A 52,463-nucleotide genomic window follows, 5' to 3' on the forward strand; every position below is an offset into this window, starting at 1 on the left:
GGGGTGGCCGTCGATACGACCATGGCGTTCGGTTCGAAGAGGCGGGAGTCGGCGGCCTGCTGGAACCAGAGGGCGAACTGGTCCATCGGATTCTCGGCGAGACTCCCCTCGTCGACGATCTCCGAGCGGTACTGCAAGCGCATCGTGGCGGGGTCAATGTCCTGATCGGTCACGCTGGCCATCCTGCCCCAGCGGGACCGGTGACGGTGTGCCGTATGTCACGCTTCCGCAGCCGGGGCGGAACGGCCAAAATCTTGGGGCCGGTCCGAAGGTCCCCGAGTGGGTGACCGACGGCCGTGCCGGGCATCAACGGGGATGACCGCGCCGGACCGCGAGTCACGCCGGGAGCCGCGCGTGTTCGCACTATCTGAGGAGCCGCCTGATGTCCGACTTCGTACCCGGGCTCGAAGGGGTCGTCGCGTTCGAGACGGAGATCGCCGAGCCCGACAAGGAAGGCGGGTCGCTCCGCTACCGGGGCGTCGACATCGAAGACCTCGTCGGCCACGTCTCCTTCGGGAACGTCTGGGGCCTGCTGGTCGACGGTGCCTTCAACCCCGGCCTGCCTGCCGCCGAGCCCTTCCCCATTCCGGTCCACTCCGGTGACATCCGCGTCGACGTCCAGTCCGCGCTCGCCATGCTCGCCCCCGTGTGGGGCCTGAAGCCGCTGCTGGACATCGACGTGGAGACCGCCCGCGACGACCTCGCGCGCGCGGCCGTGATGGCGCTGTCGTACGTCGCCCAGTCCGCCCGCGGCCAGGGCCTGCCCATGGTGCCGCAGCGGGAGATCGACAAGGCCGAGTCCGTGGTCGAGCGGTTCATGATCCGCTGGCGGGGCGAGCCCGACCCGCGGCACGTCAAGGCCGTCGACGCCTACTGGACCTCCGCCGCCGAGCACGGCATGAACGCCTCCACCTTCACCGCACGGGTGATCGCCTCGACCGGCGCGGACGTCGCCGCGGCGCTGTCCGGCGCGGTCGGCGCCATGTCGGGCCCGCTGCACGGCGGGGCGCCGTCCCGCGTCCTCGGCATGATCGAGGAGATCGAGCGCACCGGCGACGCCGTGGCGTACGTGAAGAAGGCCCTCGACAAGGGCGAGCGGCTGATGGGCTTCGGGCACCGCGTCTACCGCGCCGAGGACCCGCGCGCCCGCGTGCTGCGGCGCACGGCCAAGGAGCTGGACGCGCCGCGCTACGAGGTGGCCGCCGCACTGGAGAAGGCCGCGCTGGAGGAACTGCACGCGCGCCGCCCCGACCGGGTCCTCGCCACGAACGTGGAGTTCTGGGCCGCGATCATGCTGGACTTCGCCGAGGTCCCGGCGCACATGTTCACCTCGATGTTCAGCTGCGCCCGTACCGCCGGCTGGTCGGCGCACATCCTGGAGCAGAAGCGCACGGGCCGCCTGGTGCGGCCGTCGGCCCGCTACATCGGGCCGGGGCGGCGCAACCCGCAGGAGATCGAGGGCTACGCGGACATCGCCGAGACCGCGTAGCGGTCGGCTGTCGCCGAGGGCGCCGCATCCCGCTCGCGGGGTGCGGCGCCCTCGGCGTTCCCGCGCCTCAGCCCAGGGCCGCGTCGAGGATGCGCGACCACTGGGCCACCACCCGGGCCCGGCGCGCCGTGTCGTCGGTCAGCACGTTGGCCAGGCCCAGGCCCCGTGCCATGTCCAGCAGGCCCTGCACGGTCTCCCGTACGCCCGGCACCGACTCGTCCGCGCCCAGCAGCTCGACGGCGATGCGGTGCGTCTCGCGGCCGACCCTGGCCTCCAGCTCGGTGACCTGCGGGCGCAGTTGCTCCTCGTTGGAGGCCGCCACCCACAGCTGGAGCGCGGCCCGGAAGAGCGCGCCGGTGTACAGGTCGACGAGCGCCTCCACCGCGGCCGGACGGTCGGCCGGGCCGGCGTGGAACAGCTCGCGCAGGGCGGTGGAGCGCTCCTCGGCGACGTACTCGACGGCCGCGGTGAACAGGTCCTCGCGGGTCGGGAAGTGGTGCTGGGCGGCACCGCGCGAGACCCCGGCCCGTTCGGCGACGACCGAGACGGTCGAACCGGCCCAACCGTGCTCCGCCAGGCAGGACACGGCCGCCTCCAGGAGGTGGCGGCGGGTGACGCGGCTGCGCGCCTGCTTGGGGCCGGTCACAGCGACCATGACGGTTCCCGGCGCTCGAAGCGGGCGGTGATGCCCTCGCGGGCCTCGTCCGAGGCGAACAGTCCCGCGGACAGCTCGGTGAGCCGGGAGCCGTCGCGCACGAGCGCCTCGCGTACGGCGGCGGCCGTCAGCGCCTTGGTCGCGGCCAGCCCCTGCGGGGAGGCCTTGCGCAGGCCGGCGAGTACGGGCCGCAGGGCGGCGTCCACGTCCTCGGCGTGCAGGGTGAGCAGGCCGATCCGGGCGGCCTCGGCCGCGTCGAAGGCCTCGGCGGTGAGGAAGTAGCGTGCGGCGGCCCGCGGGTCGAGGCGCGGCAGCAGTGGCATGGAGATCACCGCCGGGGCGAGGCCGAGATGGGTCTCGGTGAACGCGTACGAGGACTGCGGTCCGGCGGCGGCGATGTCGCAGACGCCGAGCAGCCCGAGGCCGCCGGCGCGCACGTGACCGGTGACCCGGGCGACCACGGGCTTGGCCAGCTCGGCCGTCTCGCGCAGCAGCGCCACGAAGTGGGCCGGGTCGCAGGGGGACTTGAGGTCGGCCCCGGCGCAGAAGGTGTTCCCGGTGTGGGTGAGGACGACCGCCCGGACGGCGGGGTCCGCGGCCGCGGAGGCGAGGGCGGCGCGGAGTTCTGCGACGAGGCCGGCGGAGAGGGCGTTGCGGTTGCCCGGGGAGTCCAGGGTGAGGGTGGCGATGCCGGTCGCCTGGGCGGCGTGCACGAGTGGGGCCATGTCTCCTCCGGAGCGGTGTGCGGTGGGGTTTCCCCGGCAGACCCGGGCGTGGTCCTTCCGGGAGGGTACGCGGGTGCGGTGCGCTGCGCGGGCCGCCCCTGCCCGGGTGCGGGCAGGGCCCGGCACACCACACCAGCCACCACACCGGCCGGGCCGCGTACCGCACACCGTCAGTAGGACTTGGGGAGGCCCAGGGTCTGGTGGGAGATGAAGTTGAGGATCATCTCCCGGCTGACCGGGGCGATGCGGGCCACGCGGGACGCGGTGATCAGGGAGGCGAGGCCGTACTCGCGGGTGAGGCCGTTGCCGCCGAGAGTGTGGACCGACTGGTCCACCGCCCGCACGCACGCCTCACCCGCCGCGTACTTCGCCATGTTCGCCGCCTCGCCCGCCCCCATGTCGTCCCCCGCGTCATACAGGCGGGCAGCCTTCTGCATCATCAGGCGGGCCAGTTCCAGCTCGATGTGCGCCTGGGCCAGCGGGTGCGCCACGGCCTGGTGCGAGCCGATGGGCTGCTTCCACACCTGGCGGGTCTTCGCGTAGTCCACGGCCTTGGCCAGGGCGTGGCGGCCCATCCCGATGGCGAAGGCGGCCGTCATGATCCGCTCGGGGTTGAGACCGGCGAACAGCTGGAGCAGGCCCGCGTCCTCGTCGCCGACGAGGGAGGAGCCGGGCAGCCGCACCTCGTCCAGGGTGAGCTCGAACTGCTTCTCCGCCGCCTGGAGTTCCATGTCGATGACGGTGCGGCCAAAGCCGGGCGCATCGCGGGGCACGATGAACAGGCAGGGCTTCAGGCTGCCCGTGCGGGCGTCCTCGGTGCGGCCGACGATGAGGGTGGCGTCGGCGATGTCCACGCCGGAGATGAAGACCTTGCGGCCGGTGAGGATCCAGTCGTCGCCGTCGCGGCGGGCCGTGGTGGTGATCCGGTGGGAGTTGGATCCGGCGTCGGGTTCGGTGATGCCGAAGGCCATGGTGCGGCTGCCGTCGGCGAGGCCCGGCAGCCAGGCCTGCTTCTGGGCCTCGGTGCCGAAGCGGGCGATGACCGTGCCGCAGATGGCGGGCGAGACGACCATCATGAGCAGGGGGCAGCCCGCGGCCCCGAGTTCTTCGAGGACGATGGAGAGTTCGGCGATGCCGCCGCCTCCGCCGCCGTACTCCTCTGGGAGGTTGACCCCGAGGTAGCCGAGCTTCCCGGCGTCGGCCCACAGCTCGTCGGGGTGGCCGCCCTCGCGGGCGACGCGGGCGAGGTACTCGCGGCCGTAGCGCTGCCCGAGGGCGGCGACGGCGGTGCGCAGGGCCTGGTGCTCTTCGGTTTCGATGACGGAGCTCATGCTTGCGGTTCCTCCTGGACTACGGCGAGCAGGGCGCCGAACTCGACCTGTTGGCCGGTGGCGACGTGGAGCGCGGTGAGCGTGCCGGAGGCGGGAGCGAGGATGCGGTGCTCCATCTTCATGGCCTCCAGCCAGAGCAGGGGCCGGCCGGCGGTGACGGCGCTGCCGGGGGCCAGGCCCTCGGCGACGCGGACGACGGTGCCGGGCATGGGGGCGAGCAGCGAGCCCGGTTCCGTGCGGTCCTGGGGGTCCGGGAAGCGGGGCACGCGGGTGAAGGTGTGGGCTCCGAGGGCGGAGTCCACGTAGATCTCGGTCTTGTTCGAATTTTGTTTCACGTGGAACGCCCGCCGGATGCCCCCGACTTCGAGGGTGACGAGGGCGGGGGTGGCGGCCAGGACCCGGATCCCGGGGTGGTTCACCGGGTGGTACTGGACCTCGTACTCGGTACCGGCCGCGGTGTAGCGGCGGGTCTGCGGTTGGGAGCGGACGTTGCGCCAGCCGCCCAGGCGGGCGGCGAGGGGGGCGTCCGCGGCGGGGGCCGCTTCGGCGAGGGCGGCGGCGAGGGCGGCCGCGGTGGCGTCCGGGGCGTCGTGGGTGAGGGCGTCGAGGTGGCGTTCGTAGAAGCCGGTGTCGAGCTGCCCGGCGGTGAACTCCGGGTGCCGCAGGGAGCGTACGAGGAGCTCGCGGTTGGTGGTGAGCCCGTGGATGCGGGCTCCGGCGAGGGCGTGGGCGAGGGCCCGGACGGCCTCGGCGCGGGTGGGGGCGTGGGCGACGACCTTGGCGAGCATGGGGTCGTAGTGGATGCCGACGGTGTCCCCGTCGGTGAAGCCGGTGTCGACGCGGACCTCGCCGGGGATGGTGAGGGTGTGCAGGGCGCCGGTCTGCGGGCGCCAGTCCTGGGCGGGGTCCTCGGCGTAGAGGCGGGCCTCGACGGCGTGGCCGGTGGGCCGCGGGGGCTCCGGGGGCAGGGCCACGCCCTCGGCGACCCGCAGTTGGAGGGCGACGAGGTCCAGGCCGAAGACGGCTTCGGTGACGGGGTGTTCGACCTGGAGGCGGGTGTTCATCTCCAGGAAGTAGGGGCGGCCGTCGTCGGTGACGAGGAACTCGACCGTGCCCGCGCCCTCGTACGAGACGGCTCGGGCGGCGGCCACGGCAGCGGCGTGCAGGCTCTCCCGCAGGGCTTGGGGCAGCCCCGGTGCGGGAGCTTCCTCGATGACCTTCTGGTGCCGGCGCTGGAGGGAGCAGTCGCGGGTACCCAGCGCCCAGACGGTGCCGTGGGCGTCGGCGAGGATCTGCACCTCGACGTGGCGGCCGCGTTCCACATAGGGCTCGGCGAAGACCTCGCCGTCGCCGAAGGCCGAGCGGGCCTCGGCGACGGCAGCGTCGAGCGCCTCCTTGAGCTGGTCGAGATCGCGGACCACGCGCATGCCGCGGCCGCCACCGCCGGCCGCGGCCTTGAGGAGGAGGGGAAGGTCGGCGGGGGTGGCCGCGGCCGGGTCGACGGGGTCGAGGAGCGGCACCCCGGCGGCGCGCATCAGTTCCTTGGCCCGGGTCTTGGAGGCCATGGCCTCGATGGCCTCGGGGGGCGGGCCGATCCAGGTGAGTCCCGCGGCCAGGACCTCGCGGGCGAAGTCGGCGTTCTCGGAGAGGAAGCCGTAGCCGGGGTGCACGGCGTCGGCGCCGGCGGCGAGGGCGGCCTTGATGATCAGGTCGCCGCGCAGGTAGGTGTCGGCGGGGGCCGCGCCGGGCAGCCGTACGGCCGCGTCGGCGTCGCGCACGTGCAGGGCTTCGGCGTCCGGGTCGGAGTGGACGGCGACGGTGGCCAGGCCCAGGGCGCGGGCGGTGCGGAAGATCCGGACGGCGATCTCTCCGCGGTTCGCGACGAGGAGGGAGGTCAGGTTCGTCATGTGCGGGCTCACATCCGGAAGACGCCGAAGCCGCCACGGGCGCCCTCGACGGGGGCGTTGTGGACGGCCGACAGGCACAGGCCGAGGACGGTACGGGTGTCGCGCGGGTCGATGACCCCGTCGTCGTAGAGCCGCCCGGACAGGAACATCGGCAGGGACTCGGACTCGATCTGGGCCTCCACGAAGGCGCGCATCCCGGCGTCGGCCTCCTCGTCGTACGGCTGCCCCTTCGCGGCGGCGGACTGCCGGGACACGATGGAGAGCACGCCGGCCAGCTGCTGGGGGCCCATCACGGCGGACTTGGCGCTGGGCCAGGCGAAGAGGAAGCGGGGCTCGTAGGCGCGGCCGCACATGCCGTAATGGCCGGCGCCGTAGCTCGCGCCGATGAGGACGGACAGGTGCGGGACCTTCGAGTTGGCGACCGCGTTGATCATCATCGAGCCGTGCTTGATGATGCCGCCCTGCTCGTACTCCTTGCCGACCATGTAGCCGGTGGTGTTGTGGAGGAAGACGAGGGGGATGTCGCGCTGGTTGGCGAGCTGGATGAACTGGGCGGCCTTCTGGGACTCGGCGCTGAACAGCACGCCCTGCGCGTTGGCCAGGATGCCGACCGGGTAGCCGTGCAGGGTGGCCCAGCCGGTGACGAGGCTCGGCCCGTACAGGGGCTTGAACTCGTCGAAGTCGGAGGCGTCGACGATCCGGGCGATGACCTCGCGCGGATCGAAGGGGGTCTTGAGGTCGGGCGGGACGATGCCGAGGAGTTCCTCGGGGTCGTGGACGGGTTCCTCGGAGCGGGGCGGGTCCGCCTGCGGCTTGCGCTGGTTGAGCCGGGCGACCACGCGGCGGGCCCGGCGGATCGCGTCGTACTCGTCGAGGGCGTAGTAGTCGGCGAGTCCGGAGGTGCGGGCGTGCATGTCGGCACCGCCGAGGGACTCGTCGTCGCTCTCCTCGCCCGTGGCCATCTTGACCAGCGGCGGACCGCCGAGGAACACCTTGGAGCGGTCCTTGATCATGATGGTGTGGTCGGACATGCCGGGGATGTACGCGCCTCCGGCGGTGGAGTTGCCGAAGACGACGGCGACGGTCGGGATGCCTTCGGCCGAGAGCCGGGTGAGGTCGCGGAAGATCGCGCCGCCCGGGATGAAGATCTCTTTCTGCGACGGCAGGTCGGCGCCGCCGGACTCCACGAGGCTGATGCAGGGGAGGCGGTTCTGCCGGGCGATCTCGTTGGCGCGCAGCGCCTTCTTCAGCGTCCACGGGTTGGAGGCGCCGCCGCGGACGGTGGGGTCGTTGGCGGTGACCAGGCACTCGACGCCCTCGACGGTGCCGATGCCGGTGACCATGGAGGCGCCGACGGGATAGTCGCTGCCCCATGCGGCGAGCGGGGACAGCTCCAGGAACGGGGTGTCCGGGTCGAGGAGCAGCTCGACCCGCTCGCGCGCGAGCAGCTTGCCGCGGGCCCGGTGGCGGGCCGTGTACTTCTCACCGCCGCCCTCCAGCGCCTTGGCGTGTTCGGCGTCGAGGGCGGCGAGGCGCTCCAGCGCGGCGGTACGGGCCCGCGCGTGCTCGGGGGCGTGCGGATCGACGGTGGTGCCGAGGCGGGTCATGGGGTGGCCTCCGGGGCCGGGAGGAGAGCGACGGGGATGTCGAGGTGGCGGGCGCGGAGCCATTCGCCGAGGGCCTTGGCCTGGGGGTCGAAGCGCTGGCCCGAGGCGACGCCGTCGCCGAGGATGCCGGTGACGGTGAAGTTCAGGGCCTTCAGGTGCGGTAGTTCGTGCCGGGTCACCGCGTGCTGCGCGGTCTCGGGGAGCAGGGCCTGGAAGGCGTCCACGGTGAGGGTGCGGTGCAGCCAGTCCCAGGCGGGGCCGGTCTCCACCCACAGCCCGACGTTGGCGTCCCCGCCCTTGTCCCCGCTGCGGGCCCCGGCCACGGCCCCGAGCGGCGCCCGGGCGGTCCGGACAGCGGGGGATCCGTCCCCGGATCCCCGCGCCGGCGGGGCGGCGGGGTCCTCGGGCGGGGCTGCATGTGCCGTGGGGGCCGTCGGTGCGACGGCGAGTCGGGTGCCGTCCGGGAGGACCGCCGTGTGGGGGACCTCGTGCGACGGGATCAGGGTGGACGTGAAGACGCCGTAGGGCTGGGCGGGGCCGGGTGGGGCGGTGACATGGAAGCCCGGGTAGCTGCCGAGGGCCAGTTCGATCGCCGTCGAGGTCAGGGCGCGGCCCACCCGGTCCGGGGAGGGGTCGCGGACCACCAGGCGCAGCAGGGCGGAGGCCGTCTCCTCGGTGCCGGCGTCCTCGTGGTCGGTACGGGCCAGGGTCCAGACGGCATCGGCCACGCCCTCCACTACCTCGGCGAGTTGGGCGCGGACGAGGTCCGCCTTCGCCTCGATGTCCAGGCCGGTCAGGACGAAGACGACCTCGTTGCGCCAGCCGCCGATCCGGGTCGTGCCCACCTTGAGGGCGGGCGGCGGTGCCTCCCCGCGCACTCCGGTGATCCGTACGCGGTCGGCGCCCTCGTCGGTCAGCCGGACGGTGTCCAGGCGGGTGGTCACGTCGGGGCCGAGGTACCGGACGCCCTGCGTCTCGTAGAGGAGTTGGGCGGTGACGGTGCCCGCGGTGACGGCTCCGCCCGTGCCCGGGTGCTTGGTGATGACCGCCGAGCCGTCCTCGGCGATCTCCGCGAGCGGGAAGCCGGGGCGGCGGACGTCGTGCCGGGCGAAGAAGGAGTAGTTGCCGCCGGTGGCCTGGGTGCCGCACTCCAGGACGTGGCCCGCGGCCACCGCCCCCGCCAGCCGGTCGTGGTCGCCCGCGGCCCAGTCGAACCACCAGGCCGCCGGGCCGCTGACCAGCGCCGCGTCGGTGACCCGGCCGGTCACCACCACGTCCGCGCCCGCACGCAGGCAGGCCGTGATCCCCGCGCCGCCGAGGTAGGCGTTGGCCGTCAGCGCCCCGTCCGTGCGCGCGGTGAGGTCGTCTCCCTCGACGTGCGCCACCCGTACCGGGACGCCCGCCTTCGCGGCCAGGTCCCGTACCGCGTCGGCGAGTCCGGCCGGGTTGAGGCCGCCGGCGTTCGCGACGATCCGGACGCCCCGCTCGTGCGCGAGCCCGAGTCCCTCCTCCAGCTGGCGCAGGAAGGTCTTGGCGTAGCCGAGGTCCGGGTTCTTCAGGCGGTCGCGGCCCAGGATCAGCATGGTCAGCTCGGCCAGGTAGTCCCCGGTCAGCACGTCCAGCGGGCCGCCGGTCAGCATCTCGCGCACGGCGTCGAAGCGGTCCCCGTAGAAGCCGGAGGCGTTGCCGATGATCAGCGGGCGGCGGGTCACCGCGAGGCCCCCGGCTCCCGGCCGGGCCCGGCCGGTCCGGCGAAGGCCTGGGCGATGTCGAGCCAGCGGTCCGCGTCGGCGCCGGTCGCGGTCAGGTCCAGGTCGGCGCGATGGGCCCGCTGGGTCACCAGCAGGCAGAAGTCGAGCGCCGGGCCGGTGATCCGCTGCGGGGCGTCCGGCGGGCCGTACGTCCACACCTGCGCGCCGTCGGGGGGCGTCAGCTCCACCCGGAACTCCTCGGCGGGGGCGGGCAGGGCGCGCACCGCGTAGGCGTAGTCGCGGGCCCGTACGCCGATCCGTGCCACGTGCCGCAGCCGCGCGGTCGGGGTGCGGCGCACGCCGAGTGCGTCGGCGACGTCCTGGCCGTGCGCCCAGGTCTCCATCAGCCGGGCGCTGGCCATCGAGGCGGCCTTCATGGGCGGCCCGTACCAGGGGAAGCGGGTGTCGGGCGAAGCCGCGGCCAGTGCCGCGTCGAGGGCGCTGCGGGTGGCCCGCCAGCGGGCGAGCAGCTCGGCGGGTGTCAGCTCCGCGCCTTCGCGCGCGCCCTCGTCGACGAAGGTGTCGGGGGTTTTCAGGGCCTCCTCGACCATCTGCCCGAAGGCGGTGGCGTCGGTGAGGGAGAGCAGCGAGGCCCGGTCGGTCCAGTGCAGGTGGGCGATCTGGTGGGCGATGCTCCAGCCGGGCGCGGGGGTGGGCCGGGCCCAGTCGGGGTCGGGCAACTCCCCTACCAGGGAATCCAGTTCGCTGCCCTCTTCGCGTAGATCTGCGAGGACGGCGACGGCTGCGTCGACGGCGGACGGATCGGGCACGGTGCGCTCCCCTTCTCGGCGTGAAGGGAACACTGGCAGCACCCGAGAAAACAATCAAGCACGCTTGCATGATTTTTTTCGGCGGCGACGCCTTCCCGCCACGCGCGCCAAACCGGCACAGGGCAAAGGCAGTTGCCACCCGACCCGGCGGCCGCAGGTCCCGGCGAGCGGCGGCCCGTGGGCACGGAGGGGGCGATTTCGGCCGTAACCCGGAAACTCGCGATACGTCACTGGATGTCCCGCCGATACTGAACGCTCCGCTCCGGCCCGGACGGGCGCACACACCACGCACCACACCCCCACGTTCGTGTCACTCGAACCACTCGACGACGACGAAGAGGATGGACTGCCGTGACTCCAGCCGCCCGAACTCCCTTCTCCCTCTATCCCGAACTCGACGCGACCGCCCTCACCGCCTTCGTCGCCGCCCTGGAGAGCGGCGACGTCACCGGCCTCGCCCCCGCCCGGGCCGCCGAGATCGCCGAGGTCCGCTCGGTCGCCGTGTTCACCCGCGGCAAGGTCACCGGCGCCGACGGGGACCTGCTCGACGCCGCGCTCTGGCGGCACACCGGGACCCAGCCCCGCCCCGCGATCGTCATGCCCTCGCCGTGGTCGAGCCTGGGCTGGCTCCCGTACGCCGTCCAGGCCTCCCTCTTCGCCGCCCGCGGCTACAACGTCCTCGCCTACTCCACCCGCGGATTCGCCGGCTCCGAGGGCCAGGTCGACGTCGCGGGCCCGCTCGACATCGCCGACGGCAGCCGCGCCCTGGAGCACCTCGTCGAGCGCAGCACCGGCCCCGTGACGAGGATCGGCTTCCTCGGGGACTCGTACGGCTCGGGCATCAGCCAACTCGTCGCCGCGCACGACACCCGCGTGGACGCCGTCGTCGCGCTCAGCACGTGGGGCGACCTCGGGGAGGCCTTCTACGAGAACTCCACCCGGCACGTCGCAGCCGTACGGGCCCTGCTCGACGCGGCCGCGAAGGCCCGGCTGAGCCCGCAGACGCAGAGCGTCTTCGACAACGTCCTCGCCAACCGCGACGTCCAGGGCACCCTGCGCTGGGCGGAGACCCGCTCGCCCTTCTCCCACATCAAGGAGCTCAACCGCCGCCAGGTACCGGTCTTCTTCTCGCACGCCTGGCACGAGACGCTCTTCCCGCCCAACCAGACCCTGAAGATGTTCAACGAACTGACCGGCCCCAAACGCCTCGCCGTCTCCATCGGCGACCACTCCGGGCCCGAGATGACCGGCATGCTCGGCCTGCCCAACCGGATCTGGACGGACGCCCACCGCTGGCTCGACCACCACCTCAAGGAGATCGACAACGGCATCGACGCCGAGGGGCAGGTGCTCGGCGAGATCATGTGGAGCAAGACCCTCGAACCCCGCCCCACCTGGCCCTCGCTCACCGAACGCGTGGAGCGGCTGCACCTGGCGGACGACGGCGACCTCGGCGAGGAGCCGCAGGCCGGCTGGACGTCGACCGTGCTGTGCGGGGTGGACACCCCGGCGACCGTCGCCGACAAGGTGGTGCAGTCCGGCTACGCGGAGATCGCCGGCCGCCCGAAGACCTACCGGACCCAGGACATCGACCGCACCGTCGCCGCCGTGTGGACCGCGGACCCGGCCGGGGAGACCGTCCGGCTGCGCGGCATACCGCGGCTGCGCGTGACGTACCGGGCGGCGAACCCCGGATCCACCTTCGTCGCGTACCTCCTCGACACCGCGCCCGACGGGACGGCGCACATGATCACGAACGCCCCGTACACCGACCTCGACTCCCCGCCCGACAGCCTGATCAGCGCGGACATCGAACTCCAGGCCACGGCCTACGACGTACCGCGCGGCCACCGGCTGATGCTGGTGATCGACGCCCGCGACCCCTTCTACGGCGACGCCAACCTGCCGCGCGCGACCCTGGCGTTCACCTCCCCGGAGGCCACACCGTCCTACGTGGACCTCCCGCTCGGCTGAGCCCGCGACCCTGCCCGGCCGGTCCCCCGCGGCCGGCCGGGCAGGTGGTCTACGGCCGGCGGGCGAGGTTCATCGTCCAGTTGAGGAAGCCCTGGTCCGCTCAGCCCGGACCACCAGAACCTCGGCATCTTCTACGCGGTCCGCATCACCGGCGGCCGACTCCGGCCGGAGCCGAACGGCGCGGTCGGCGGCCTCATCCAGCACTGATCTGCGGGCGGCAGCGCATCTGACGCCGAGACGTGCGTAGCGCGTGGCCAACCGTCAGAGCCCCGCGCGCGCGAAGCCCCCTACCGCCTTCAGCAGGTCTGCCCCGGGCCCGCCCGGGCCGTCGCTCGCAGGAGGTCCCGGAGGAGGTCGAAGTCGACCTTGGCCGGGTTGCGGAAGCGGAGGCACACCTTGCCCATGTCGTGGGGGGCGAGGCGGTCCGCGAAGGCGTCCCGGATGTCGGTGCGCATGAGGTAGAAGGAGATGTACTGCTTCTGGTTCGCCCAGGCGATCTCGCCGTCGGTCCCGCCCGCCCGCACGTACGCCGGCATCCCGTACGCGATGTGCTCCTCGAAGCCGGTCAGCTCCTCCAGGCACAGCTCCCGCAGCCGGACCAGGGCAGGCCTGCGGGCCTCCGGGACCGCGTCCAGGTAGGTGGCGACGTCCATCAGGCGGACCTCTTCCGGATCTGCGAGCGGACCGCGCCCATGCTGGCCGCGATCACGAGGGCGATGGCCAGCGCGTCCAGTGCGGACATGGCCTGGTTCAGGACGAGGAAGCCCGCGGTGGCGGCGATGGCCGGCTCCAGGCTCATCAGGATCGCGAAGGTCGGGGCCGGCATCCGCCGCAGCGCGAGCAGTTCCAGGGTGTACGGGAGGACCGAGGAGAGGACGGCCACGCCCAGGCCGAGGGCCAGGGTGCTCGGCACCAGCAGGTCCGAGCCCGCTTCGGCGATGCCCAGCGGCAGCGAGACGACCGCGGCCACCGCCATCGCCAGGGCCAGTCCGTCCGCCTGCGGGAAGCGGCGGCCGGTCCGCGCGCTGAACACGATGTACGCCGCCCACATCGCGCCCGCCCCGAGCGCGTACGCCGCGCCCAGCGGGTCGAGGGAGCCGAAGCCGAGTCCGCCCCCGCCGTGCGCGGACAGCAGGACCACGCCGCCGAGCGCGAGGCCGGCCCACAGGAGGTTGACCAGGCGCCGGGAGACGACGACCGAGAGCGCGAGCGGCCCGAGGACCTCCAGGGTGACGGCCGGGCCGAGCGGGATCCGGTCGATGGCCTGGTAGAAGAGGCCGTTCATACCGGCCATGGCGAGACCGAAGGCGAGCACCGTGCCCCAGTCGGAACGGGAGTGGCCGCGCACCTTCGGCCGGCACAGGAGCAGCAGCACGACCGCGGCGGCGGCGAGGCGCAGGGTGACCACGCCCGCCGCGCCCGCCCTCGGCATGATCATGACCGCGAGGGCGGCGCCGAACTGCACCGAGATGCCCGCCGAGATCACCAGCGCCACGGGACCGAGTCCGGAGCCGGAACCGGAAGCGGAAGCGGAAGCGGAAGCAGCCACAGAGCCGGTAGCGGAAGCGGAAGCGGCGCCCTGGGCGGGCGACGGAGCCGCCGCCGGTTCGCCGGCGGCCGTGGGCGAGGTCGCCGGGGACGAAGAGGAAGGTGCGGGCATCTCTCCAGACTAAGGGGCGGTAAGGAGTGTTGCCGCATTTCCTGCCTTACAACTGGGTGTCACAACCCCTCGGCGAGGAGTTCCGCCAGGTGCCGGGCCCGGACCCCGCCCAGCTGCGCGATCTGCGTACGGCACGAGAACCCGTCCGCCTGGATCACGGCGTCCGGCGGGGCCGCGCGCAGGGACGGCAGCAGCTGTTCCTCCGCGCAGGCCACCGATACCTCGTGGTGCCCGGGCTCGAAGCCGAAGTTCCCCGCCAGCCCGCAGCACCCGCCGCTGAGCTCCCCCACCAGCCCGGCGCGCTCGCGCAGCCGCCGGTCGGGGCCGTCCCCGAGGACCGCGTGCTGGTGGCAGTGGGTCTGGCCGACCACCGTCCGGTCCAGGCGCGGCGGCCGCCAGGCCGGGGCGTACTCCTCCAGGGTCTCGGCGAAGGTCCGCACCGCCGCCGCGACGCGGGCCGCGCGGGGGTCGTCGGGAAGCAGCGCGGGCAGGTCGGTGCGCAGGGCCGCCGCACAGCTCGGTTCCAGGACCACGAGGGGTCCCCGCACCTCCCCCCGTGCGTCCAGTGCGTCCAGCGTCCGGCGCAGAACCCGGCGGGCACGGTCGAGGCGGCCGGTGGAGACGTACGTCAGGCCGCAGCACACCCGGCCGGCGGCGGGCACCTCGACGTCGAGCCCGGCCGCCCGGAGCACCTGTACGGCCGCCCGGCCGGCCGCGGGGTTCAGGTACTCGGTGAAGGTGTCCGGCCACAGGACGACGGATGCCCCCGACCCCGCCGCGCCCGCCGACCCCACAGACCCCCGGGCCCCCGCCGACCCCCGCTGCCGCCACCACCGTGTGAACGGCTCCCGCGCCACCTCCGGCAGGCCGCCGACGCCGTCCCGCCCCAGCCCCGGCACCGGGACCCACCGGGCCAGGGCGTTGGCCGCCCCCGCCGCCCGCAGGCGGGCGGTCAGCCGGAGCCAGCCCGGCAGGCCGCCCAGCGTGTAGTGGGACAGCGGGCGGATCCGGCCCGCCCAGTGCCGGTGCAGGAACTCCGCCTTGTACGCGGCCATGTCCACGCCGACCGGGCAGTCGCTGCGGCAGCCCTTGCACCCCAGGCACAGGTCCAGCGCCTCGGCGACCTCCGCCGAGCGCCAGCCGTCCGTCACGATCTCCCCGGCCAGCATCTCGTGCAGCAGCCGGGCCCGGCCGCGCGTGGAGTGCCGTTCCTCGCCCGTGACCCGGTACGACGGGCACATCACCGAGGCGCCGCCGCCCGTATCCGTGGTCCGGCATTTCGCTACGCCGACGCACCGCGCGACCTCGCCCGCGAACGACGTGGCCGGCAGCACCGCGAAACGCAGGTTCTCGTCCAGCCGGGCCGGCCTGACCAGCATCCCGGGGTTCATGCCGCCCGCCGGGTCCCACACGTCCTTGTACGCGCCGAAGAGCCGGACCGCCTGCGCCCCGTACATCTTCGGCAGCAGCTCCGCCCGCGCCTGCCCGTCCCCGTGCTCCCCCGAGAGGGAGCCGCCGTGCGCGACGACCAGATCGGCCAGTTCCTCGGAGAAGGTCCGGAAGCGGGCGATGCCCGCCGCCGACACCAGGTCGAAGTCGATCCGTACGTGGACGCAGCCCTCGCCGAAGTGCCCGTACGGGGATCCGCGCAGCCCGTGCGCCGCCAGCAGCGCCCGGAACTCCCGCAGGTACGCCCCCAGCCGGGCCGGCGGCACCGCGCAGTCCTCCCACCCCGGCCAGGCCATGGTGCCGTCGGACATCCGGGTCGCCGTGCCGGCCGCGTCCTCGCGGATCCGCCACAGGGCCCGCTGTCCCGCCGGGTCGGTGACGACCGTCGCGTCGAGCGGGTCGGCGGCCCGCAGCAGTGCCCGCGCCCCGCCCTCGTCCGGCATCTCGACGAACAGCCACGCCCCGCCCCGCGGCAGCTCCGGGGCCCCGCCCCCGACCAGGTCCTCGGCCATCCCCTCCACCGTCAGCGGCCCGTACCGCAGCAGCCCCGCCGCGGCCTCCGCCGCCGCGCTCTCGTCCGCGTACCCGAGCACCGCGAGCACCGGCGCGCGCGGCGCCTCCACCAGGCGCACGACCGCCTCCGTCACCACCCCGAGCGTGCCCTCGCTCCCGCAGAACGCCCGCGCCAGCTGCACCCCGTGCTCGGGCAGCAGCGCGTCGAGGCCGCCGTAGCCGGAGATGCGCCGCGAGAAGGCGGGCGGCATCCCGGTGCGCAGCAGCCCGAGGTGCCCGGTGACGAGCTCCCGCAGCCCGTCGGGGGCGCCCGCCCAGCCCGTGCCGATCCGGTGGGCGGTGCCCCCGTACGCCGTCACCGCCAGCTCGGTGACGTTGTCGGCGGTGGTGCCCCAGGCCACCGAGTGGGCCCCGCACGCGTTGTTGCCGATCATGCCGCCGAGGGTGCAGCGGGAGTGCGTGGACGGGTCGGGCCCGAAGGTCAGACCGTACGGGCGCACGGCGTCCCGCAGCCGGTCGAGGACCAGTCCCGGCTGGACCACGGCGGTCATGGCCGCTGGGTCCACCGATACGAGGGCGTTCATGTGCCGGGTGAGGTCGAGCACCACGCCCACCCCGGTGGCCTGGCCCGCGATGGAGGTCCCGCCGCCGCGCGGCACGACGGGCACCCCGGCCGCGGCGCACACGGCGAGGGCGGCCGCCACGTCGTCGGCGTCGCGCGGGGCGACCACGCCGACCGGCACGCGGCGGTAGTTGGAGGCGTCCATGGTGGTCAGGGCCCGTGCGGCGGCGCCGAAGTCGACATCCCCGCGCAGGTTCTCCCGCAAGGTCCGTTCGAGTTCACCGGGTGAGGTCACGGCCCCAGCCTCCCACCGGCCGGAGCCGTCTCACCCGGTGGACGCGCTTCCGAAACGCGGACCGGGACCCGATACGCTCCGCTCGTGGCTGAGATCCAGATTCCCGCTGACATCAAGCCCGCCGACGGACGCTTCGGCGCGGGCCCCTCCAAGGTGCGGACCGAGGCGCTGGACGCCCTCGCCGCCACCGGTACCTCCCTGCTCGGAACCTCACACCGCCAGGCCCCGGTCAAGAACCTGGTCGGCTCGGTGCGCCAGGGCCTCCGGGACCTCTTCTCCCTCCCCGAGGGGTACGAGGTGATCCTGGGCAACGGCGGCTCCACCGCCTTCTGGGACATCGCGACCGCCGGTCTGATCGAGCAGAAGTCCCAGCACCTCACCTTCGGCGAGTTCTCCTCGAAGTTCGCCACGGCCGCGAAGCTCGCGCCGTGGCTGGACGCGCCGTCCGTGATCTCCTCGGAGCCGGGTACGCACCCGGAGCCGGTGGCCGAGGCGGGCGTGGACGTGTACGCGTACACCCACAACGAGACCTCGACGGGTGTGGCGGCGCCGATCAAGCGCGTCGCGGGCGCCGACGAGGGGGCCCTCGTTCTGGTGGACGCGACCTCGGGTGCCGGCGGTCTGCCGGTGGACATCACCGAGACGGACGTCTACTACTTCGCCCCGCAGAAGTCGTTCGCCTCGGACGGCGGCCTGTGGCTGGCGGCGTTCTCCCCGGCGGCCCTGGAGCGCGCGGCCCGTGTGCACGCGTCCGGCCGGCACATCCCGGAGTTCTTCTCGCTGCCGACGGCGATCGACAACTCGCTGAAGAACCAGACCTACAACACCCCGGCGCTGTCCACCCTGTTCCTGCTGGACCAGCAGCTGGAGTGGATGAACAGCCAGGGCGGCCTGGAGTTCACGACCGGACGTACGGCGGCCAGCGCGCGCAACCTGTACGGCTGGGCGGAGGCGTCGAAGTACGCGACCCCGTTCGTCGTGGACGCCGACAAGCGTTCCTCCGTCATCGGCACGATCGACTTCTCGGAAGACATCGACGCGGCCGCCGTCGCCAAGGTGCTGCGCGCCAACGGGATCGTGGACACCGAGCCGTACCGCAAGCTCGGCCGCAACCAGCTCCGCATCGCGATGTTCCCGGCGATCGACCCGGCGGACGTCCAGGCGCTGACGGCCTGCGTCGACTACGTGATCGAGAAGCTGTAACCACCACCCGCTGCCCCGTACGACCGCAGGCCCCCGGTGACGCGATGTCACCGGGGGCTTCGGCGTTCACGACCGCGCACCACGGCGCGCCTACGGCACACACGGCACCCACGGCGCTCACGCGGCCCGGGACCTTCGCGGCAGGGCCGAGCTCCGCCTGATCACCTGGGGCGGCAACCTCACTCCGGACCGGCACCGGGTCACGATGTCGTGGTGTTCGCCCACCTCACGGCCACGGCGTAGGGGGTCTCCGGCACGCGGTACCTTCAGGGTTCCGGAGGCGAATCATGGAGGCAGCGGCGTGAGCGTGCGAGTGACGGCGGCCCAGAGCGGCGTGGACCCCTTCGGCACGGCCCGGCTGCGGCGCGGGGTGCTCGACGCGTGGGGTGCGGGCCCGGCCCGGTTCCGCGAGGACGCCAACGCCGAGGAGGACCTCGCGCTCGGCGGCTACCGCGACCGGCTCGTCATCGAGCTGGCGCAGAACGCCGCCGACGCCGCGGCCCGAGCCAAGGTGCCCGGCCGGCTGCGCCTCACCCTGCACCCCGGCGAGGGCGGGCACGCGCTGCTGGCCGTCGCCAACACCGGTGCCCCGCTGGACGCGACGGGCGTGGAGTCGCTGAGCACCCTGCGCGCCTCGGCCAAGCGCGAGCCCTCCGGGGACAGCGTCGGCCGCTTCGGCGTCGGCTTCGCGGCCGTCCTGGCCGTCTCCGACGAGCCCGCCGTGCTCGGCCGCCACGGCGGTGTCCGCTGGTCGCTGGCCGAGGCCCGCGAACTGGCCCGGGACGCCGCCGTCGGCAGCCCCGGCCTCGGCGACGAACTGCGCCGCCGCGACGGACACGTTCCGCTGCTGCGCCTCCCGCTGCCCGCCGAGGGCACCGCCCCCGAGGGCTACGACACCGTCGTGGTCCTCCCGCTGCGCGACGCCGCCGCCGAGGGGCTGGTGGAGCGGCTGCTCGCGGGCATCGACGACGCCCTGCTGCTCACCCTGCCCGGACTGCGCGAGGTCGTCGTCGAGACACCGTCGAGCAGCACGTCCGGCGGCACGCGCACGCTGTACCGGCGCGACGAGGGCCCGTACACCGTCATCGAGGACACCACCGCATCCGGCACCGTCACCCACCGCTGGCGCACCGTCCGCCACGGCGGCCCCCTCGAGCGGGCGCTGCTCGCCGACCGGCCCGTCGAGGAGCGGCTGCGGCCCGCCTGGGCCGTCTCCTGGGCCGTGCCCGTCGACTCCGACGGCGCCCCGGTACGCCCGGTCACGGCGCCCGTGGTGCACGCGCCGACCCCCACCGACGAGCCGCTGGGCATCCCGGCGCTGCTCATCGCGACCCTGCCGCTGGACACCGCGCGCCGGCACCCCGCGCCGGGACCGCTGACCGACTTCCTCGTGGAGCGCGCGGCCGACGCGTACGCCGAACTCCTCGGCGCCTGGGACCCGGTGACCACCGACCTCGTGGAGCTGGTGCCCGGCCCGCTCGGCAAGGGCGAGCTCGACGGGGCCCTGCGCGCCGCCGTCCTGCGGCGTCTCCCCCGTACGGCCTTCCTCGCACCGGCCGCTCCGCCCGAGCACGCCGAGGAGCGCGCCGCCCTGCGCCCCTTCGAGGCCGAGGTGGTGGAGGGTGCGGGCGCCGACACCGTGCGCGTCCTGGCCGAGGTCCTGCCGACGCTGCTGCCGGCGGGCCTGGAGCGCCGCGCCGAGCTGCGCACCCTGGGCGTGGGCCGGCTCCCGCTGGGTGATGCCATCGAGCGGATCGCGGGCATCGAGCGGACGCCCGAATGGTGGCACCGGCTCTACGACAGCCTCGCCGGGGTGGACCCCGACCGGCTGTCCGGGCTGCCCGTGCCGCTCGCCGACGGCCGTACCTCGATCGGGCCCCGGCACATCCTGTTGCCCGGCGCGGACACCCCCGCGAGCCTGGCCCGGCTGGGGCTGAAGGTGGCGCACCCGGATGCGGCGCACCCGCTGCTGGAGAAGCTCGGGGCGCTCCCGGCCACGGCCCGCGCGATCCTGACGACCCCGCAGGTGCGGGCCGCCGTCGCCGCCTCCCTGGACGCCGGGGAGATCTGGGACGAGGACGCGGACGCCCTGGACGCCGACGAGCTGGCCGAGGTGGTCCTGGGGCTGGTCCGGGACGCCGATCTGGCTCCGGGCGACGAGCCGTGGCTCGGTGCGCTGGCCCTGCCGGACGAGGACGGCGAGCTGGTCCCGGCGGGCGAACTGCTGCTGCCCGGCAGCCCGCTGGCGTCCGTGATCCGCGAGGACGAGGTCCCGTACGTGGACGCGGACCTGGCGGAGCGGTGGGGCTCCGGCCCGCTGACCGCGTGCGGGGTGCTCGCCACCTTCCAGCTGGTCCACGCCACCGATGTGGTTCTGGACCCGGACGAACTGGAGCCGCGCGAGGGCGATTTCGCGGAGCCCGACGACGCCGGCCTGCTGGACGCGGTGGACGTGTGGTGCGAGGACATCCTGGACCAGCTGCCGGACACCCCGGTCCCGCCGGTGGCGACCGAGCTGATCGCCGTACGGGACCTCGACCTGGTCGACGACGACTGCTGGCCCCAGGCCCTCGCGATGCTCGCGCAGCCGCCGCTGCGCGACGCGCTGACCCAGCCCGTACGGATCCTGCTGCCGGACGGCACCACGCAGTCGGTGCGCCCGTACACCGCGTGGTGGCTGCGCGACCATCCGGTGCTCGACGGCCGCCGCCCTGCGGGCCTGCGCGCGGCGGGCGGCGACCCACTGCTGGACGGCCTCTACACCTCGGCGGACGCCACGGGCTTCGAGGACGAGCAGGTCCTGCGGGCGCTGGGCGTACGGACCACCGCGGCGGCCCTGCTGGACGAGCCCGGCGGCGCGGCCGAGCTGCTGGCCCGGCTCGCCGACCCGGACCTCGATGTGACGGGCCGCCAACTGCACGGCCTGTACGGCGCACTGGCCGATCTGGAGCCCGAGCAGGTCACGCTGCCGGACGAGCTGCGTGCGGTGGTGGACGGCGAGGTCGTGGTGGTGGACGCGGCCGAGGCGCTGATCGCGGACGCCCCGGACCTGCTCCCCCTGACGGCGGGGCTGCCGCTGCTGCCGGTCGCCCCGGCGCGCGCGGCGGACCTCGCGGACCTGCTCCAGGTACGGCGCCTGTCGGAGACGGTCCCGGCGGAGGTGACCACTCCGGGCGAGGAGCACGAGGTACCGGAGTCGGTGCTGCTGCTGCTGGGCCCGGCCACCCCGGCGACCTACATCGAGCACGAGGAACTGGTCGCCGGGGGCACGGAACTCGACTGGCGCCGCACCCCCGACGGCACCCTTCACGCCTCGACGCTGGAAGGCGTGGCCGCGGGCCTGGCCTGGTCGGCGGGCCAGTGGCCCCGCCGCTTCGAGGTGGCGGCCCTCCTGGAGGACCCCTCGCGCACGGCGGAACTGGCCCGCGACCGCTGGTTCGACTAGAAGGTCCGCACGACCGGGTCTATACGGCCGGGCCGAAGGGCAGGAGCTCGGGGCGCTTGGCGCTGCGGCCGTCGCCGGAGGAGCGGCCGCGCAGGCGCCGGCCCAGCCAGGGGCCGAGGAACGCGGCCGCCCAGCGCAGTTCGGCCGCCACCCCGGATCCGCCCGAGCCGGTCGGCAGCGGCGGCAGTGGCCGCGTCCAGGTGTCGTCGCTGCCGGGCAGGCCGACGGCGTGGGCGAGGGCGGCGGCGATCCGGGCGTGGCCGACGGGGCTGGCGTGCAGCCGGTCCGTGGTCCACATCCGCGGGTCGGTCACGACGACCGGCCGGGCGGTCTCGGCGACGGCGACCCCGTGGCGGGCGGCCGCGGCGCGGATGCGGTCGTTGAGGTCGGCTATGCGGGGTGCGACGGGACGGGCGAGGGGCACGAGCGCGCTGAGGTCGGGGAAGGTCACGGTCGCCACGCGGGCCCCGGCCCCCGTGAGCGCGGCGAACATCTCCTCCAGGTGCCCGGCGACCTGCCCGGCGTCGAACCGGGGCCGGAGGATGTCGTTGACCCCGGCGACGACGGTGGCCAGGTCGGGGCGCAGGTCCAGGGCGGGGCCCAGCTGCTCGGCGCGGACCTGTCCGGCGAGGCGTCCCCGGACGGCCAGGTTGGCGTACTGGAGGCCCGGGTTGGCGGCGGTGAGGTGGGCGGCGAAGCGGTCGGCGAAGCCGCGCAGGCCGACGGTGTCGTCCCCGTCGCCGAGGCCTTCGGTCTGGCTGTCGCCGAGGGCGACGTAGCGCAGGTACTCAGTGTTCGGCACGGGCCGCTCTCTCCCTCAGGACGGTCGCGCTCCGGCGGCACCAGTCGCGGTGTCCCTGTTCGAAGGCGAGGCCGCGCAGGCCCGTCAGGTACCCGCCGATCCGTTCGCCGTGGAGCAGGAACTCCTCCTCGTCCCGCTCTCCGCGCATCTTGCGCAGCACCTTGCCGAGCAGCTCGATCTTGGCGTCGGCGGCGAGCGCGCGCGCCTCGAGCTGTTCGATCACCGGCTCGATGCCGATCCGGTCGGCGGTCTGCACCTTGACGAGGAGGTCGTCGCGGATGACCGAGGACTTCAGCGGGGCCGCGGCGAACTCCTCCAGTTCGGTGCGGCCGGCTTCCGTGACCTGGAAGAGGCGTTTGTTGGGCCGGGTCTCCTGGACCACCTCGCGGCCCTCGACCAGCCCTTCCTTCTCCAGCTTGGCGAGCTCCGCGTACAGCTGCTGGGGCAGCGCGTGCCAGAAGTTCGCTACGCCGATGTCGAAGGACTTCGCCAGTTCGTAGCCGCTGTACTCGCCGTCCAGCAGCGCCGCCAGTACGGCATGTCGCAAGGCCATTCCGGCCGCCCCTTCCGCTTCACTGCCAACCCCGGCATCATACTCATGAAAGTGACTAGTCAGATTCATGAGTATGAGCACGAGCATGAGGAGAGAGTCATGGAGACTGCCGAACGCTTCCGCGCCGCCGTGGAGAAGCGGGACCTCGCCGCGATGGAGGACCTGTTCACCGAGGACGTGCGGCTCTACAGCCCGGTGAAGTTCGTCCCCTTCGAGGGCCGGCCCATGGTGCTGGGGCTCTTCGGGGTCCTGCTGCGCGTCTTCGAGGACTTCCGCTACGTCGGCCGCTTCGACGGCGCTGCCGAGACCAGCGCCGACGGCGCCGAGGCCCCGGCGGAGATCCTGCTCTTCCGGGCCACCGTGGACGGCAAGGAGATCCACGGCATCGACCTGCTCCACTTCGACGGGGAGGGCCGGATCAAGGAGTTCACCGTGATGGTCCGCCCGCACTCCGCCGTGCAGGCCCTCGGCCGGGCCGTGCTCGCGGGCCTGGTGGCCGAGGGCCTCGCGTAGGCCGCCGCCCGCCTGACGCCCCCACCCCCGCCCTACGCGGGAAACTTGCGGTCGACCCACCGGAAGGTGAACTCGATCAGCACCGCGGCTGCCACCGCGATGCCCACCGAGATCCACGGCACGGTGACGCCGACCAGCTTCAGCTGGAAGAACTCCTGCAGCCAGGGCACGACGAGGACGATCAGGAAGGCCCCGCCCATCGCCCCGACCAGGGCCACCCGCCACCACGTGTACGGCCGGGCGATGATCGCCAGTACCCACATGGAGGTCAGGAACAGCGTCAGCGTGGCCGCGCTGGACTCGGCCTCCAGGGCGCCCTGGCCCGTGTAGTGGCGGCGGGCGACCAGGTACGACACGAAGGTGGCCACGGCGGCGATGACACCGCCGGGGATCGCGTACCGCATGACCCGCTTCACGAAGTGCGGTTTCGCACGCTCCTTGTTCGGGGCCAGGGCCAGGAAGAAGGCCGGGATGCCGATGGTGAGCGTGGACAGCAGCGTCAGGTGGCGGGGCAGGAAGGGGTACTCGACCTGCGAGCAGACCACCAGGATGGCCAGCAGCACCGAGTAGACCGTCTTGGTGAGGAAGAGCGTGGCAACACGGGTGATGTTGCCGATGACCCGGCGGCCCTCGGCCACCACCGAGGGCAGGGTCGAGAAGCTGTTGTCGAGGAGGACGATCTGGGCCACCGCCTTCGTCGCCTCCGAGCCGGAGCCCATGCTCACGCCGATGTCGGCGTCCTTGAGGGCGAGCACGTCGTTGACGCCGTCGCCCGTCATGGCGACCGTGTGGCCCTTGGACTGGAGCGCCCCGACCATGTCCCGCTTCTGCTGCGGGCTCACCCGCCCGAAGACGGAGTTGTCGTCGAGGACCTTCGCCATGTCGTCCCGGTCGGTCGGGAGCCCCCGGGCGTCGACGGTGTTCTCGGCGCCCGGCAGCCCCAGCTTGCCGGCGACCGCGCCGACGGAGATCGCGTTGTCGCCGGAGATGACCTTCGCGCTGACGTTCTGGTCCTCGAAGTAGCGCAGCGTGTCGGCGGCGTCGGGGCGCAGCCGCTGCTCCAGGACGACGAGGGCGGTCGGCCGGACCCCGGTGGCGACGGCCGCGTCGTCGAGTTCGCGGGCGGAGCGGGCCAGCAGCAGGACCCGCAGTCCCTGTTCGTTGAGGTCGTTGATCTCGTCGAGGGCCGGGTCCCCGGCGGGGAGCAGTACGTCGGGGGCGCCGAGCAGCCAGGTGTTGTTCTCGCCGTCCCCCTCGCTGAAGCTGGCGCCGCTGTACTTGCGGGCGGAGGAGAAGGGCAGGGACTCGGTGCAGCGCCACTCCGCACTGTCGGGGTAGGCGTCGATGATCGCCTGGAGGCTGGCGTTGGGGCGGGGGTCGGACTCGCCGAGGGCGCCGAGCACCTTCTTGACGTACGCGGGCTCCGCGCCGCCGAGGGGCCGCAGCTCGGTGACGTCCATGCCGCCCTCGGTGAGGGTGCCGGTCTTGTCGAGGCAGACCACGTCGACGCGGGCGAGGCCCTCGATGGCGGGCAGCTCCTGGACCAGGCACTGTTTGCGGCCGAGTCGGATGACCCCGATCGCGAAGGCCACGGAGGTCAGCAGGACGAGCCCCTCGGGGATCATCGGGACGATGCCGCCGACGGTCCGGGCGATGGAGTCCTTGAGGTTGTTGTCCTTGACGAGGAGCTGGCTGATGATCAGGCCGATCGAGGTCGGGATCATCATCCAGGTGACGTACTTGAGGATGGTGGAGATGCCGGAACGCAGCTCGGAGTGGACGAGCGTGAAGCGGGAGGCCTCTTCGGCCAACTGGGCGGCGTAGGCCTCGCGGCCGACCTTGGTGGCGGTGAAGGCGCCGCCGCCGGCGACCACGAAGGAGCCGGACATGACCGGGTCCCCGGGCTTCTTCAGGACGGGGTCGGCCTCGCCGGTGAGCAGCGATTCGTCGATCTCCAGGCCTTCGGCCTCCCCGACGGAGCCGTCGACGACGACCTTGTCTCCGGGGCCGAGTTCGATGACGTCGCCGAGGACGATCTCGGAGGTGGAGATCTCGGCGGTCCGGCCGTCGCGGCGCACGCTGGGTTTGGCCTCGCCGATGACGGCGAGGCTGTCCAGGGTCTTCTTGGCCCGCAGTTCCTGGATGATCCCGATGCCGGTGTTGGCGACGATCACGAAGCCGAACAGGCTGTCCTGGATCGGCGCGACGAAGAGCATGATCACCCAGAGCACGCCGATGATCGCGTTGAACCGGGTGAAGACGTTGGCGCGCACGATGTCGGCGGTGGAGCGGCTGCTCCGCACGGGAACGTCATTGACCTCGCCCCGCGCGACACGCTCGGCGACCTCGGCGGTGGTCAGCCCGCCCGGCTTGAAGCGGGGAGCGGGCGGCCGCATCGGGTGTACGGGGTCCAGCTCCGCTCCCGCGTCGATGGCGGGGGCGGCCGTGCCGCCACCCGGCTCCGGCCCGTCGGATTCGGTTCCAGCCCGCTGCGTCATGCCTTCGACGTTAAGCGGGGTTCGAACTGTTCACCCGCCGAGCAGCGGGAAGATCCGACCTCAGGATGACCCGAATCGTCCTCTGGTAGTGCCGCGGACCGTGCCGTGGCACGGGGAACTCCGGGATGTCCCGCAGGTCGGGCGAAACCCACCGTCGGGCCACGGGCCCGGAGGGGCACCGCCCCACCCGGAGCCGGCCGGCCGCACGCCGTGTCGCCGCTCGGCGGACCCTGCGGCTGCTGGGCCGTCGTGCCCGCCCGGCTAGCCCTGCGGGGCCGGCCCCGGCTGCCCACCCCGCGCGGTCGGACCGTCCTGCTGGGCCTGCGCGCCCTGCCCGTCCTGGGCAGCAGCTTCGGCTTCGGCCTCCGCCTCGGCGTGGCGCTTGAGCGCCGCGTCCCGCCCGCGGACGTACCAGATCCCGATCAGGCCGAGGAAGCCGCCGGCCGCGCAGGTCCAGACCCACCACAGCTGACCCCGGTCGGCGAACCACCCGTAGAAGGGCAGCTGGACCAGGAAGAGGGCGAACCACAGGATCGTGCCACCTGTGACGGTGGCGACGACAGGGCCCTCAAGGGGTTCGGGCGCCTCGTGCTTCGCAGTCCATTTCGCCATACGGCAAGTCTAGGCGGCACGAAACGCCATCTACGCGCGGAGATGGACGCCCTTTCGTTCATGTGTTCATACTGAAACGGTTTGGGCGTGGCCCATTTTCTTCGTATGAACCACCCAATGAGGACCGTATGAGCACCCCGGCCCCCGCCCCTGCGGCCACCTCCCCGGAGCCTTCCCCCCGGGAACCCTCCGGCGGACTGGACCGCTACTTCAAGATCTCCGAGCGCGGCTCGTCCGTCGCCCGCGAGATCCGCGGAGGCCTCGCGACCTTCTTCGCCATGGCCTACATCATCGTGCTGAACCCGATCATCCTGGGCAGTGCGAAGGACATGTACGGGCACCAGCTCGACTCCGGCCAGCTGGTGACGGCCACCGTCCTGACGGCCGCCTTCACCACCCTCCTCATGGGTGTGATCGGCAACGTCCCGATCGCGCTCGCCGCCGGTCTCGGCGTGAACACGGTGGTCGCGCTCCAGCTCGCCCCGCGCATGAGCTGGCCCGACGCCATGGGCATGGTGGTCCTGGCCGGCTTCGTGGTGATGCTGCTGGTCGCCACCGGCCTGCGCGAGCGGGTCATGAGCGCCGTCCCGCTGGGCCTGCGCAAGGGCATCGCGATCGGCATCGGCCTGTTCATCATGCTGATCGGCCTGGTCGACGCGGGCTTCGTCTCCCGCATCCCGGACGCCGCGCACACCACGGTCCCGCTCCAGCTCGGCGGCACCGGTCACCTGGACGGCTGGCCGGTCCTGATCTTCGCGATCGGCGTGCTGCTCACGTTCGCCCTGCTGATCCGCAAGGTCCCGGGCGCGATCCTGATCTCCATCGTGGCCATGACCCTGGTCGCCGTCGTCGTCCAGCTGATCGCGGAGGTGCCCGACTCGGGCTGGGGCCTCACCGTCCCCGAGTGGCCCGGCAACCCGGTGGCCGCGCCCGACTTCGGGCTCGTGGGCCAGGTCAGCCTGTTCGGCGGCTTCGACAAGGTCGGGATGCTGACCGGCATCCTCTTCGTCTTCACCGTGCTGCTGTCCTGCTTCTTCGACGCGATGGGCACGATCCTCGGCGTCGGCGACGAGGCGAAGCTGATCGACAAGAAGACCGGCGAGTTCCCCGGGATCAACCGGGTCCTGCTGGTCGACGGCCTGGCGGTCGCCTCGGGCGGCGCCACCTCCTCCTCCGCGACCACCTGCTTCGTGGAGTCCACGGCCGGTGTCGGCGAGGGCGCCCGTACGGGTCTGGCGAATGTCGTGACGGGCGGCCTCTTCGCCGTGGCGCTGTTCCTGACCCCGCTCGCCACCATGGTCCCGTCCCAGGCGGCCACCCCCGCCCTCGTGGCGGTCGGCTTCCTGATCCTGGCGGGCTCGGTCAAGGACATCGACTGGAGCGACCTCACCATCGCCGTCCCGGCGTTCCTGGCCATGGTGACGATGCCCTTCACCTACTCGATCACCAACGGCATCGGCATCGGCTTCATCAGCTTCTGCACGCTGCGCCTGGCGACCGGCCGGGGACGCGGGGTCCCGGTGGCCATGTACGTGGTGTCGGCGGTGTTCGTCTTCTACTACGCGATGCCGGCCCTCGGCCTCGGCCAGTAGCTCACCGGTGGCTCACGTCAGCCCGTAGAACTTCTCTGTCTCGTCGACGGCCGCCTTGAAGCGCTCGTCGAAGTCATCGCGAATGAGCGTCCGGACGACATAGTCCTGGACGCTCATTCCGCGTTTGGCCGCATGGATCCGGAGCCTGTCGAGGAGCTCCCCGTCTATGCGCATGCTCAGCACATGTGTCCCCATGCCGAAAGAGTCGGGGCAGAGGGTGCGCACGCGTGTCACTTTCGGCCGCCGACTCACCCGTATGAGTGACCCCGGGCATACGGCGAAAATACGGTGTTCCTTAGGGAGAGTAATGAGTTACTCTAAAGACATGCGTGACCTTTCCCATGGCGACGACCTCGCTGCCGTGAACGATCTCCGCTCCGCCGTCATGCGGCTGGGGCGACGCCTGAAGCACCAGCGCGTCGACGAGTCGCTGAGCCCGACAGAGATGTCGGTCCTCGGCACCCTCGCCCGCTGCGGCCAGGCCACACCCGGTGAGCTCGCCCGGCGCGAGCACGTCCAGCCGCCGTCGATGACACGCATCGTCGCGTTGCTGGAAGCCAAGGGACTGGTCACGCTGGAACCGCACCCCGACGACCGCCGCCAGAAGGTGGTCCGCCAGACGGAGGAGGCCGAAGCGATGCTCGAAGAGAGCCGCCGCAAGCGCAACGCCTTCCTGGCCGGGCTCGCGGCCGAGCTGAACGAGGACGAATGGGCCAAGCTGCGCGCGGCCGCACCCGTCCTGGAGAAGCTCGCGCACCTGTAGGAACGACGCCAGGAGGCGAACGCTTTTGAGTACGGGAACCGGAGCAAACTCCGCACCCGGCCACATATCCACCCCCACTACCGCCGCGACCGCCCAGGCCGTCGCAGCACCCGCGGGCAAGGGCTCCATGTTCAGCTCGCTGAAGATCCGGAACTACCGGCTCTTCGCCACCGGCCAGGTCGTCTCCAACACGGGCACCTGGATGCAGCGCATCGCCCAGGACTGGCTGGTCCTCTCACTGACCGGCTCCGCCTCCGCCGTCGGCATCACCATCGCCCTGCAGTTCCTGCCGATGCTGATGTTCGGCCTCTACGGCGGCGTACTCGCGGACCGGCTCCCCAAGCGGCCGCTGCTTCTCGCCACCCAGAGCGCGATGGGCCTGACCGGCATCGCCCTCGCCGCCCTCACCCTGGCCGGACACGTCCAGGTGTGGCACGTCTACCTCGCCGCCTTCGCCCTCGGCCTGGTCACCGTCGTCGACAACCCGGCCCGGCAGACCTTCGTGTCCGAGATGGTCGGCAAGGACCAGGTGGCCAACGCCGTCAGCCTGAACTCCGCCAACTTCCAGTCCGCGCGGCTGGTCGGCCCGGCGATCGCCGGTGTGCTGATCACCGCCGTCGGCTCCGGCTGGGCCTTCCTGCTGAACGGCCTGTCCTTCGCGGCGCCCATCGCCGGCCTGCTGATGATGCGGACGCACGAGCTGCACCCGACCGAGCCCCGGCCCCGCGCCAAGGGCCAGCTGCGCGAGGGCCTGCGCTACGTCGCGGGCCGCCCGGAGCTGATCTGGCCGATCGTGCTCGTGGGCTTCATCGGCACCTTCGGGTTCAACTTCCCGATCTGGCTCTCCGCCTACGTGAGCGACGTCTTCCACGGGGACGCGGGCACCTACGGGCTCTTCAACACCCTGATCGCGGCCGGCTCCCTGGCGGGCGCCCTGCTCGCCGCCCGGCGCGGACAGTCCCGCCTGCGGGTGCTGGTGGCCGCGGCCGCGCTGTTCTCGGTCCTGCTCCTGGTGACCGCCTTCGCGCCCGGCTTCTGGCTGTTCGCCGCCCTGCTCGTGCCCATCGGGATCTTCGGCCTGACGGTGAACGTCACGGCCAACTCCAGCGTACAGATGGCGACCGACCCCGAGATGCGGGGCCGGGTCATGGCCCTGTTCATGATGGTCTTCACCGGCGGCACCCCGCTGGGCGCCCCGCTGCTGGGCTGGATCACGGACACCTACGGCGCCCGGATCGGCATGGCCTCGGGCGGTGCGATCTCGCTGGCCGCCTCCGTCGCGATCGCGGTGGTCCTGGCCCGGGTCGGCAACCTCCGGCTGCGGGTGAACCGCCACGGCGTGACCTTCGTCCCGGCCGAACTCCGGCCCCGCCGGAATGCGGGGCTCGGGGGTCCGGTGGCGGAGTCCCCGGTGGCGGAGCCGCGCCCGGCTACGCTCGCCGCATGAGACTGTTCACAGCCGTCCTCCCGCCCGACGAAGCCGTCGCCGAGCTGGCCCGGGCCGTCGACGAGGTCCGCGACGACCGGCTGACCTGGACCGGGAGGGCCGGCTGGCACTTCACCCTCGCCTTCCTCGGCGAGGTACGGGACGAGGTGCTCCCGGAGCTGCACACGCGGCTGGAGCGGGCGGCCCACCGCACCGCCCCCTTCGCACTGCGGCTGCACGGCAGCGGCCACTTCGGGGAGCGCGCCCTGTGGGCCGGGGCCGCCGGGGAGCTCCCCGCCCTGCGGATGCTCGCCGAGCGGGCCGACGCCGCCGCCCGGCGGGCCGGGGTACCGATGGACCAGCACCGCCGGTACACCCCGCACCTCACCCTGGCCCGCAGCCACAGCGCCGCCACCCCGCTGCGCCCCTACCTGGACGCCCTCGCGGACTTCGAGGGCGCGCCCTGGCGGGTGGACACGCTCAGCCTGGTCCGCAGCAACCTGCCCGTCAGCGGGGTCCCTGGCGAGCAGCCCCGGTACGAGACCGTCCGGGCCTGGCCGCTCGGCGGCTGAGCCCGGTCGGCCGCCACGGCCGGCAGGGCACCCGCACCACGGGACAGCCCCTGCGTCCTCGGTGCAGGGGCTGCCGCGTTAGGCTCGACGGGTGGATCCCAAGACCAGAAACCGTGTGATGGCCGGTGTGCTCGTACTGATGTTCGTCGTCGTGGCCGTGGCGGCTGCCGTCGGCCAGTAGCCCCCGCCGCCTACCAGGCGAAGGCCTCCGGCGACGCCCCCGGACCGGGGAAGATCTCCTCCAGGCCCGCCAGGACCTCCTCCGAGAGCTCCAGCTCCACCGCGCGCAGCGCCGAGTCGAGCTGCTCCTGCGTACGCGGACCGACGATCGGCCCGGTGACGCCGGGACGCGTCAGCAGCCAGGCCAGCCCGACCTCGCCCGGCTCCAGGCCGTGCTTGTCCAGCAGGTCCTCGTACGCCTGCACCTGCGCCCGTACGGCCGTGTTCGCGAGCGCCTCCGCCGACCGGCCGGAAGCGCGGCGGCCGCCCTCGACCTCCTTCTTGATGACCCCGCCCAGCAGGCCCCCGTTCAGCGGGGACCACGGGATGACGCCGAGCCCGTACGCCTCGGCGGCCGGGATGATCTCCATCTCGGCGCGCCGCTCGGCGAGGTTGTAGAGGCACTGCTCGCTGACCAGGCCGAGCCGGCCGTGGCGGGCCGCGGTCTCGTTGGCCTGGGCGATCTTGTAGCCGGGGAAGTTGGAGGAGCCCGCGTAGAGGATCTTGCCCTGCTGGACCAGGACCTCGACGGCCTGCCAGATCTCCTCGAAGGGGGTCAGCCGGTCCACGTGGTGGAACTGGTAGACGTCGATGTAGTCGGTCTGGAGCCGCTTGAGGCTGGCGTCGACGGCCCGCCGGATGTTCAGCGCCGACAGCCGGTCGTAGTTGGGCCAGGTGTCGCCCTCGCGGGACATGGAGGCGTACACCTTGGTGGCGAGGACCGTCTTCTCACGACGGTCGCCGCCCTGGGAGAACCAGGTGCCGATGATCTCCTCGGTGCGGCCCTTACTCTCGCCCCACCCGTACACATTGGCGGTACCGAACAATTTATTTTGACGCCATGCCCGCCGAGGTCCTAGCGTCGTTCCCCAAGCACCGCAGGGGATGGGGAGAACAAGGTGGCAAGAGTCCTGGGCGTGGTCCGTCTGTCGAAGATCTCGGACGAGACCACATCGCCGGAGCGTCAACGTCGATCAATTCAACGATGGGCCGACCAGGAAGGGCACGTCGTTGTCGGGTGGGTCGAGGACATCGACGTATCCGGCGGTGTCGAGCCGTGGAAGCGCCCTGACTTCAGCAAGTGGCTGCCGTCCACCATCGGCAAAGACGTCGGCTCGATCGAGCACCGGATCGCGCTGGAGGAGTCCCGGGCCAATGAGTACGACGTCATCTGCGCGCTGAAGCTCGACCGCCTCTCGCGCCGTGTCCTGCACGTCCACACTCTTGTGGAGTGGTGTGAGAAGCACGGCAAGGAGGTTGCCACCGTCGAGGACGGGATCAACCTGAACACGCAGATGGGCAAGCTGCTGTTCAGTCTGATCGCGTCGTTCGCGGAAGGGGAGCTCGAAGCCATCAAGGCCCGGGCGAAGTCCTCGTACAACCACCTGGTGAAGGAGGGACGCTGGCGCGGGGGCCGGATTCCGTACGGCTACCGGGCGGAGAAGCAGGACCCCGGTGACGGCTGGGGACTGGTCCCGGACGACTATGGAACGGACACCGCCGGGACGCTGCGCGAGATCGTCCGCCGGCTCATCGAGGGAGAGTCGGCGAACAGCATCGCCCAGTGGCTCAACGAGGACCCGACCAAGACCCCGGTGTCACTCGACGCCCAACACATCAGGAACGGCAAGCCACCGAAGGGGGGCCGGTGGACCGCCGCGAACACAGCCAAGGTGGTGCGCTCCCTGAACGTCCTCGGTCAGATGGAGGTGACGGAGGAAGTTGTCATCGACGGCCAGAAGACGAAGCGAACCCGCGTCGTCCGTGACACGGAAGGGCGACCTCTCCAGCGGGCGGAGCCGCTGATCACTCAAGAGGAGTGGGAGCTGGCGAACAAGAAACTGGACGAGAACACCAGCAAGCGCAACGGCAACCGGAAGGGCGGCTCCCCGATGCTCAGGGTCGCCTTCTGCACTTGCGGTGAACCCGCGTACCTCGGCCCGGGACGGAACTGGCCGTACTACCGGTGCGCCTCACGGACCACGCACAAGCCGTGTCCAACGGGCAGCAAGGGGATCGCGGCCCATGTGTTGGAGGGAGCAGTGGAGGAGGTCTTCCTGCGCGCGGTAGGCAACGTCGAGATCGTGCGGAAGGTCTTCCGCCCAGGCGTCGACTTCACTCAGGACATCGAGGAGGTGAACCGCGCTCTGGCCGAACTTCGGGAAGACCGCGAAGCCGGTCTCTACTCCAGCGAGCTGGGCAAGCAGGAATACCGAGAGACGTACAAACGGCTGGACGCACGACGGGAACAGCTCATGGCTCAGCCCACCCGGCCGGACACCTGGGATGAGTTCCCGACGAATGAGACCTACAGGGAGCGCTGGGCGCAGCTGTCGACCCAGCACGAGAAGGGCAAGGAACTCCGGGCCGCCGGAGTCAGGGCGGTCATCCACGCCGAAAGTCTGCCGCCGATGACAGCTGCTCAAGCGATGGCACCGGAAGGCCATGAGGGCATGTGGCAGGAGGGCAAGGGGCGCGTGCAGGTCCTGATTCCCATGGACTTCAAGCGCCGCGTCCGAGACCTGGCAGCGGTGCACAGCGAGAGCTAGCCGTCCCGCCGGCACCAACCGGGAAGGGCCCTGTGTCGGGGCCCTTCCTGCTTTTGTACGCTACTGCCAGGTCGCCGCCGTCGCTCCCGACTGCACAAGACCGAGCCCGGGCTCGAATCTTTGGGCGCCCTGTGAGGACCCGTCGGCTTGACTGGTCCACCCCCGCGAAGAAAGGGAGGCACAGCCCCCGCCGGTGGCGTGCCTTCCGTCCGGCCAACCCGAGCTCGGCCATGAGACGGGCCACGGTGTTCACCGAAACCTGCCAGCCCGCACGGACCAGCAGGACCCAGACCCTCGGGGAACCATAGGTGCCGCCGGAGGCCTCGAAGATCCCCGTGATCGCATCGGACAACTGTCCCCGCCGGACCTCACGCACGGTGGTGGGCTTGTCGCGCCACTTGTAGAACCAGGACTCCGACATCCCCAGAACCTGGCAGGCCAGACGGTGCGGGACGCGGTGCTCGGTCCTCTGGTTACCGATGAACTCGGCCAGGGCGGCCGGGTCCGTCCCGGTCACTTCACCCAGAGGACCATGCATCGCTTGAGGACATCACGCTCCATCTCCAGCTCGCGTATCCGCTTGTTCTTCTCCGACATCTCCTGCCGCAACCGCTCCAGCTCGGCACGCTCGGCCTCACGCATCCGGCCGCCCGGCGCGGGCTCGGCCGGCCGGTCGGACGACGCCGACCCGTTGCGCCGCCACCGCGACACCCGGCTGTGCAGCGTGCCGGAGTACACACCGAGCTCCTCGGCGACCTCCGGGATCGGCCTGCCCGTCTCGATCACGATGCGTACAGCACCCTCACGAAACTCAGGCGTATACGTCCGTTGCTTGGACCCCATGGATCCCAACCTCCCCTGCAATCACGGACTCCACGCTACGAGGGGAGGGACACGCGGGCCGACCACCAAGACCGTACAGAGGGCGGTGGTCAGCCGTCCATGCGTCAACACTGCTATGCGCGTTGACGCACAAATCGAGGGATGCGCGGGCCGCTCTTGCCTGGAGTGGACTCGAAGCAGTTGGCTTGGGTCCCATGAAGTACACGCAGCTCGGACGCACCGGACTCAAGGTCAGCCGACTCGTTCTCGGCACGATGAACTTCGGTCCGCAGACAGACGAACCGACCAGCCACGGCATCCTGGATACCGCACTCGACGCAGGTCTGAACTTCGTAGACACAGCCAACGTATATGGGTGGGGTGAGAACAAGGGCCGCACCGAGGAGATCATCGGCACCTGGTTCGCGCAGGGCGGTGGCCGGCGCGAGAAGACGGTCCTGGCCACCAAGGTCTACGGCTCCATGTCCCGCGAGGGCGAGACCTGGCCGAACGAGGACCGGCTGTCGGCGCTGAACATCCGCCGGGCCGTCGAGGCCAGCCTCAAGCGGCTCCAGACCGACCACATCGACGTCTACCAGTTCCACCACATCGACCGCCTGACCCCCTTCGAGGAGATCTGGCAGGCCGTCGACGTGCTCATCCGGCAGGGCAAGATCCTCTACGCTGGCTCCTCCAACTTCCCCGGCTACAAGATCGCCCAGGCCAACGAGACGGCCGCCCGGCGCGGGATGGTCGGCCTGGTCAGCGAGCAGTGCCTGTACAACCTCTCCGAGCGGCGGGCCGAGATGGAGGTCATCCCGGCGGCCCAGGAGTACGGCCTCGGGGTCATCGCCTGGTCCCCGCTCCACGGCGGCCTGCTGGGCGGCGTGATCAAGAAGGAGGCCGAGGGCGGCCGCCGCGCCTCCGGGCGGGCCGCGGAAGCGCTGGCCGACAGCAAGACACGGGCGCAGCTGCAGGCGTACGAGGACCTGCTCGACAAGCACGGCCTGGAGCCCGGCGAGGCCGCCCTGGCCTGGCTGCTCACCCGGCCGGGCGTGACGGGCCCCATCGTCGGCCCGCGCACCGCCGGACAGCTGGATAGCGCGCTGCGCGCGCTGGAGCTGGAACTGAGCGAGGAGGTGCTGGCCGGGCTGGACGAGATCTTCCCCGGGCCGGGGCCGTCCCCGGAGGCCTTCGCCTGGTAAGCCACTCATGCACTGGCCGTCGCCCCCTCCGATGGGGCGGCGGCCCTTACGCACATCGGCGTCAAACTGACTGGTTGGCAGTGTCGAAGTAGTTGATGCCCGCGTCGAGCGCGGAATCCATGATCGAGTGACTTTCGGGCTCCCCGGTCTGGGGGCCGAAGTTCATGGTGCCGAGTACAAGTCGGCTGACCTTGAGGCCGGTGCGTCCGAGCTGCGTGTACTTCATGGGGCACTAGCCAACTGCTTGGAGTGCGCTCGAAGCAAGAGCCCGCCGTGACGGGCGTGTTACAGCCCCCGCGCGCGCCGGTAGGGGCCGCCGATCCCCCACGCCTGGTGCAGGACCGCCGCGAACTCGCCCGCCAGCCGGTGCTCGCCGGAGGCGTTCGGATGCGTTCCGTCGTAGGTATCACGGTGGATGTCGTACGCGTCCGGGCGCGCGGCCAGCAGGATCGGCGAGGCGTCGGTGCTCAGGTCGGCCACCGCCTTCGCCAGGAGCTCGTTGAAGCGGGCCACCTCGGCCGCGAAGGGGGCGTCCGCCTCGGCCCGGCTGTTCGGGATGACCGGCAGCAGGACCATCCGGACCCCCGGGCGGGCGGCGCGGGCCCCCGCGACGAACCGGCGGGCGTTGTCGGCGGTCTGCTCGGCGTCGGTGTAGAAGCCGAGGTCGATCAGCCCGAGGGAGACCAGCAGCACGTCGGCGCCGGTGTCGGCGACCGCGGGGCCGATCAGGGGGGCCATGTGCTGCCAGCCCTCGCCCCAGCCGGCCAGGTGGCGGCGGGCGGGCTCCGGAAAGCCCGGGTCGGCGTACGCGTGACTGGTGGGCGTGTCGGCGACGGTGTCGTACAGCTCGCAGCGCGGGCCCACGATCCGGTGGGGACCGCCGAAGGTCGATCCGAGGTGCTGCCACATCCGGTAGCGCCAGGTGTAGTCGCCGGCGCGTCCGATGGTCATGGAGTCACCGACGAACATGAAACGCATCCGGTCATCATCGCGGATCGCGCGACAGAAACCCCTGTGACGCCGGACACGCGGCACGTACTGGCAGGCTGGGGGGATGCGCCTGCCCCTGCCACCCGCCGCCGCGTCCGCCGCCGTTGCCGTCACCGCCGCCGTCGTCGCCGCCCTCGCCGTGCTGCCGGGCCCGGCCGTCGCGGCGGAGACCCCCGCCGCGTCCTCCTTCACCATCTCCGACCCGCGGATCAAGGAGTCGAGCGGCCTGGCCGCCAGCCGCGTCCACCCGGGCGTTTACTGGACGCACAACGACAGCGACGACGGGCCGTACATCTATGCGGTGGACTCGGCCACGGGCAGGACGGTCGCCCGGGTGACGCTGACGGGCATCGGCACGCCGCGCGACGTCGAAGCGATCTCCCTGGGCCCGGACGGGCAGCTCTACGTCGGCGACATCGGCGACAACCGGGGCGGCACTTGGGACCACGTGTGGATCTACCGCTTTCCGGAACCGAAGCAACTGGGTGACGTCACGGTCAAGGCCACCCAGTTCACGGTGAAGTACGCGGACGGGGCGCGCAACGCGGAGGCCCTGATGGTGCATCCCGTGACCGGGCGCGTCTACATCGCCAGCAAGGACGAGAACAAGGGCGGCCTGTACGAGGGTCCCGCGGAGCTGTCGACGGGCGGCACGAACGTGTTCCGGCGGGTCGCCGACGTGCCGTGGGTGACGGACGGGGCGTTCTCCCCCGACGGCGGCCGGCTGGCGCTACGGGGCTACTTCACGGCCCGCACCTACCCGTGGAAGGACGGCCTGCCGGTGGGCGAGGGCGAGCGGGTGGACGCGCCGTGGCAGGGCCAGGCGGAGTCGGTGACCTACACGCCGGACGGCTCCACGCTGATGTTCGGCGCGGAGGGCGAGGGCAGCCGGGTCATCGCGGTCCCGGTCACCGTCGCCGCCCCCTCGGCCTCACCGCAGCCGGGCTCCCCGTCGGGGGCGGCCCCCCTGACGGAGCCGACGGGCAGCTTCGGCAAGGGAGCCCTCGTCCTGGCGGCCGGCCTGATCCTGGTCCTCGCCACGAAACGCCTCCTCCGCCGTCGCCGTGAGCGCTGAGGCGCCCTGTTTCAGCCTCGCCGGCGTTTGAGGCGCGGGGGTCCGGGGCCGGGCGCGGGCGCCGGGCCCCGTTACTCCTCGCGGATCGGGATGTGGCCGTTCACCGGTGCGGGGGTCGGGGGCGGGGTCGGGGGCTGGCCCATCGAGGCGAGGAGCTGGCGGGCCACGCCCAGTCCCGTGCCGCCCATGGTGAGTGCCTTCGCGAACATCTCCGACATGCCCTCGGCCCCGTTCAGCAGGACCATGTGCTCCACGTTCCCGAAGGCCCCCGCGCCAGCCTCCACGATCGCCGGCCAATTCTCGGCCAGCTGCTGCGCGACCACCGCCTCCTGGTTCTCCGCCAGCGCCGCGGCCCGCGCCTTGATCGATTCCGCCTCGGCCAGACCGCGGGCCTTCGCCGACTCCGCCTCCGCGAGGCCCCGCGCCTGCGTGGCCGCCGCCTCCGCCTCACCCGTCGCCCGGGTGGCCTTCGCCGACGCGATACCCCGTGCCTCCACGGCCTGGGCGTCGGCGGTCGCCGCCGTCGTCACCCGCGTCGCCTCGGCGCCCGCCGCGAGCTCGGTCTCCCGCGCCTTCGCCTGCGCCGCCGAGATCCGCGCGTCGCGCTCGGCCTCGGCCCGGGTGCGGGTCTCGTACGCCGCCGCGTCCGCGGGTTTGCGTACGTCCGCCTGCAGCTGCTGCTCGCGCCGGTGCGCCTCGAGCTCCGCGACCCGGGTCTCCTGGACGACGACCTCCTGGCGGGCGGCCGCCTCCGACAGCGGGCCCGCCTGACGGGCCGTCGCCGCCGCCTTGTCCCGTTCGGCCTGGTACCCGGCCTGCAGGATCTCGCTGTCCCTCGTCGCCTCCGCCATCCGGGCGAAGGCGGCCTGCTCGGCCTCGGTGGCCAGCCGGTTCGCCTCGGCCTGCGCGATCCGCGCGTCGCGCTGGACGGCCGCCGCGTGCGGCATCGCCAGGTTCTTGATGTAGCCGGTCGGGTCCTCGATCTCGTGGATCTGCAGCGAGTCGACGATCAGGCCGAGCTTCTCCATCTCGGTACCGCACGCCATCCGGGTCTGGCCCGTCAGCTTCTCCCGGTCGCGGATCATGTCCTCGACCGTCAGGCCGCCCACGATGGACCGCAGATGACCCGCGAAGACGATGTGCACGCGCTCGGGCATCATCTTCTGCTGGTCCAGGAAGCGGCGGGCCGCGTTGGCGATCGACACGAGGTCGTCGCCGACCTTGAAGATGACGACGCCCTTCACGCGCAGCGGGATGCCCTGGTGGGTGACGCAGTCCACCGACAGCTGGGTCTCGTTGAGGTCCAGGGACAGTTTCCGCACCGCTTGCACGCCCGGAAGTACGAGCGTCCCCCGCCCGGTGACGATCCGGAACCCCATGCCCTGACCGACGCCCTCGGTCTTGTGCGTGGAGCCGGAGATGACGAGTGCCTCGTTCGGTTCGGCCACCCGCCACATGAGCTTGAACAGGCCGATCAGAGCCACGAATGCGGCGAGAACGATTCCCGCCACGACGCCGATAGCCATCGGCAACGCCCCCTTAGCGCGGTGCCGTTCGGCACCGACAAGGGCGAGTCTGCGCCTGCCGCGGCCGGTCCGGAAGACGCGGGCCGCGTCTTGTCGCCATCCTGATACGTACAGGTGGGACGGGACGTCAGTTGTCGTAGGCCGCCATCACGTACACCGTGCGCGGCGGCAGGTACTCGACCACCGTCACCACCGTCCCGACGGCCAGGCGGCCGGTCCCCGACACCGGATGGGCGAGGAAGTGCTCCGCCCCGCCCCGGATCCGGACGATGACCTCGCCCACCAGGCCCGGTCCGACCGTCCCGGTCACCCGGCCGGTCATTCCCACCATGTCCGCGTCCGTGCCCGTGTCCCCCATGCGGCGAGGGTACGCCGCGGGACCGCCGGACAGGGGCGAACGCGTGGTCCGCGACCGGGCCACGAGCGGCCCCGGCTCCGTGCGACGCGACCCGGCTCCGTGCGACCGGGCTACGAGTGGCCGAGGTCCGCGGCCTGCAGGTCGGAGTCCGAGACCGCCGCCGAGCCGGCGTCGGTGTCGGGTCGCAGGGTGAACTCGTCCGAGGCCATCGAGTCGAGCACCGGCGGAGCCGGCCGCATCGGCGCCGGCATGACCGCGGCCTCCGAGTGGCCGCCGCAGCCGTAGGACAGCGACACCAGCCGGCCGTCGGCCGGGCTGAACTCGTTCGCGCAGACGCCGAAGGCCTGGCCGAGCGAGCCGCCGATGGCGACCAGGAAGCCGCAGGAGAGACAGGACGCGGGCGCGGCCTGCGCCATCGGGGTCTTGGCGCCGAAGCCCTCGTCCCAGCGGTCGGCGGCGGTGTGCAGCCCGTACCGCGACAGCACGCGCGCCCGGCGCATGCCCAGTTCCTCGGCGACCGACGTGATGGAGCCGCGTACGGGCACCACCGCGCGGTCGGTGACGTCGGCGTCCTCGGCCTCGACCAGTTCGGCCATCTCGGTGGAGACCACGGAGTTCGGCGGCGGCGCGTCCTCGCCCGACCAGCCCGGCTCCAGCCGCAGGTCCTCGGCGTCCGTGGGCAGCAGGTCGCCGGGACCCATGTCGCCGGGCCGCAGCCGCTCGCTCCACGGCACCCACTCGGGGGCCAGCAGCGCGTCGTCGCCGGGCAGCAGCACCGTTTCGTCGAGCGTGACGTTCTTCGCGCGGGAGGCGCGGGTCACGGTGACGGCCCAGCGCCAGCCCCGGTAGCCCGGTTCCTTGGACTCGAAGAAGTGGGTGACGACCCGGTCGCCCTCCGCCACGGCGGAGACGTGCGCGCCCACGACTCCGGGGAAAGCGGCCTCCTCGGCCGCCGCACGGGCGAGTTCTACCGCCTCGACGCACAGGCGGTCGGGGGTACGCGGGGTACGGCTTCGCGTCGTCGCAGCACTCACTGGTCTCGTTCTCTCCTACGCCGTCTCACGTGTGCGCCGTCCGTACTGTCGTCCACAACGACCCGTCGGTGCTGTCCGTACGTGGCACGGGCGGAGCGGACCAGAGGGCCGCGTCGACGTCCGCACCCGATCGGACTCCGGGCGCACCTCACTGCGTCCCATTCTGCGGGATCACGAAGAGGCGCGCGGCCAGGAGCAACCGCCGGTGGCGCGCTACGCACGCTACCTCCTCTTAAGCCTCGGGCACACATGCAAGGTCCGATTCGCGGACAAGCCACCGGGTCCGCGATGCGCCGGGGGGCGCCCCGGGAGGGCCGGGTGGGGCACTATGTCGAGTGTGGCACCCGTACGGTCGTCCGACGACGGCTCGGGACCGGCCAGGCGGGCCGGCCGGGCTGTCGGGCATGCGCTGCACCTTCCGGCGCGCGGGATCCGGCGGGCCACGCACGCGCACGGGGCCGGCGAATCGGGTCTCGGCAAGCTGATCGAGCTGCACGCCATCAACGGCGCCGGCGACATGATGATCACAGTGGCGCTGGCCTCGACGGTGTTCTTCTCCGTTCCCACGGACGAGGCACGCGGCCGGGTGGCCCTGTACCTCGGCATCACGATGGCCCCCTTCACCGTGCTGGCCCCCGTGATCGGCCCGCTCCTGGACCGACTGCCGCACGGCCGTCGGGCGTCGATGGCGGCCGCGATGCTGGCCCGGGCGCTGCTGGCGCTGATGATGTCGGGCGCGGTGGCCACGGGGGGCATCCAGCTGTATCCGGCGGCGCTGGGCGTGCTGGTGGCGTCGAAGTCGTACGGCGTGGTGCGCAGCGCCGTGGTGCCGCGGCTGCTGCCGCCGAACTTCTCACTCGTCAAGGCGAACTCGCGGGTCACACTGGCCGGTCTGCTGGCCACGGGCGCCGCGGCGCCCCTGGGTGCCGCCCTGCACATGCTCGGGCCGCCGTGGCCGCTGTACGGGGCCTGCGTGATCTTCGTGTGGGGCACGTTCGCGGCGTTCACGCTGCCGCACAAGGTGGACGAGGCCAAGGGCGAACGCCGGGCGCGGCTGTCCACCCACGAGGCGCATTCGAAGCGTCCGGGCCTTCGGACGGTGAGCCGTGCGGTGCTGTGCGGGCTGCTGGCGAACGCCTCGATGCGCGCGCTGTCCGGGTTCCTGATCTTCTTCCTGGCGTTCCTGCTGCGCGAGCATCCCCTGGCGGGGCAGAGCGCGGCGGTGTCGCTGGGGATCGTGGGCGTCTCGGCGGGCCTGGGCAACGCGTGCGGCACGGCGGTGGGCTCGTGGCTGCGGGCCCGCGCGCCGGAGGTCATCATCGCGGCGGTGCTGTGCCTGACGCTCGGTGTGGCGGTGCTCGCGGCGGTGTTCTTCAGCGGGCTGTTCATGGCCGTACTGGGCGCCACGGCGGGCTTCTGCCAGGCGCTGGCGAAGCTGTCGCTGGACGCGATGATCCAGCGGGACGTGCCGGAGGCGGTACGCACCTCGGCCTTCGCCCGTTCGGAGACGCTGCTCCAAGTGGCGTGGGTGCTGGGCGGAGCGATCGGTATCGTCCTGCCGCTGAACGGAGTACTGGGGATGTCGGTGGCCGCCGCGATCGTCGCCCTGGGCACGACGATGGCCCTCCGCGGCGTCCTCACCGCCCCCCGCCACCACGCGGGCACCTCCCGCCCCCGCGTGGCGTAACCGCCGGCGGGGCGGGATTTTCCAGCCCGCCCGGCGTTTGAGGGCGCGGGCGCGGAGCGCGCGCAGGGGCGGCCACCGGAGACGGCGCACCGGCAGCGCGCCGCGCCGCACCCTCGGCGGTACCCCATGCAGCGGCGCAGCCCAGGGGCCCGATAGCCTTCGGCTCATGACCGCACCGCTTTTCTCGGGTAGGGCCCGCCGCAGCGTCGCGGCCCTCGGAGCCGTGTCCGCCGGCCTCCTCCTCCTCTCCGCCTGCGGCGAGAAGCCGACGCCGCTGGCGACCGTGACGGTCGGCACCTCGTCGGTGTCCGCCGAAGCCTCCTGCCACAACGACGGCAAGGAGCTCTCCATGGACCAGGTCCAGGAGTGCCTCACCAACCTCAAGAACCCCAAGACCGTCGAGTACGCCCGGGGTGACACCCTGCGTCTCGGGGTCGAGCCGGAGATCGTCGAGGACGGCAGGCGCTGGTCGGCGGTCCTGGACGGCCAGCCGATCACCGAGCCCTCCTCGAACACCTACCGCAGCTTCCCGGGCGCCGACGTCTTCGCGACCGGTGGCCAGGGCGAGGCCCCTTCCTCGAAGAAGCTGGCGTTCCTGCAGATCGCCGAGGACGGCAAGCCGCTCGCCGTCTGGTCCTTCAACCTCAAGCTCAAGTAACCGGGTGGCAGCGGTGCGCGCGCTCGTCGTGACCGCGGTGGCGGCGGAGGCAGACTCCGTCACCACCGGGCTGACCCCTCATCCGGACGCTTTCGGTCCTGACCCGCGCACGCTCCCCGGCGGTTACCTCATCAACCGCCGGGACCTTCCGGGCATCGCCTTCGACGTGCTCGTCGGGGGTGTCGGGCCCGCGGCGGCCGCAGCGGCGGCCGCCACCGCCCTCGCCCTCGCCGACTACTCGCTCGTCGTCTCCGCCGGTATCGGCGGCGGGTTCGCGCCCGCCGCCCCGCTCGGTTCCCTCGTGGTGGCCGACGCGATCGTCGCCGCCGACCTGGGGGCCGAGACCCCCGACGGCTTCCTCGACGTGACGGAGCTCGGCTTCGGGCACAGCGTGCACCTGCCGCCCGCCGAGCTCGCCGCCCGCGCCGCCGAGGCGACCGGGGCGCTGCTCGCGCCCGTGCTGAGCGTCTCCACCGTCACCGGCACCGCCGAACGGGCCGCCGTGCTCGCCGCCCGGCACCCGATGGCCGGGGCCGAGGCCATGGAGGGTTTCGGGGTCGCGGAGGCGGCCGCCGCGCACGGGCTGCCCGTACTGGAGATCCGTGCCGTGTCCAACGCCGTGGGCCCGCGGGACCGTGCCGCCTGGCGGATCGGGGACGCGCTCACCGCGCTCGCCGACGGCTTCCGCGTGCTGGGGCCCGTACTCGCGAACTGGGGAGAACGCCATGAGCACGACCACCGGTGAACCGCTGAGGATCGCCTATTCGCCCTGCCCGAACGACACCTTCGTCTTCGACGCGTGGGCGCACGGCCGGGTCCCGGGCGCGCCCGGACTCGACGTCACCTTCGCGGACATCGACATCACCAACGGCATGGCCGAGCGCGGCGAGCTGGACGTGCTGAAGGTGTCGTACGCGGTGCTGCCGTGGGTGCTGGAGGAGTACGCGCTGCTGCCCTGCGGCGGTGCGCTGGGGCGCGGCTGCGGCCCGTTGGTGCTGACCCGCGAGCCGGGGCTCGACCTGGCCGGGCGGACGGTCGCGGTGCCGAGCGAGCGCTCCACCGCCTACCTGCTGTTCCGGCTGTGGGCGGCGGACGTGCTGCCCGAGGGCGTCGGCAAGGTGGTCGTCCTGCCGTTCCACGAGATCATGCCGGCGGTCCGGGACGGCCGGGTGGACGCCGGACTGGTCATCCACGAGGCCCGGTTCACCTATCAGGACTACGGGCTGCACTGCCTGGCCGACATGGGCGCGCACTGGGAGTCCACGACCGGTCTGCCGATCCCGCTCGGCGCGATCATCGCCAAGCGCTCGCTGGGCGCCGAGCGGCTGCGCGCGCTGGCCGAGTCGGCGCGTACGTCGGTCCGGATGGCCTGGGACGACCCGGAGGCCTCCCGCCCGTACGTGCGCGCGCACGCCCAGGAGCTGGACCCGGCCGTCGCCGACCAGCACATCGGCCTCTACGTCAACGAGTTCACCGCCGACCTCGGCGACTCCGGCTACGCGGCGGTGCGCGGGCTGCTGACCCGGGCGGCGGCCGAGGGGCTGGTACCGGCCATCGCGCCGGGCTCGCTGGACTTCCCGCGGGACTGATCGCCCCGCACACGACTGCGCCCCGCCGCTCTTTCGAGTGGCGGTGCGCGGTCGTGAGGTCGTAGGCGTGAGGTCAGACGTCGAGCTGGTCGGCCACCGCGCGCAGCAAGCCGGCGATCTTCGTGCCGTGCACCTTGTCGGGGTAGCGGCCCCGCTCGAGCATCGGGGTGATGTTCTCCAGCAGGGTCGTGAGGTCCTGCACGATCGAGGCGAGCTCGTCGGGCCCCCGCCGCTGCGCCGCCGCGACGGAGGGCGCCGGTTCCAGTACCGTCACCGAAAGTGCCTGGTCACCGCGCTGACCCGCGACGACTCCGAACTCGACGCGCTGGCCGGGCTTGAGTGCGTCCACCCCGGTGGGGAGCACCGACGAGTGGACGAAGACGTCGCCGCCGTCGTCACGGGAGAGAAAGCCGAAGCCCTTCTCACTGTTGAACCACTTGACCTTGCCGGTAGGCACGTCCGTCCTCTGTCCTTGTGCTCGTCGGGGTCCGAAGTGCCGTGAACGGCTCCGGACAACAGCGCAGCGGGCCATGTGTGACCCGCCACCTCAAGGCTAGTGGTCAGGGGCCGGGTGACAAGACGTTCCCCGGTCCTTCGCCGTCGGCTGCCTTCGGCCAGGCAACTACCCTGGTGAGGTGACTGTTACTCCTCATTCCGACGAAGCGCGGCCCGGCGACGGACTCGTCAAGGCCGGCGGCATCGTGTTCATCGCCGGGGCCGTGGCCACGCTGGCGACCATGGCTCCGCTCTTCCTCGACGTCGATCCGTTCCCGCCGTACGCGTGGGCGGTGTGCATGCTCATGGGCGTCGGCTTCGCCATCTCCGCGGCGGGCGTACTCCGCTCGGCGGCCGCGCAGCGCAGGGCGGCCCGGGCCTCGCAGGCGTAGGCATGGGCGGGACCTAGGCCACCGGCTGGGCGGCCACGTACCGCTCGAGCCACTGCGGCAGCGCGGTGAGGTCGGGCAGGACCACGTCCGCGCCGGCCTCGCGCAGTTCCGCCTCGGGGCACGGGCCGGTCGGCACCACCACGGACAGCGCGCCGGCCGTGCGGGCCCCGCGTACGTCGCCGACGTGGTCGCCGACGTAGATCTGCGCGCCGTACTCGCGCAGCGCGCCCGCCTTGGCCTCCGCCCAGAGCCAGCCGATGACCGCGTCGGGCTCGATGCCCAGGTGCGCCAGGTGCAGGCGGGCGTTGGGCTCGTGCTTGGCCGTGACGACGATCGCGCGGCCGCCGAGCGCCCGGACGGCCTCGATCGCCTCGCGGGCGCCCGGCATCGCCGGGGTCGGCCCGATGGCGTACGTGGGGTAGATCTCCCGGTAGCGGTCGGCCACGGCCGGGATCTCGGCCTGCGGGAACCAGTACGCGAGCTCCTCGTCCAGCGGCGGCCCCAGCCGGGTGATCGCCTCGTCGGCGTCGATGAACGTCCCCGTTTCGGCCGAGAGGGCCTCGTAGGCGGCCTTGATTCCCGGGCGCGAGTCGATCAGGGTCATGTCGAGGTCGAAGCCGACTGTGAGGTTCATACCTGCCATTGTGCCGAGGTGGCCGTACGGGAGACCGACGCCGGGGCCACGGCAGGGGGAACGTACGCCGAGGGCCGCCTTACCGACTCATGAAATAAGCGATGTCTCAGCCCCCGCGCTCGCGGTGATCGTGGCCTACCGGCGCCGCGCCCGCCACACCAGGTAGCCCACCGAGGCCAGCGCCGCCCCCCGGAGCACCCACGGCCACATCCCGTGCAACGCCCCGCTCAGCTGGTCGTCGGCCAGGGTCTCCCCCCACTTGCCATTCATCCGCCCCCACACCCACAGCACCGCCCCCGCGAGCACCGCCCCGGGCGGGCCGAAGACGGCCCACTTGCGCTCGGCCGGCCCGAGCACGCGCGAGGCGTACGGGAGGAGCCAGCCCACCACGAGCAGCAGCCAGTAGCCGGTGACCACGCCGACCACGAGCACGGCCGCGGCCAGCAGCAGGAAGGCGTTCGGCCGCGGCCGAAGGCCCGGAGCCGCGGCGGCCTCCGCCGCGGGAGCGGCCGCCGCCTCCTTCTTCGCGCGCCGCCGCTCGCGCAGGAACCGTACGAGGGTCTGCGCGCGCCCCTCGTCCTCCCCCGGCGGGGCCGATCCGGCCTTCCCTGCCTTCCCCTCGTCCGCCGACTCCTCGGCGCCCTCCTTGAACAGGTCCGGGATCTCGATCCCGCCCGCGAAGCCCTCGACCTGCGGGCCCCTCCCGTGCGCCCCCGGGCTCACCCGCCACCAGTCGGGCTCGGCCCCGCCGGACGGGCCGAGGTCGTCGAGCCCGGCCAGGTGCGGCGGCACGTTCTCGGGCTCCGCCGCGCCCACCGGGGGGACGTTCCGCCGGCGCAGCCGGCCCGGCCCCCGCTGGACGGGCACGGACAGACCGGCGTCGGACGCCTCGGCGGAGGCCGGGGCCGGCGCGGGGGCGGCGGCCGCGCCCTGCCGGGAGCCGAGCGTGCCGAGGGTGTCCAGCACCTCCTCGGGCGTGCCGATCCGCTCCAGGATGCGGCGTACGGCGGCCGGGGTGTCCGGGTCGTACTTGGCGCGCCGACGGTCGATCTCGTCCCGCAGCCCGGACACCAGCCGCATCCGGTCGCCGGAGGACAACTGCCGCCGTTGCGCCAAGTCCCCGACGCGGCTCAGATATTCGTAGACCAGATGGTCGCTTTCGATCCCCACGCCCAGGCTCCTCCCTTACCCCCTGTCCCGACGGTAGCGCGTGCGCCCGTGGAGCTGCTGCGGGCGCAGCGGATACCGTTGACCGGATGGGGACCGGCCGACTGACCGGCCGACGCGACCAGGAGGCGACTGTGCCCGAGGCAAGCACTGCGGCGGGATCCGCCGGCGGGAGCCCGGCGGGGAGCTCACCGCGCTCACTCGCCGAGGCGCTGCGCGCCCGTGACGACGAGGCGCTCGCGGCCCTGTTGCGCGCCCGCCCCGACCTGCTGGGACCGGTGCCCGGCGACGTGACGCAGCTGGCCGGCCGGGCCGGGACCCGGGCCTCGGTGGTGCGGGCCCTGGACCGGCTGGACCGGTTCGCGCTGCAGACCGCCGAGGCGCTCGCGGTGGCTCCGGACCCGTGCCCGTACCCGGTGCTGGAGGGTCTGCTGACGGGCGGCGAGGACGAACGGGCCCGCGCGGCGCTCCCCGACGCCCTGGCCACCCTCCGCGACCAGGCCCTGGTATGGGGCGACGAGGACCGGGTGCGGCTGCTCCGCACGGCGCGCGAGCTGCTCGCCCCGTCCGCCTCCCGCCCCTCGCCCACGGGCCTGGGGCCGACCGTCGCCGAAGCCACCTCCGGGATGTCTCCGACCCGGGTGCAGGAGATCGTGGCGACCGTCGGGCTGCCCGCCACGCACGACCCGGTGTCCGCGGTGGCCGCGCTGACCGGGCTGTTCACCGACCCGCAGCGGATGTCGGCGCTGCTGGACGAGGCTCCGGCGGAGGCGCACCAGGTGCTGGGGCGGCTCGTGTGGGGGCCGCCGTACGGGGAGGTGACCCCGAACCCGACGCCGCCGGTGCGCTGGCTGCGCGACCGGGGGCTGCTGCTGCCCGCGTCGGCGCGGATCGTCGTACTGCCCCGCGAGGTGGCACTGCACCTGCGCGGCGGGCTCGCGCACCGGGACACCGCGCCGGTGGCGCCTGCGGTGCCCGCGCACCGCGAGCACCGTCCACAGCTTGTGGACGCGAACGCCGCGGGGCAGGCGCTGGCCGCGCTGGCCACCGTCGAGGAGCTCGTGAAGTCCTGGGAGCACGCCGGTCCGCCGGTGCTGCGCGCGGGCGGTCTCTCCGTACGGGACCTGAAGCGGGCCGCGGCCCTGCTGGACACGACCGAGGCGCAGGCGGCCTTCTGGGTCGAACTGGCCTACACGGCCGGGCTGCTGGCCGGCGACGGGGAGGCGGACGAGCGGTACGCGCCCACCCCCGCCTTCGACCGCTGGGTCGAACTGCCGCCCGCCGAGCGCTGGTCGCACCTCGCGGCGGCCTGGCTGCCGGCCACCCGCACGGCCCCGCTGGTCGGCGAACAGGACGCCAAGGGGCGCACGCTCTCCGCGCTCGGCCCCGAACTCGACCGCTCCGCCGCGCCCGAGGTGCGCCGGCGCGTGCTGGAACTGCTCGGCGACCTGCCCGAGGGCGGCTCGCCCGACCCGCAGGCCCTGCTGGAGCGGCTCGCCTGGGAGCGTCCCGTCCGCGGGGCGAGCGACCTGCGGGCCCGGCTCGCGCGCTGGGTGCTGGAGGAGTCGGAGGTCCTCGGCGTGACCGGGCGGGGCGCCCTGTCCGGGCCCGGCCGGGCCCTGCTGGAGCACCGCGACCCGGCGCCACTGCTGGCCCCGCTGCTGCCGGAGCCGGTGGACCACGTGCTGCTCCAGGCCGACCTGACGGCGGTGGCCCCCGGCCCGCTGCGCCGCCCGCTGGGCGACACCCTGGCCGTGCTCGCGGACGTGGAGTCCAAGGGCGGGGCGACGGTGTACCGGTTCACGCCCGGCTCGGTGCGCCGGGCCCTGGACGCCGGCCATGCCGCCGCGGACCTGCACGCCTTCCTCAAGGAGCACAGTCGCACCCCGGTCCCGCAGCCGCTGGCCTACCTGATCGACGACGTGGCCCGCCGGCACGGGCACCTGCGGGTCGGCGCGGCCTCCTCGTACCTGCGCTGCGACGACGACGCGATGCTGGGCGAGATCCTCGCCGACAAGCGCTCGGCCGCGCTGGGGCTGCGCCGCCTCGCGCCGACGGTGCTGGCCGCGCAGGCCGAACCGACCGTCCTGCTGGAGGGGTTGCGGGCGATGGGCTACGCGCCGGCCGCGGAGTCCCGTACCGGCGACGTGCTGGTGGCACGGGCCGATGCCCACCGCACCCCGGTCCGCTCGGCACCCGTACCGGTGCCGGAGGGCCCGCCGGTGCCGGACCGGGCGCTGCTGGCGGCAGCCGTACGGGCGATCCGCGCGGGCGATTTGGCGGCGACGGCGGTGCGCAAGGAACCCGCGACGGCCTCCGCTGCCGGGGTACCGGGCGAACTGCCGCGCACGAGTGCGGCGGAGACCCTGGCGACGGTGCAGGCGGCCGCGCTGACCGGGTCGGCGGTGTGGATCGGGTATGTGAACGCGGAGGGAGCGGCGAGCCAGCGGGTCATCGCCCCGGTCCGGGTGGAGGGCGGCTTCGTCACCGGGTACGACCACACGGCGGACGAGGTACGGACGTACGCGCTGCACCGGATCACCGGTGTCGCGGAACTGGCGGACGATCAGGTGTAGGGGCGACGGGGCTCCGGGGCCCCGTCGCCCGAGCACGGCATCCCGGGTCCCCGGGCCCGCACGGACGTACGCCAGGGGACCGCCCCCGGCGAGGACTCCTCACGCCGCCAGGATGTCGGCGAAGACGACCACGACGGCGCTCTTGCCGTACTTGTCCGCCTTTTCCTCCCGGTGCTCGCCCGTCCGTACGAGGATCCGGTCGACGCGAATCTTCGTGCCGACCGTGACGTAGCCGCCGTCCGGATGTTCCTGGGGCTTCAGGAATCCGCCGAACGACGCGTACAGGTGCTTGCTGTCGCCGCGCATCACCTTCCCGTCCTTGTTCACGGACGAGACCGGGAAGTCGCTCCACACGCCGTTGATCCGGGCGAATATCTCGTAGGTGTTCCGGAGGTGCTCCGTGTCCCACGACTGCGCGGCGGCCTCGTCCGCATAGCCCCGTGCGATGGCCAGCTCGCGCCACGCCAGGAGTACCGCTTCCTCCTTCGACCGGTAGGAGAAGGCGGGGTTCACGATCTCGTCAGGGGTGTAGCCGACCTGCGCGAAGGCCGCCGGCAGCGGATTGGTCCGGCGGTAGTCCGCGCTGAGGATCCTTCCCTCCTCACACCTGGGCGCCGCCTCGCGAGAGGGCCGCGGGGGCAACGCCGGGGGCATCCCGCGCCGCCCCCGCGCCGGGCCGGGCGGGTTCAGTCCCGGATGATCAGGACGATGAATCCCGCGACGACACCCACCAGCACGGCGAGCAGGGAGTAGCGGGGCCGGGACTCGCGCAGCACCGGAAGGTAGTGGTCGACGGAGAAGCGGCCCGGCCCGGTGAGGGTGAGGGCGACGACCGCGGCGAACAGCACTACTTCGAGCTCCACGCCCTTGGGCGGGAAGTAGGCGCTCAGGCCCCGGAGGTCGAGGATGTTGATGAAGACGCCGATCAGGGCCGCTCCGGCGAGCGGGGTGAGCAGACCGATGGCCAGGGCGAGACCGCCCAGGGTCTCGGAGAGCCCGGCGATGACGGCCATGGCGTCCCCGGCGGGGTAGCCGGCCATCGTGAAGCCCTTGCCGGTCGCTGTGAGGCCCGGGCCGCCGAACCAGCCGAAGAGCTTCATCGCGCCGTGGCCGGCCGTGCTCAGGCCGACGACGAGCCGCAGCAGGAGCAGGCCGGTGTCGTGGGTGACCGTGGTGGCGGGAGCCGAGGAGGTGCTGAAGAGCGTGCGGTCCCAGCTTGTGTGCGTCATGAGGGTCCGTTCAGAGATCGCCTGACAGCGACGGCCACCGTACGACGCCCACCCTCGACACCCCGGCGGCAACATCACCGGCCCGTCCCATCGGCCCTGCCGTCGACCCGTTCGGTCGCAGAACGCCTGCCCGACCGTCGCCGCCACCGGCCTCATCCGGTGGCGCAGTCGATCCGCCCGGCTACGAAAAGCTGCTGATCATGGCTCATGTCCGGACCGTACGCGCCCGCTCCGCCAGGGTCAGCAGCTTGTCCACCGGCCACTGATCGTCCGCGTGCGTCCCGTACCCGGCGGCCAGTACGCGCCCGTCCGGCGCGATCAGGAAGTCCGCCGGCAGTCCCAGCCGGCCGCCGTCCTGGACGAGGGTCGGGGGCTTCGCCCGGCCCCGCAGGATGTCGAGGGTGCCGACGGCGATCGCCCGCCAGGCGCGCGCGGACAGCAGGGCGCGGGAGGACGACTCGACGCCGAACTCCGAGTACAGCCGCTTGCGGGGGTCCGCGATCACCGCGAAGGGCAGGTCGGCGACGTGCTCGCGCAGTTCGTCGGCGCCGGAGTGGAAGACCACGACCTCCCGGATCCCGGCGGCCGCTATCTCGGTGTGCCGCCGCACCACCGATCGCAGGTGCAGATGGCAGATGGGGCAGCCGGCGAACCGGCGGAACTGGAGGTGCACGAGGTGTTCGGGATCGGGGACGGGGACGGGCGCACCGTCCGCGACAGCGGTGAGGGTGCGGGTACGGACGACGGAACCGGTGTCGAGCTGCACGGGGATCTCCTCCGTAGGCGTATGTCGTACACCTACAGCGTAAGCGTATGTCGTACGCTGTCAATCACCATGCCGCGCCCCCGCTCACTCACCCCGGACCAACTGGCCGCCGCCGCCCTCGCCGTGATCGACCGCGAGGGACTCCCCGGACTGACCATGCGCGCCGTCGCCGTCGAACTCGGCATCAGCACCATGGCCCTGTACCGGTACGTCGCCGACCGCGGGGAACTCGAAGCCCTCGTCGTCGAACTCGTCCTCGGCTCCGTCGACAGCACCCCGCCGCCCCCGACGGCCGGACCCTGGCGCGACCGCGTCACGCTGCTCGTCGACCGGATGCGGGACACCGTCGGCGCGCACCCCGCCGTGCTGCCGCTCACCATGACCCACCGGCACCGCTCTCCCGGCGTGATGCGCTGGGGAGAGACCGTCCTCGGGGTGCTCACCGAGGCCGGACTCGGGCCCGAGGAGCGGGTCATCGCGCTGCGGGCCCTGCTCGCCTACGTGATCGGCGCGATCCAGCAGGAACACCTCGGCGCCCTCTCCGGCGCGGGCACCGCCGCGATCGCCGAACTCCCCGCGGACGAGTTCCCGTACATGACCGAGGCCGCCCTCGGCGCCCGCTCCCTCACCCAGGACCGCGAGTTCCACGGCGGTCTCGCCCTGCTCCTGGACGGCATGGGCCGCTGACCTCCGGGGCACCCGGGCGGGGGGGCCCCGGGGGCCCCCCCCCCCCCCCCCCCCGCCCCCCCGCCCCCCCCCCCCCCCGCCCCCCCCCCCCCCGCGCGTTGGGCCCTAAGAAAAAAAGGGGCCCGCCCGGGGGGAGGA

The 52,463-nt window shown here is 72.9% G+C and carries 48 protein-coding genes and 2 pseudogenes (1 of these 50 only partly in view); 20 read left to right on the forward strand and 30 right to left on the reverse strand.

Annotated features, from left to right (window positions below):
- Nucleotides 1–182 carry the beginning of a pyridoxamine 5'-phosphate oxidase gene (pdxH, locus tag ACIQZO_RS13255; RefSeq protein ID WP_403624590.1) on the reverse strand. It extends 481 nt beyond the left edge of the window, so the window shows 182 of its 663 coding nt (coding positions 1–182); the start codon lies at nt 180–182; the stop codon falls past the left edge of the window.
- Between the two features lie 200 nt (nt 183–382).
- On the opposite strand from pdxH, the gene ACIQZO_RS13260 reads away from it, so the two are divergent.
- Nucleotides 383–1,489 carry a citrate synthase 2 gene (locus tag ACIQZO_RS13260; RefSeq protein ID WP_398668737.1) on the forward strand — a complete coding sequence of 369 codons (1,107 nt, stop codon included), beginning with the start codon at nt 383–385 and terminating at the stop codon, nt 1,487–1,489.
- A 67-nt stretch (nt 1,490–1,556) separates the two neighbouring features.
- On the opposite strand, the gene ACIQZO_RS13265 is transcribed toward ACIQZO_RS13260, so the two are convergent.
- The 7 genes from ACIQZO_RS13265 to ACIQZO_RS13295 form a co-directional block, all read right to left on the reverse strand.
- On the reverse strand, nt 1,557–2,144 hold the full coding sequence (locus tag ACIQZO_RS13265) for a TetR/AcrR family transcriptional regulator (RefSeq protein ID WP_403624593.1): 588 nt from the start codon (nt 2,142–2,144) through the stop codon (nt 1,557–1,559).
- Nucleotides 2,132–2,869 (reverse strand): enoyl-CoA hydratase family protein, encoded by a 738-nt coding sequence (locus tag ACIQZO_RS13270; RefSeq protein WP_403624596.1) that lies wholly within the window; start codon nt 2,867–2,869, stop codon nt 2,132–2,134. The genes ACIQZO_RS13265 and ACIQZO_RS13270 overlap by 13 nt, the downstream gene beginning before the upstream one ends.
- A 170-nt stretch (nt 2,870–3,039) precedes the next feature.
- A complete protein-coding gene (locus ACIQZO_RS13275) occupies nt 3,040–4,200 on the reverse strand; it encodes an acyl-CoA dehydrogenase family protein (RefSeq protein ID WP_403624599.1) in 1,161 nt (386 codons plus the stop codon).
- The gene (locus ACIQZO_RS13280) at nt 4,197–6,107 is read right to left on the reverse strand and encodes a biotin carboxylase N-terminal domain-containing protein (protein WP_403624602.1); all 1,911 of its coding nucleotides are present in this window, start codon (nt 6,105–6,107) and stop codon (nt 4,197–4,199) included. The genes ACIQZO_RS13275 and ACIQZO_RS13280 overlap by 4 nt, the downstream gene beginning before the upstream one ends.
- Nucleotides 6,108–6,115: 8 nt before the next feature.
- Nucleotides 6,116–7,714: an acyl-CoA carboxylase subunit beta gene (locus tag ACIQZO_RS13285; RefSeq protein WP_403624605.1), complete on the reverse strand. Its 1,599-nt coding sequence runs from the start codon at nt 7,712–7,714 to the stop codon at nt 6,116–6,118.
- Nucleotides 7,711–9,354: an acyclic terpene utilization AtuA family protein gene (locus tag ACIQZO_RS13290; RefSeq protein ID WP_403625029.1), complete on the reverse strand. Its 1,644-nt coding sequence runs from the start codon at nt 9,352–9,354 to the stop codon at nt 7,711–7,713. The genes ACIQZO_RS13285 and ACIQZO_RS13290 overlap by 4 nt, the downstream gene beginning before the upstream one ends.
- 68 nt (nt 9,355–9,422) lie before the next feature.
- A complete protein-coding gene (locus tag ACIQZO_RS13295; protein WP_403624608.1) occupies nt 9,423–10,235 on the reverse strand; it encodes a TIGR03084 family metal-binding protein in 813 nt (270 codons plus the stop codon).
- Nucleotides 10,236–10,586: 351 nt separating this feature from the next.
- Here ACIQZO_RS13295 and ACIQZO_RS13300 point away from each other — a divergent pair, with 351 nt between their 5' ends.
- Complete coding sequence (locus ACIQZO_RS13300) at nt 10,587–12,209, forward strand: CocE/NonD family hydrolase (protein ID WP_403624610.1); 1,623 nt, start codon at nt 10,587–10,589, stop codon at nt 12,207–12,209.
- A gap of 96 nt (nt 12,210–12,305) precedes the next feature.
- Nucleotides 12,306–12,395 (forward strand): annotated as a pseudogene (locus ACIQZO_RS13305) (NUDIX hydrolase); the annotation flags it as partial.
- Between the two features lie 110 nt (nt 12,396–12,505).
- Here ACIQZO_RS13305 and ACIQZO_RS13310 read toward each other — a convergent pair.
- The 3 genes from ACIQZO_RS13310 to ACIQZO_RS13320 are packed head-to-tail and all read right to left on the reverse strand — an operon-like array spanning nt 12,506 to nt 16,688.
- Entirely contained in the window at nt 12,506–12,862 is a 357-nt protein-coding gene (locus ACIQZO_RS13310) for a DUF1801 domain-containing protein (RefSeq protein ID WP_403624613.1), read from the reverse strand.
- Nucleotides 12,862–13,869 carry an EamA family transporter gene (locus ACIQZO_RS13315; RefSeq protein WP_403624616.1) on the reverse strand — a complete coding sequence of 336 codons (1,008 nt, stop codon included), beginning with the start codon at nt 13,867–13,869 and terminating at the stop codon, nt 12,862–12,864. The genes ACIQZO_RS13310 and ACIQZO_RS13315 overlap by 1 nt, the downstream gene beginning before the upstream one ends.
- Before the next feature lie 59 nt (nt 13,870–13,928).
- Nucleotides 13,929–16,688 (reverse strand): FAD-binding and (Fe-S)-binding domain-containing protein, encoded by a 2,760-nt coding sequence (locus tag ACIQZO_RS13320; RefSeq protein ID WP_403624619.1) that lies wholly within the window; start codon nt 16,686–16,688, stop codon nt 13,929–13,931.
- Nucleotides 16,689–16,772: 84 nt separating this feature from the next.
- Between ACIQZO_RS13320 and serC the strand changes: the two genes are divergently transcribed.
- On the forward strand, nt 16,773–17,891 hold the full coding sequence (serC, locus tag ACIQZO_RS13325) for a phosphoserine transaminase (RefSeq protein WP_403624622.1): 1,119 nt from the start codon (nt 16,773–16,775) through the stop codon (nt 17,889–17,891).
- A gap of 301 nt (nt 17,892–18,192) precedes the next feature.
- A complete protein-coding gene (locus tag ACIQZO_RS13330; RefSeq protein WP_403624625.1) occupies nt 18,193–21,336 on the forward strand; it encodes a sacsin N-terminal ATP-binding-like domain-containing protein in 3,144 nt (1,047 codons plus the stop codon).
- 19 nt (nt 21,337–21,355) lie between these two features.
- Here the strand turns inward: ACIQZO_RS13330 and ACIQZO_RS13335 are convergent, their stop codons facing one another.
- Entirely contained in the window at nt 21,356–22,138 is a 783-nt protein-coding gene (locus tag ACIQZO_RS13335) for an SGNH/GDSL hydrolase family protein (RefSeq protein WP_403624629.1), read from the reverse strand.
- A complete protein-coding gene (locus tag ACIQZO_RS13340) occupies nt 22,125–22,691 on the reverse strand; it encodes a PadR family transcriptional regulator (RefSeq protein WP_403624632.1) in 567 nt (188 codons plus the stop codon). The genes ACIQZO_RS13335 and ACIQZO_RS13340 overlap by 14 nt, the downstream gene beginning before the upstream one ends.
- A 99-nt stretch (nt 22,692–22,790) precedes the next feature.
- Between ACIQZO_RS13340 and ACIQZO_RS13345 the strand changes: the two genes are divergently transcribed.
- A complete protein-coding gene (locus ACIQZO_RS13345) occupies nt 22,791–23,204 on the forward strand; it encodes a nuclear transport factor 2 family protein (protein ID WP_403624635.1) in 414 nt (137 codons plus the stop codon).
- A gap of 32 nt (nt 23,205–23,236) precedes the next feature.
- Here ACIQZO_RS13345 and ACIQZO_RS13350 read toward each other — a convergent pair whose 3' ends face one another.
- Both ACIQZO_RS13350 and ACIQZO_RS13355 read right to left on the reverse strand, forming a co-directional pair.
- On the reverse strand, nt 23,237–25,702 hold the full coding sequence (locus tag ACIQZO_RS13350) for a cation-translocating P-type ATPase (protein WP_403624638.1): 2,466 nt from the start codon (nt 25,700–25,702) through the stop codon (nt 23,237–23,239).
- Nucleotides 25,703–25,963: 261 nt separating this feature from the next.
- The gene (locus tag ACIQZO_RS13355; protein ID WP_403624641.1) at nt 25,964–26,314 is read right to left on the reverse strand and encodes a DUF2530 domain-containing protein; all 351 of its coding nucleotides are present in this window, start codon (nt 26,312–26,314) and stop codon (nt 25,964–25,966) included.
- A gap of 128 nt (nt 26,315–26,442) precedes the next feature.
- On the opposite strand from ACIQZO_RS13355, the gene ACIQZO_RS13360 reads away from it, so the two are divergent.
- On the forward strand, nt 26,443–27,906 hold the full coding sequence (locus ACIQZO_RS13360; RefSeq protein WP_403624644.1) for an NCS2 family permease: 1,464 nt from the start codon (nt 26,443–26,445) through the stop codon (nt 27,904–27,906).
- Nucleotides 27,907–27,918: 12 nt separating this feature from the next.
- Here the strand turns inward: ACIQZO_RS13360 and ACIQZO_RS13365 are convergent, their stop codons facing one another.
- Entirely contained in the window at nt 27,919–28,101 is a 183-nt protein-coding gene (locus ACIQZO_RS13365; protein ID WP_030010567.1) for a hypothetical protein, read from the reverse strand.
- A 130-nt stretch (nt 28,102–28,231) separates the two neighbouring features.
- Here ACIQZO_RS13365 and ACIQZO_RS13370 point away from each other — a divergent pair, with 130 nt between their 5' ends.
- From ACIQZO_RS13370 to thpR, 3 genes are read left to right on the forward strand one after another with little or no spacing between them, the layout of a single operon-like run.
- Nucleotides 28,232–28,669, forward strand: a complete 438-nt coding sequence (locus ACIQZO_RS13370) for a MarR family winged helix-turn-helix transcriptional regulator (RefSeq protein ID WP_403624647.1) — start codon at nt 28,232–28,234, stop codon at nt 28,667–28,669.
- Between the two features lie 25 nt (nt 28,670–28,694).
- On the forward strand, nt 28,695–30,116 hold the full coding sequence (locus ACIQZO_RS13375) for an MFS transporter (RefSeq protein ID WP_403624650.1): 1,422 nt from the start codon (nt 28,695–28,697) through the stop codon (nt 30,114–30,116).
- On the forward strand, nt 30,113–30,667 hold the full coding sequence (thpR, locus tag ACIQZO_RS13380) for an RNA 2',3'-cyclic phosphodiesterase (protein ID WP_403624653.1): 555 nt from the start codon (nt 30,113–30,115) through the stop codon (nt 30,665–30,667). The genes ACIQZO_RS13375 and thpR overlap by 4 nt, the downstream gene beginning before the upstream one ends.
- Before the next feature lie 191 nt (nt 30,668–30,858).
- On the opposite strand, the gene ACIQZO_RS13385 is transcribed toward thpR, so the two are convergent.
- On the reverse strand, nt 30,859–31,713 hold the full coding sequence (locus tag ACIQZO_RS13385) for an aldo/keto reductase (protein WP_403624656.1): 855 nt from the start codon (nt 31,711–31,713) through the stop codon (nt 30,859–30,861).
- A 72-nt stretch (nt 31,714–31,785) separates the two neighbouring features.
- Here ACIQZO_RS13385 and ACIQZO_RS13390 point away from each other — a divergent pair, with 72 nt between their 5' ends.
- A complete protein-coding gene (locus ACIQZO_RS13390) occupies nt 31,786–33,435 on the forward strand; it encodes a recombinase family protein (RefSeq protein ID WP_403624659.1) in 1,650 nt (549 codons plus the stop codon).
- Here ACIQZO_RS13390 and ACIQZO_RS13395 read toward each other — a convergent pair.
- Nucleotides 33,389–33,973: an IS3 family transposase gene (locus ACIQZO_RS13395; RefSeq protein ID WP_403624662.1), complete on the reverse strand. Its 585-nt coding sequence runs from the start codon at nt 33,971–33,973 to the stop codon at nt 33,389–33,391. The two genes, ACIQZO_RS13390 and ACIQZO_RS13395, sit on opposite strands and share 47 nt — an antisense overlap.
- Nucleotides 33,949–34,278, reverse strand: coding sequence for a transposase (locus tag ACIQZO_RS13400; RefSeq protein ID WP_403624665.1), 330 nt, complete (start codon nt 34,276–34,278; stop codon nt 33,949–33,951). Before ACIQZO_RS13400 ends, ACIQZO_RS13395 begins: the two co-directional genes overlap by 25 nt.
- Before the next feature lie 194 nt (nt 34,279–34,472).
- Here ACIQZO_RS13400 and ACIQZO_RS13405 point away from each other — a divergent pair, with 194 nt between their 5' ends.
- Complete coding sequence (locus ACIQZO_RS13405; RefSeq protein WP_403624668.1) at nt 34,473–35,462, forward strand: aldo/keto reductase; 990 nt, start codon at nt 34,473–34,475, stop codon at nt 35,460–35,462.
- 73 nt (nt 35,463–35,535) lie between these two features.
- Here ACIQZO_RS13405 and ACIQZO_RS13410 read toward each other — a convergent pair.
- Nucleotides 35,536–35,688: pseudogene (locus ACIQZO_RS13410) on the reverse strand (aldo/keto reductase); the annotation flags it as partial.
- A 59-nt stretch (nt 35,689–35,747) separates the two neighbouring features.
- Nucleotides 35,748–36,440 (reverse strand): GDSL-type esterase/lipase family protein, encoded by a 693-nt coding sequence (locus tag ACIQZO_RS13415; protein ID WP_403624671.1) that lies wholly within the window; start codon nt 36,438–36,440, stop codon nt 35,748–35,750.
- 76 nt (nt 36,441–36,516) lie between these two features.
- Here ACIQZO_RS13415 and ACIQZO_RS13420 point away from each other — a divergent pair, with 76 nt between their 5' ends.
- Nucleotides 36,517–37,527, forward strand: coding sequence for a WD40 repeat domain-containing protein (locus ACIQZO_RS13420; protein ID WP_403624674.1), 1,011 nt, complete (start codon nt 36,517–36,519; stop codon nt 37,525–37,527).
- Nucleotides 37,528–37,598: 71 nt separating this feature from the next.
- Here the strand turns inward: ACIQZO_RS13420 and ACIQZO_RS13425 are convergent, their stop codons facing one another.
- The 3 genes from ACIQZO_RS13425 to ACIQZO_RS13435 all read right to left on the reverse strand — a co-directional run bounded on the left by ACIQZO_RS13425 (nt 37,599) and on the right by ACIQZO_RS13435 (nt 40,445).
- On the reverse strand, nt 37,599–39,053 hold the full coding sequence (locus ACIQZO_RS13425) for a flotillin family protein (RefSeq protein ID WP_403624676.1): 1,455 nt from the start codon (nt 39,051–39,053) through the stop codon (nt 37,599–37,601).
- A 127-nt stretch (nt 39,054–39,180) separates the two neighbouring features.
- Nucleotides 39,181–39,411, reverse strand: coding sequence for a hypothetical protein (locus tag ACIQZO_RS13430; protein ID WP_403624680.1), 231 nt, complete (start codon nt 39,409–39,411; stop codon nt 39,181–39,183).
- A gap of 110 nt (nt 39,412–39,521) precedes the next feature.
- On the reverse strand, nt 39,522–40,445 hold the full coding sequence (locus ACIQZO_RS13435) for a DUF3027 domain-containing protein (protein ID WP_403624683.1): 924 nt from the start codon (nt 40,443–40,445) through the stop codon (nt 39,522–39,524).
- 328 nt (nt 40,446–40,773) lie between these two features.
- Here ACIQZO_RS13435 and ACIQZO_RS13440 point away from each other — a divergent pair, with 328 nt between their 5' ends.
- The 4 genes from ACIQZO_RS13440 to ACIQZO_RS13455 all read left to right on the forward strand — a co-directional run bounded on the left by ACIQZO_RS13440 (nt 40,774) and on the right by ACIQZO_RS13455 (nt 44,379).
- Nucleotides 40,774–42,132 carry an MFS transporter gene (locus tag ACIQZO_RS13440; RefSeq protein ID WP_403624686.1) on the forward strand — a complete coding sequence of 453 codons (1,359 nt, stop codon included), beginning with the start codon at nt 40,774–40,776 and terminating at the stop codon, nt 42,130–42,132.
- A 166-nt stretch (nt 42,133–42,298) separates the two neighbouring features.
- Nucleotides 42,299–42,790 carry a DUF2771 domain-containing protein gene (locus tag ACIQZO_RS13445; RefSeq protein WP_327263093.1) on the forward strand — a complete coding sequence of 164 codons (492 nt, stop codon included), beginning with the start codon at nt 42,299–42,301 and terminating at the stop codon, nt 42,788–42,790.
- Nucleotides 42,791–42,803: 13 nt separating this feature from the next.
- On the forward strand, nt 42,804–43,535 hold the full coding sequence (locus tag ACIQZO_RS13450) for a futalosine hydrolase (protein WP_403625032.1): 732 nt from the start codon (nt 42,804–42,806) through the stop codon (nt 43,533–43,535).
- Complete coding sequence (locus ACIQZO_RS13455; protein WP_403624689.1) at nt 43,516–44,379, forward strand: 1,4-dihydroxy-6-naphthoate synthase; 864 nt, start codon at nt 43,516–43,518, stop codon at nt 44,377–44,379. Before ACIQZO_RS13450 ends, ACIQZO_RS13455 begins: the two co-directional genes overlap by 20 nt.
- A gap of 73 nt (nt 44,380–44,452) precedes the next feature.
- Here ACIQZO_RS13455 and ACIQZO_RS13460 read toward each other — a convergent pair whose 3' ends face one another.
- Nucleotides 44,453–44,836, reverse strand: coding sequence for a cold-shock protein (locus tag ACIQZO_RS13460; RefSeq protein WP_403624691.1), 384 nt, complete (start codon nt 44,834–44,836; stop codon nt 44,453–44,455).
- A 178-nt stretch (nt 44,837–45,014) separates the two neighbouring features.
- Here ACIQZO_RS13460 and ACIQZO_RS13465 point away from each other — a divergent pair, with 178 nt between their 5' ends.
- A complete protein-coding gene (locus ACIQZO_RS13465; protein ID WP_030727717.1) occupies nt 45,015–45,266 on the forward strand; it encodes a hypothetical protein in 252 nt (83 codons plus the stop codon).
- A gap of 13 nt (nt 45,267–45,279) precedes the next feature.
- Here the strand turns inward: ACIQZO_RS13465 and ACIQZO_RS13470 are convergent, their stop codons facing one another.
- Both ACIQZO_RS13470 and ACIQZO_RS13475 read right to left on the reverse strand, forming a co-directional pair.
- Nucleotides 45,280–45,900: an HAD family hydrolase gene (locus tag ACIQZO_RS13470; protein ID WP_403624694.1), complete on the reverse strand. Its 621-nt coding sequence runs from the start codon at nt 45,898–45,900 to the stop codon at nt 45,280–45,282.
- A gap of 135 nt (nt 45,901–46,035) precedes the next feature.
- Nucleotides 46,036–47,070 (reverse strand): hypothetical protein, encoded by a 1,035-nt coding sequence (locus tag ACIQZO_RS13475; RefSeq protein ID WP_403624697.1) that lies wholly within the window; start codon nt 47,068–47,070, stop codon nt 46,036–46,038.
- 86 nt (nt 47,071–47,156) lie between these two features.
- Between ACIQZO_RS13475 and ACIQZO_RS13480 the strand changes: the two genes are divergently transcribed.
- Nucleotides 47,157–49,643, forward strand: a complete 2,487-nt coding sequence (locus ACIQZO_RS13480; protein WP_403624700.1) for a helicase-associated domain-containing protein — start codon at nt 47,157–47,159, stop codon at nt 49,641–49,643.
- A gap of 99 nt (nt 49,644–49,742) precedes the next feature.
- Here the strand turns inward: ACIQZO_RS13480 and ACIQZO_RS13485 are convergent, their stop codons facing one another.
- From ACIQZO_RS13485 to ACIQZO_RS13495, 3 genes are all read right to left on the reverse strand, one after another.
- Nucleotides 49,743–50,297, reverse strand: coding sequence for a hypothetical protein (locus ACIQZO_RS13485; RefSeq protein WP_403624703.1), 555 nt, complete (start codon nt 50,295–50,297; stop codon nt 49,743–49,745).
- Nucleotides 50,298–50,329: 32 nt separating this feature from the next.
- Nucleotides 50,330–50,872, reverse strand: a complete 543-nt coding sequence (locus tag ACIQZO_RS13490; RefSeq protein ID WP_403624706.1) for a DoxX family protein — start codon at nt 50,870–50,872, stop codon at nt 50,330–50,332.
- Between the two features lie 205 nt (nt 50,873–51,077).
- A complete protein-coding gene (locus ACIQZO_RS13495; protein ID WP_403624708.1) occupies nt 51,078–51,638 on the reverse strand; it encodes a peroxiredoxin-like family protein in 561 nt (186 codons plus the stop codon).
- Nucleotides 51,639–51,707: 69 nt separating this feature from the next.
- Between ACIQZO_RS13495 and ACIQZO_RS13500 the strand changes: the two genes are divergently transcribed.
- Nucleotides 51,708–52,325 (forward strand): TetR/AcrR family transcriptional regulator, encoded by a 618-nt coding sequence (locus ACIQZO_RS13500; RefSeq protein ID WP_403624711.1) that lies wholly within the window; start codon nt 51,708–51,710, stop codon nt 52,323–52,325.
- Nucleotides 52,326–52,463: the final 138 nt, after the last annotated feature.

The sequence above is a fragment of the Streptomyces sp. NPDC097617 genome (assembly GCF_044761485.1).
In the GTDB taxonomy this organism is placed as follows: domain Bacteria; phylum Actinomycetota; class Actinomycetes; order Streptomycetales; family Streptomycetaceae; genus Streptomyces.

What these genes read in the sequence shown, in the direction of transcription:
- ACIQZO_RS13260 (WP_398668737.1), top strand. Translation starts at nt 383, where the DNA reads ATGTCCGACTTCGTACCCGGGCTCGAAGGGGTCGTCGCGTTCGAGACG.
- ACIQZO_RS13265 (WP_403624593.1), bottom strand. Translation starts at nt 2,144, where the DNA reads ATGGTCGCTGTGACCGGCCCCAAGCAGGCGCGCAGCCGCGTCACCCGC.
- ACIQZO_RS13270 (WP_403624596.1), bottom strand. Translation starts at nt 2,869, where the DNA reads ATGGCCCCACTCGTGCACGCCGCCCAGGCGACCGGCATCGCCACCCTC.
- ACIQZO_RS13275 (WP_403624599.1), bottom strand. Translation starts at nt 4,200, where the DNA reads ATGAGCTCCGTCATCGAAACCGAAGAGCACCAGGCCCTGCGCACCGCC.
- ACIQZO_RS13280 (WP_403624602.1), bottom strand. Translation starts at nt 6,107, where the DNA reads ATGACGAACCTGACCTCCCTCCTCGTCGCGAACCGCGGAGAGATCGCC.
- ACIQZO_RS13285 (WP_403624605.1), bottom strand. Translation starts at nt 7,714, where the DNA reads ATGACCCGCCTCGGCACCACCGTCGATCCGCACGCCCCCGAGCACGCG.
- ACIQZO_RS13290 (WP_403625029.1), bottom strand. Translation starts at nt 9,354, where the DNA reads ATGCTGACCGGCGGCCCGCTGGACGTGCTGACCGGGGACTACCTGGCC.
- ACIQZO_RS13310 (WP_403624613.1), bottom strand. Translation starts at nt 12,862, where the DNA reads ATGGACGTCGCCACCTACCTGGACGCGGTCCCGGAGGCCCGCAGGCCT.
- ACIQZO_RS13315 (WP_403624616.1), bottom strand. Translation starts at nt 13,869, where the DNA reads ATGCCCGCACCTTCCTCTTCGTCCCCGGCGACCTCGCCCACGGCCGCC.
- ACIQZO_RS13340 (WP_403624632.1), bottom strand. Translation starts at nt 22,691, where the DNA reads ATGGCCTTGCGACATGCCGTACTGGCGGCGCTGCTGGACGGCGAGTAC.
- ACIQZO_RS13345 (WP_403624635.1), top strand. Translation starts at nt 22,791, where the DNA reads ATGGAGACTGCCGAACGCTTCCGCGCCGCCGTGGAGAAGCGGGACCTC.
- ACIQZO_RS13350 (WP_403624638.1), bottom strand. Translation starts at nt 25,702, where the DNA reads ATGACGCAGCGGGCTGGAACCGAATCCGACGGGCCGGAGCCGGGTGGC.
- ACIQZO_RS13355 (WP_403624641.1), bottom strand. Translation starts at nt 26,314, where the DNA reads ATGGCGAAATGGACTGCGAAGCACGAGGCGCCCGAACCCCTTGAGGGC.
- ACIQZO_RS13360 (WP_403624644.1), top strand. Translation starts at nt 26,443, where the DNA reads ATGAGCACCCCGGCCCCCGCCCCTGCGGCCACCTCCCCGGAGCCTTCC.
- ACIQZO_RS13365 (WP_030010567.1), bottom strand. Translation starts at nt 28,101, where the DNA reads ATGGGGACACATGTGCTGAGCATGCGCATAGACGGGGAGCTCCTCGAC.
- ACIQZO_RS13370 (WP_403624647.1), top strand. Translation starts at nt 28,232, where the DNA reads ATGCGTGACCTTTCCCATGGCGACGACCTCGCTGCCGTGAACGATCTC.
- thpR (WP_403624653.1), top strand. Translation starts at nt 30,113, where the DNA reads ATGAGACTGTTCACAGCCGTCCTCCCGCCCGACGAAGCCGTCGCCGAG.
- ACIQZO_RS13395 (WP_403624662.1), bottom strand. Translation starts at nt 33,973, where the DNA reads ATGCATGGTCCTCTGGGTGAAGTGACCGGGACGGACCCGGCCGCCCTG.
- ACIQZO_RS13400 (WP_403624665.1), bottom strand. Translation starts at nt 34,278, where the DNA reads ATGGGGTCCAAGCAACGGACGTATACGCCTGAGTTTCGTGAGGGTGCT.
- ACIQZO_RS13405 (WP_403624668.1), top strand. Translation starts at nt 34,473, where the DNA reads ATGAAGTACACGCAGCTCGGACGCACCGGACTCAAGGTCAGCCGACTC.
- ACIQZO_RS13415 (WP_403624671.1), bottom strand. Translation starts at nt 36,440, where the DNA reads ATGCGTTTCATGTTCGTCGGTGACTCCATGACCATCGGACGCGCCGGC.
- ACIQZO_RS13420 (WP_403624674.1), top strand. Translation starts at nt 36,517, where the DNA reads ATGCGCCTGCCCCTGCCACCCGCCGCCGCGTCCGCCGCCGTTGCCGTC.
- ACIQZO_RS13425 (WP_403624676.1), bottom strand. Translation starts at nt 39,053, where the DNA reads ATGGCTATCGGCGTCGTGGCGGGAATCGTTCTCGCCGCATTCGTGGCT.
- ACIQZO_RS13430 (WP_403624680.1), bottom strand. Translation starts at nt 39,411, where the DNA reads ATGGGGGACACGGGCACGGACGCGGACATGGTGGGAATGACCGGCCGG.
- ACIQZO_RS13440 (WP_403624686.1), top strand. Translation starts at nt 40,774, where the DNA reads ATGTCGAGTGTGGCACCCGTACGGTCGTCCGACGACGGCTCGGGACCG.
- ACIQZO_RS13445 (WP_327263093.1), top strand. Translation starts at nt 42,299, where the DNA reads ATGACCGCACCGCTTTTCTCGGGTAGGGCCCGCCGCAGCGTCGCGGCC.
- ACIQZO_RS13455 (WP_403624689.1), top strand. Translation starts at nt 43,516, where the DNA reads ATGAGCACGACCACCGGTGAACCGCTGAGGATCGCCTATTCGCCCTGC.
- ACIQZO_RS13470 (WP_403624694.1), bottom strand. Translation starts at nt 45,900, where the DNA reads ATGAACCTCACAGTCGGCTTCGACCTCGACATGACCCTGATCGACTCG.
- ACIQZO_RS13480 (WP_403624700.1), top strand. Translation starts at nt 47,157, where the DNA reads ATGGGGACCGGCCGACTGACCGGCCGACGCGACCAGGAGGCGACTGTG.
- ACIQZO_RS13485 (WP_403624703.1), bottom strand. Translation starts at nt 50,297, where the DNA reads ATGCCCCCGGCGTTGCCCCCGCGGCCCTCTCGCGAGGCGGCGCCCAGG.
- ACIQZO_RS13490 (WP_403624706.1), bottom strand. Translation starts at nt 50,872, where the DNA reads ATGACGCACACAAGCTGGGACCGCACGCTCTTCAGCACCTCCTCGGCT.
- ACIQZO_RS13500 (WP_403624711.1), top strand. Translation starts at nt 51,708, where the DNA reads ATGCCGCGCCCCCGCTCACTCACCCCGGACCAACTGGCCGCCGCCGCC.